The organism is Pseudomonas proteolytica, from assembly GCF_007858275.1.
In the GTDB taxonomy this organism is placed as follows: domain Bacteria; phylum Pseudomonadota; class Gammaproteobacteria; order Pseudomonadales; family Pseudomonadaceae; genus Aquipseudomonas; species Aquipseudomonas proteolytica.
On sequence record NZ_VFEV01000034.1, the window covers coordinates 1 to 56475 of the forward strand.

The 56475-nt window shown below is 60.1% G+C and carries 53 protein-coding genes and 1 pseudogene (1 of these 54 only partly in view); 26 read left to right on the forward strand and 28 right to left on the reverse strand.

All coding sequences use genetic code 11. The features are described 5' to 3' along the window. Positions 1-358: 358 nt before the first annotated feature. Entirely contained in the window at positions 359-1222 is an 864-nt protein-coding gene (locus FIV38_RS21680; RefSeq protein ID WP_029293277.1) for a LysR family transcriptional regulator, read from the forward strand. 50 nt (positions 1223-1272) lie between these two features. Beyond that, positions 1273-2277, forward strand: a complete 1005-nt coding sequence (locus FIV38_RS21685; RefSeq protein ID WP_029293275.1) for a LacI family DNA-binding transcriptional regulator — start codon at positions 1273-1275, stop codon at positions 2275-2277. Here FIV38_RS21685 and FIV38_RS21690 read toward each other — a convergent pair. The 6 genes from FIV38_RS21690 to FIV38_RS21715 all read right to left on the reverse strand — a co-directional run bounded on the left by FIV38_RS21690 (position 2274) and on the right by FIV38_RS21715 (position 9270). Continuing rightward, positions 2274-2999 carry an SDR family oxidoreductase gene (locus FIV38_RS21690; RefSeq protein ID WP_092238626.1) on the reverse strand — a complete coding sequence of 242 codons (726 nt, stop codon included), beginning with the start codon at positions 2997-2999 and terminating at the stop codon, positions 2274-2276. The two genes, FIV38_RS21685 and FIV38_RS21690, sit on opposite strands and share 4 nt — an antisense overlap. Before the next feature lie 138 nt (positions 3000-3137). Beyond that, on the reverse strand, positions 3138-4670 hold the full coding sequence (locus tag FIV38_RS21695) for an FGGY-family carbohydrate kinase (protein WP_092238623.1): 1533 nt from the start codon (positions 4668-4670) through the stop codon (positions 3138-3140). Between the two features lie 2 nt (positions 4671-4672). Next, a complete protein-coding gene (locus tag FIV38_RS21700) occupies positions 4673-5752 on the reverse strand; it encodes an alcohol dehydrogenase catalytic domain-containing protein (protein ID WP_070996393.1) in 1080 nt (359 codons plus the stop codon). 73 nt (positions 5753-5825) lie between these two features. Next, on the reverse strand, positions 5826-6818 hold the full coding sequence (locus FIV38_RS21705; RefSeq protein ID WP_092239368.1) for an ABC transporter permease: 993 nt from the start codon (positions 6816-6818) through the stop codon (positions 5826-5828). Then, positions 6784-8292, reverse strand: coding sequence for a sugar ABC transporter ATP-binding protein (locus FIV38_RS21710; protein WP_070996394.1), 1509 nt, complete (start codon positions 8290-8292; stop codon positions 6784-6786). The genes FIV38_RS21705 and FIV38_RS21710 overlap by 35 nt, the downstream gene beginning before the upstream one ends. A 63-nt stretch (positions 8293-8355) precedes the next feature. After that, positions 8356-9270 carry a substrate-binding domain-containing protein gene (locus tag FIV38_RS21715; protein ID WP_092238620.1) on the reverse strand — a complete coding sequence of 305 codons (915 nt, stop codon included), beginning with the start codon at positions 9268-9270 and terminating at the stop codon, positions 8356-8358. 181 nt (positions 9271-9451) lie between these two features. Here FIV38_RS21715 and FIV38_RS21720 point away from each other — a divergent pair, with 181 nt between their 5' ends. Beyond that, complete coding sequence (locus tag FIV38_RS21720) at positions 9452-10138, forward strand: sterol desaturase family protein (protein WP_092238617.1); 687 nt, start codon at positions 9452-9454, stop codon at positions 10136-10138. Next, positions 10135-11223, forward strand: a complete 1089-nt coding sequence (locus tag FIV38_RS21725; RefSeq protein WP_029293264.1) for an SMP-30/gluconolactonase/LRE family protein — start codon at positions 10135-10137, stop codon at positions 11221-11223. Before FIV38_RS21720 ends, FIV38_RS21725 begins: the two co-directional genes overlap by 4 nt. A gap of 71 nt (positions 11224-11294) precedes the next feature. Here FIV38_RS21725 and FIV38_RS21730 read toward each other — a convergent pair whose 3' ends face one another. From FIV38_RS21730 to FIV38_RS21740, 3 genes are all read right to left on the reverse strand, one after another. Then, a complete protein-coding gene (locus FIV38_RS21730; protein ID WP_092238615.1) occupies positions 11295-12758 on the reverse strand; it encodes a hypothetical protein in 1464 nt (487 codons plus the stop codon). Positions 12759-12945: 187 nt separating this feature from the next. Further along, positions 12946-13308, reverse strand: coding sequence for a hypothetical protein (locus FIV38_RS21735; RefSeq protein WP_092238612.1), 363 nt, complete (start codon positions 13306-13308; stop codon positions 12946-12948). Between the two features lie 2 nt (positions 13309-13310). Continuing rightward, positions 13311-14279, reverse strand: coding sequence for a hypothetical protein (locus tag FIV38_RS21740; protein ID WP_092238609.1), 969 nt, complete (start codon positions 14277-14279; stop codon positions 13311-13313). 259 nt (positions 14280-14538) lie between these two features. Between FIV38_RS21740 and pmrG the strand changes: the two genes are divergently transcribed. Beyond that, positions 14539-15219 carry a lipopolysaccharide core heptose(II)-phosphate phosphatase PmrG gene (gene pmrG / locus FIV38_RS21745; protein WP_235861126.1) on the forward strand — a complete coding sequence of 227 codons (681 nt, stop codon included), beginning with the start codon at positions 14539-14541 and terminating at the stop codon, positions 15217-15219. Positions 15220-15231: 12 nt separating this feature from the next. Here pmrG and FIV38_RS21750 read toward each other — a convergent pair whose 3' ends face one another. Beyond that, positions 15232-15702, reverse strand: coding sequence for an Lrp/AsnC family transcriptional regulator (locus FIV38_RS21750; RefSeq protein ID WP_092238606.1), 471 nt, complete (start codon positions 15700-15702; stop codon positions 15232-15234). A gap of 123 nt (positions 15703-15825) precedes the next feature. On the opposite strand from FIV38_RS21750, the gene FIV38_RS21755 reads away from it, so the two are divergent. Next, the gene (locus tag FIV38_RS21755) at positions 15826-17064 is read left to right on the forward strand and encodes a methionine gamma-lyase (protein ID WP_092238603.1); all 1239 of its coding nucleotides are present in this window, start codon (positions 15826-15828) and stop codon (positions 17062-17064) included. Between the two features lie 7 nt (positions 17065-17071). Here FIV38_RS21755 and FIV38_RS21760 read toward each other — a convergent pair whose 3' ends face one another. Then, on the reverse strand, positions 17072-18082 hold the full coding sequence (locus FIV38_RS21760) for a GlxA family transcriptional regulator (RefSeq protein WP_032866764.1): 1011 nt from the start codon (positions 18080-18082) through the stop codon (positions 17072-17074). Between the two features lie 49 nt (positions 18083-18131). Next, positions 18132-18554, reverse strand: coding sequence for a homoprotocatechuate degradation operon regulator HpaR (hpaR, locus tag FIV38_RS21765; RefSeq protein ID WP_029294359.1), 423 nt, complete (start codon positions 18552-18554; stop codon positions 18132-18134). Positions 18555-18767: 213 nt separating this feature from the next. Here hpaR (FIV38_RS21765) and FIV38_RS21770 point away from each other — a divergent pair, with 213 nt between their 5' ends. Next, the gene (locus FIV38_RS21770; RefSeq protein WP_092238600.1) at positions 18768-20024 is read left to right on the forward strand and encodes an OprD family porin; all 1257 of its coding nucleotides are present in this window, start codon (positions 18768-18770) and stop codon (positions 20022-20024) included. On the opposite strand, the gene hpaA is transcribed toward FIV38_RS21770, so the two are convergent. Beyond that, positions 20025-20924, reverse strand: a complete 900-nt coding sequence (hpaA, locus tag FIV38_RS21775) for a 4-hydroxyphenylacetate catabolism regulatory protein HpaA (protein ID WP_029294355.1) — start codon at positions 20922-20924, stop codon at positions 20025-20027. Between the two features lie 121 nt (positions 20925-21045). Between hpaA and FIV38_RS21780 the strand changes: the two genes are divergently transcribed. From FIV38_RS21780 to hpaI, 8 genes are all read left to right on the forward strand, one after another. Next, positions 21046-21711: a fumarylacetoacetate hydrolase family protein gene (locus FIV38_RS21780; protein WP_092238597.1), complete on the forward strand. Its 666-nt coding sequence runs from the start codon at positions 21046-21048 to the stop codon at positions 21709-21711. Next, positions 21708-22478: a fumarylacetoacetate hydrolase family protein gene (locus FIV38_RS21785; RefSeq protein WP_092238594.1), complete on the forward strand. Its 771-nt coding sequence runs from the start codon at positions 21708-21710 to the stop codon at positions 22476-22478. Before FIV38_RS21780 ends, FIV38_RS21785 begins: the two co-directional genes overlap by 4 nt. Positions 22479-22483: 5 nt before the next feature. Then, on the forward strand, positions 22484-23944 hold the full coding sequence (gene hpaE / locus FIV38_RS21790) for a 5-carboxymethyl-2-hydroxymuconate semialdehyde dehydrogenase (RefSeq protein WP_029294350.1): 1461 nt from the start codon (positions 22484-22486) through the stop codon (positions 23942-23944). A gap of 147 nt (positions 23945-24091) precedes the next feature. Then, the gene (gene hpaD / locus FIV38_RS21795; RefSeq protein WP_092238591.1) at positions 24092-24949 is read left to right on the forward strand and encodes a 3,4-dihydroxyphenylacetate 2,3-dioxygenase; all 858 of its coding nucleotides are present in this window, start codon (positions 24092-24094) and stop codon (positions 24947-24949) included. Between the two features lie 70 nt (positions 24950-25019). Beyond that, on the forward strand, positions 25020-25412 hold the full coding sequence (locus FIV38_RS21800) for a tautomerase family protein (RefSeq protein ID WP_070995053.1): 393 nt from the start codon (positions 25020-25022) through the stop codon (positions 25410-25412). Between the two features lie 194 nt (positions 25413-25606). Then, positions 25607-26911 carry an MFS transporter gene (locus FIV38_RS21805; protein ID WP_029294344.1) on the forward strand — a complete coding sequence of 435 codons (1305 nt, stop codon included), beginning with the start codon at positions 25607-25609 and terminating at the stop codon, positions 26909-26911. A gap of 12 nt (positions 26912-26923) precedes the next feature. Next, positions 26924-27727: a 2-oxo-hept-4-ene-1,7-dioate hydratase gene (gene hpaH, locus FIV38_RS21810; protein WP_029294342.1), complete on the forward strand. Its 804-nt coding sequence runs from the start codon at positions 26924-26926 to the stop codon at positions 27725-27727. A gap of 18 nt (positions 27728-27745) precedes the next feature. Beyond that, complete coding sequence (hpaI, locus tag FIV38_RS21815) at positions 27746-28546, forward strand: 4-hydroxy-2-oxoheptanedioate aldolase (protein ID WP_092238588.1); 801 nt, start codon at positions 27746-27748, stop codon at positions 28544-28546. A gap of 135 nt (positions 28547-28681) precedes the next feature. On the opposite strand, the gene hpaR (FIV38_RS21820) is transcribed toward hpaI, so the two are convergent. After that, positions 28682-29104: a homoprotocatechuate degradation operon regulator HpaR gene (hpaR, locus tag FIV38_RS21820; RefSeq protein ID WP_029294338.1), complete on the reverse strand. Its 423-nt coding sequence runs from the start codon at positions 29102-29104 to the stop codon at positions 28682-28684. A 206-nt stretch (positions 29105-29310) separates the two neighbouring features. On the opposite strand from hpaR (FIV38_RS21820), the gene FIV38_RS21825 reads away from it, so the two are divergent. Together FIV38_RS21825 and FIV38_RS21830 are read left to right on the forward strand one after the other, a co-directional pair. Continuing rightward, positions 29311-30609 (forward strand): NAD(P)/FAD-dependent oxidoreductase, encoded by a 1299-nt coding sequence (locus FIV38_RS21825; RefSeq protein ID WP_092238585.1) that lies wholly within the window; start codon positions 29311-29313, stop codon positions 30607-30609. Between the two features lie 30 nt (positions 30610-30639). Next, a complete protein-coding gene (locus tag FIV38_RS21830) occupies positions 30640-31005 on the forward strand; it encodes a cupin domain-containing protein (protein ID WP_029294333.1) in 366 nt (121 codons plus the stop codon). 159 nt (positions 31006-31164) lie between these two features. On the opposite strand, the gene feaR is transcribed toward FIV38_RS21830, so the two are convergent. The 3 genes from feaR to FIV38_RS21845 all read right to left on the reverse strand — a co-directional run bounded on the left by feaR (position 31165) and on the right by FIV38_RS21845 (position 34273). Continuing rightward, complete coding sequence (feaR, locus tag FIV38_RS21835) at positions 31165-32100, reverse strand: transcriptional regulator FeaR (protein ID WP_070995056.1); 936 nt, start codon at positions 32098-32100, stop codon at positions 31165-31167. 108 nt (positions 32101-32208) lie between these two features. Then, positions 32209-32829, reverse strand: coding sequence for a DUF3156 family protein (locus FIV38_RS21840; protein WP_070995057.1), 621 nt, complete (start codon positions 32827-32829; stop codon positions 32209-32211). Then, positions 32774-34273 carry an APC family permease gene (locus tag FIV38_RS21845; RefSeq protein ID WP_092238582.1) on the reverse strand — a complete coding sequence of 500 codons (1500 nt, stop codon included), beginning with the start codon at positions 34271-34273 and terminating at the stop codon, positions 32774-32776. The genes FIV38_RS21840 and FIV38_RS21845 overlap by 56 nt, the downstream gene beginning before the upstream one ends. Positions 34274-34490: 217 nt before the next feature. On the opposite strand from FIV38_RS21845, the gene FIV38_RS21855 reads away from it, so the two are divergent. Both FIV38_RS21855 and FIV38_RS21860 read left to right on the forward strand, forming a co-directional pair. Next, a complete protein-coding gene (locus FIV38_RS21855; RefSeq protein WP_092238579.1) occupies positions 34491-35819 on the forward strand; it encodes an alginate export family protein in 1329 nt (442 codons plus the stop codon). A 494-nt stretch (positions 35820-36313) separates the two neighbouring features. Beyond that, positions 36314-37801 carry an aldehyde dehydrogenase family protein gene (locus tag FIV38_RS21860; RefSeq protein ID WP_092238576.1) on the forward strand — a complete coding sequence of 496 codons (1488 nt, stop codon included), beginning with the start codon at positions 36314-36316 and terminating at the stop codon, positions 37799-37801. On the opposite strand, the gene FIV38_RS21865 is transcribed toward FIV38_RS21860, so the two are convergent. Next, the gene (locus FIV38_RS21865) at positions 37802-38203 is read right to left on the reverse strand and encodes a RidA family protein (RefSeq protein WP_029294319.1); all 402 of its coding nucleotides are present in this window, start codon (positions 38201-38203) and stop codon (positions 37802-37804) included. 244 nt (positions 38204-38447) lie between these two features. Here FIV38_RS21865 and FIV38_RS21870 point away from each other — a divergent pair, with 244 nt between their 5' ends. After that, positions 38448-39695, forward strand: coding sequence for a DUF1835 domain-containing protein (locus FIV38_RS21870; protein ID WP_092238573.1), 1248 nt, complete (start codon positions 38448-38450; stop codon positions 39693-39695). Here FIV38_RS21870 and FIV38_RS21875 read toward each other — a convergent pair. The 4 genes from FIV38_RS21875 to FIV38_RS21890 form a co-directional block, all read right to left on the reverse strand. Beyond that, positions 39679-40566, reverse strand: coding sequence for an alpha/beta hydrolase (locus tag FIV38_RS21875; protein ID WP_092238570.1), 888 nt, complete (start codon positions 40564-40566; stop codon positions 39679-39681). The genes FIV38_RS21870 and FIV38_RS21875 overlap by 17 nt on opposite strands. Then, on the reverse strand, positions 40566-42797 hold the full coding sequence (locus tag FIV38_RS21880) for a TonB-dependent siderophore receptor (RefSeq protein WP_092238567.1): 2232 nt from the start codon (positions 42795-42797) through the stop codon (positions 40566-40568). Before FIV38_RS21880 ends, FIV38_RS21875 begins: the two co-directional genes overlap by 1 nt. A 98-nt stretch (positions 42798-42895) precedes the next feature. Further along, positions 42896-44239 carry a HAMP domain-containing sensor histidine kinase gene (locus FIV38_RS21885; RefSeq protein ID WP_092238564.1) on the reverse strand — a complete coding sequence of 448 codons (1344 nt, stop codon included), beginning with the start codon at positions 44237-44239 and terminating at the stop codon, positions 42896-42898. Next, positions 44239-44937: a response regulator transcription factor gene (locus FIV38_RS21890; protein WP_070995065.1), complete on the reverse strand. Its 699-nt coding sequence runs from the start codon at positions 44935-44937 to the stop codon at positions 44239-44241. Before FIV38_RS21890 ends, FIV38_RS21885 begins: the two co-directional genes overlap by 1 nt. A gap of 302 nt (positions 44938-45239) precedes the next feature. Between FIV38_RS21890 and FIV38_RS21895 the strand changes: the two genes are divergently transcribed. After that, on the forward strand, positions 45240-46313 hold the full coding sequence (locus tag FIV38_RS21895) for a major royal jelly family protein (RefSeq protein WP_235861123.1): 1074 nt from the start codon (positions 45240-45242) through the stop codon (positions 46311-46313). A 341-nt stretch (positions 46314-46654) separates the two neighbouring features. Then, a complete protein-coding gene (locus FIV38_RS21900) occupies positions 46655-48280 on the forward strand; it encodes a hypothetical protein (protein WP_092238558.1) in 1626 nt (541 codons plus the stop codon). Positions 48281-48525: 245 nt separating this feature from the next. Here the strand turns inward: FIV38_RS21900 and FIV38_RS21905 are convergent, their stop codons facing one another. From FIV38_RS21905 to FIV38_RS21910, 3 genes are all read right to left on the reverse strand, one after another. Further along, positions 48526-48843: a hypothetical protein gene (locus FIV38_RS21905; RefSeq protein ID WP_167362660.1), complete on the reverse strand. Its 318-nt coding sequence runs from the start codon at positions 48841-48843 to the stop codon at positions 48526-48528. Between the two features lie 5 nt (positions 48844-48848). Further along, positions 48849-49010 (reverse strand): hypothetical protein, encoded by a 162-nt coding sequence (locus tag FIV38_RS30015; RefSeq protein ID WP_167362655.1) that lies wholly within the window; start codon positions 49008-49010, stop codon positions 48849-48851. Between the two features lie 366 nt (positions 49011-49376). Then, the gene (locus FIV38_RS21910) at positions 49377-49703 is read right to left on the reverse strand and encodes a DUF2388 domain-containing protein (protein ID WP_092238552.1); all 327 of its coding nucleotides are present in this window, start codon (positions 49701-49703) and stop codon (positions 49377-49379) included. Positions 49704-50217: 514 nt separating this feature from the next. On the opposite strand from FIV38_RS21910, the gene FIV38_RS21920 reads away from it, so the two are divergent. From FIV38_RS21920 to FIV38_RS21935, 4 genes are all read left to right on the forward strand, one after another. After that, a complete protein-coding gene (locus tag FIV38_RS21920) occupies positions 50218-50676 on the forward strand; it encodes a hypothetical protein (RefSeq protein WP_092238543.1) in 459 nt (152 codons plus the stop codon). A gap of 152 nt (positions 50677-50828) precedes the next feature. Continuing rightward, complete coding sequence (locus FIV38_RS21925) at positions 50829-51125, forward strand: type II toxin-antitoxin system Phd/YefM family antitoxin (protein ID WP_092238540.1); 297 nt, start codon at positions 50829-50831, stop codon at positions 51123-51125. 12 nt (positions 51126-51137) lie between these two features. Continuing rightward, entirely contained in the window at positions 51138-51335 is a 198-nt protein-coding gene (locus tag FIV38_RS30990; protein ID WP_371923366.1) for a type II toxin-antitoxin system RelE family toxin, read from the forward strand. Between the two features lie 391 nt (positions 51336-51726). Continuing rightward, positions 51727-53190, forward strand: a complete 1464-nt coding sequence (locus FIV38_RS21935) for a tyrosine-type recombinase/integrase (RefSeq protein ID WP_092238537.1) — start codon at positions 51727-51729, stop codon at positions 53188-53190. 56 nt (positions 53191-53246) lie between these two features. Here FIV38_RS21935 and FIV38_RS21940 read toward each other — a convergent pair whose 3' ends face one another. From FIV38_RS21940 to gapS1, 3 genes and pseudogenes are all read right to left on the reverse strand, one after another. Then, on the reverse strand, positions 53247-54761 hold the full coding sequence (locus FIV38_RS21940; protein ID WP_092238534.1) for a YaaC family protein: 1515 nt from the start codon (positions 54759-54761) through the stop codon (positions 53247-53249). Positions 54762-54936: 175 nt separating this feature from the next. Then, positions 54937-55116: pseudogene (locus tag FIV38_RS21945) on the reverse strand (hypothetical protein); the annotation flags it as partial. A gap of 154 nt (positions 55117-55270) precedes the next feature. Continuing rightward, positions 55271-56475, reverse strand: partial view of a GapS1 family protein gene (gene gapS1, locus FIV38_RS21950; RefSeq protein WP_092238528.1) — the 3' portion only. The gene runs 343 nt beyond the window's last position; only the last 1205 of its 1548 coding nucleotides appear in the window; its start codon lies off the right edge, out of view; its stop codon occupies positions 55271-55273.

Genomic DNA, 56475 nt, shown 5'->3' on the forward strand with positions numbered 1-56475 from the left:
ATCCGATATTGATTTGGGGGGTAAACCGGCAGGACGCCGGTTTAGCCGCGCTGGGCCATGGATGGCCCATCGCGGCGGCCCCCCAAATCAATGTCGGATTACGGGCACACCGAGCCTAGGCGAGGTGCCGAGTGGTGGGGCAAGAGCGCTTTGGTTACTTTGGACTGGGCCGGCACTCCGGCTCTTCGAAAGTGACCCGCCGTAAGGGCGGAACCTTAAGTGGCCGTGACCGCAGCAACGGATATGTACCCAACCCCAAGAACCATCGCAGGCAAGCCAGCTCCCACACTCATCGCATTTCACACACCGATTTTCGATTGTCACACTACAATGCCCCTCCCCCCTCTCCGGAGCCGACATGGACATCGAACTGGCACGCACTTTCCTGGAAATCACCCGCTGCGGCAGCCTGGCCGCAGCCGCCGAGAAGTTGCACGTCACCCAGACCGCCATTACCGCACGTGTGCAAAAGCTCGAAAGCCAGCTCGACAGTACGCTGTTTGTGCGCAACCGCGCCGGGGCGCGCTTGACTGCCGATGGCGAGGCGTTCGTGGTGTATGCCAATCAACTGGTGCAGACCTGGGAAGCCGCACGCCGTGACCTGCCGTTGCCCGAGGGCTATCGCAATGTGTTGCATATCGGCGGCGAAGTCAGCCTGTGCAACCCGTTGATGCTCGGCTGGGCCAAGGCCCTGCGCGAGCACATCCCCAGCCATGCACTGCGCACCGAAGTGCGTGACGGTGAATACCTGTTGCGCCAGCTGGAACTGGGCGTGCTGGATGCCGCGCTGGTGTTCCAGCCGCAGTACTGGCCGGGGTTGCAGGTGGAGCAGGTGCTGGAAGAAAAACTGATCCTGGTGCGCCTGGCCGCCCGTCCCGATCCCTATGTGTATATCGATTGGGGCCCGGGCTTTCGCCAGCAACACGACGCCGCCCTGCCCGACAAGGCCCGCGCCGCGGTGAGTTTCAACTTGGGGCCACTGGCCCTGCAATACATTCTGGAGAACGGCGGCAGCGGCTATTTCCGCACGCGGGTGGTGCAGAGTTACCTCGAAAGCGGAGTAATGGAGCGTGTACCCAAGGCTCCGGAGTTCAGTTTCCCGACTTACCTTGTGTACTCGCGCGAGCGCGATTCGGCGATCCTGCAGCAAGCCCTGGTGCTACTGCGCGGGGTGGTGAAGGCCGAAAGCGATTGGTCGCAACGCTGGGATCCGGTGCTTTGAACCCCTGCCCATGTTAGCCTCCTGATGTTTTCTCCTGGTCTGCCCTGTCGATGAACAAGAAAAAATCCGTCACCATCAGCGACATCGCCAAGCGGGTCAATATGACCACCATCACGGTGTCGCGGGCGTTGAGTAAACCCGACCTGGTCAAGCCCGCCACCCTGGCACGCATCCTTGAGGTGGCACGCGAGCTGGACTACGTGCCCAACGCCTTCGCCCGTGGGCTCAAGCGCAGCGAAAGCCTGATCATCGGGGTGATCACCGCATCGGTCGACAACCCGTTCTACAGCGAGATGATCAAGGCGATTTCCCGCGAGGCGAAAAAGCACGGCTACACCATCATGCTGGTGGACACCGACGAGCTGGAAGAACTCGAAAGCAAGGCCGTGGACACCCTGCTGGGTTATCGCGTGGCGGGGATCATCCTGTCGCCGGTCTCCGACGAGCCCGACTACCAGCCCGATTACCTGGAGCGCCTGGGCAACGGCAAGACGCCGGTGGTGCTGCTCGACCGCACGATCCACGACAGCCCGTTCAGCCGCGTGGTGCTGGACAACTACCACAGCGGGATCGAAGCCGCGCAATACCTGTTGCGCCACAACCCGGCGCTCAAGCGCCTGCTGGTGCTGACCGGGCCTGAGCATTCGCGCATCACCGTAGAGCGCCTCAAGGGCCTGCGCGAAGTACTGGCCGAGCATCCCCAGGTGCAGGTCCAAGTGTGCGCCGGCGACTACACCTTGATGCCCTCCTACCTGCACACCCTCGACTACCTGGCCGCACACGCTGCGCCGGACGCGATCATGGGGTTCAACCAGTTGATCACCCTCGGCGCCTTGCGCGCCCTGCGCATGCACAACATCCCCCACGACAGCCTGACCATCTGTGGCATCGACCGCTTGCCCTTTGCCGATATCTTCGGCGTGCCGATTGCCTGCGTGGCCCACGATGCGTCGCTGGCCGGCAGCAGTGCGGTGCGCCTGTTGCTCGACCGCCTGCAAGACCCGTACAAGCCACGGGACAAGGTGGTGATTGCCGGTACCCTGGAAAACGGCTAGCGGCTGGTGTAGCCGCCATCGATCGGCAGGCTGACCCCGCTGATCATGCTCGCCGCCTCGCTCAACAGGAACAGCACCGGTAACGCCACTTCGTGCGGTTGGGCGAAGCGTCCCAAGGGTATCGCCGCCAACGCCGGGTCGCGCTTGGCCGGATCGGACCAGGCCTGTTGCGCCATCGGCGTCAGGGTCACGGTGGGGTTGACGCTGTTGACCCGGATCCCGAAACGCCCCCATTCAGCACATTGCACGCGGGTGATCGCATCCAGGGCGGCCTTGGACGCGCAATAGCCGAGGTGGTCGTCCAGTGCCACCAGTGAAGCCTGGCTGGAGACGTTGACGATGCTGCCAGCAATACCTGCGGCGATCATCGCCGCCGCCACTCGGCTGGCGACTTGCGCGGCGGCGCGGGCGTTGACGTTCATCACCAGGTCAAAGGCTGCGCTGCTGATCGCCGCTGCCGGCTCCAGGCGCGAGATACCGGCGCAATTGACCAGGCCGTGCATCGGCGGCAGGTCCTTGAGGGCCGCATCCAGGGCCGCGCTGTTGGCAATGTCCAGGCACAGGGTTTCGCAACCCAATTGCGCGAGCGCGTTGGCGTCACGGCCGATGGCAAAAACCTGGGCGCCGCTGGCGAGCAGTTGCAGGGCGATTTCCCGGCCGATGCCGCTGCTGGCACCGGTGACGAGGATGCGTTGGTGGGTGAAGTCGAAGGTGGTGGTCATCAATGAATATCCCAAAGCAATAGAGAGCCCATGTGGGAGCTGGCTTGCCGGCGATGGCGGCAGGTCAGCCAGCAGATTTATCGACTGATACACCGCTATCGCAGGCAAGCCAGCTCCCACATTTTGGTCCGTGTTCACTTAACTCGTTTGCAGGCTGTGCATCACCGGCTTGAGTGCCGGATACAGCTTCAGGTAGTCGGCAAAAGCGCGGTCGTATGCCTGCACATTCTCAGCCCCAGGCTCAGCCCGCAGCTCCAACTGCACCCAGCCTTTTTCCATCTGCGCGGTGTCCACCAGCCCCACCGTATGCGCCGCCAACAACGCCGCACCCAATGCCGCCTCCACTTCCTGGACGATGGTGTACACCGGGTAGCGGGTCACATCGGCAATGATCTGCATCCACAAATCCGAATGGCTCGCCCCGCCCACCACGATCAACCGTGGGTCCAGTGAATGGGCACCACGCATGCCTGCCTCGATGTTGTGCCGCAGGGCAAAACTCACGCCTTCGAGCACCGCGCGGTACAGGTGGATGCGGCTGTGATACAGGTTCAGGCCGACAAAACTGCCGCTGGCCTGGTCATCCCATACCGGGCTGCGCTCACCCATCAGGTACGGCAAAAACAACAGCCCCTCACTGCCCGCCGGGATCTTGCGCGCGCTCTGTTCCAGCAGCCACAGGCTGTCCTGGCCGGTGTCTTTGGCCTGTTGTTCCTCGGCCTGGCAGAACTGCTCGCGAAACCAGCTCACCGAGGCGCCGGCGGTAATCGCGCCGCCGAAGATGTACAGGTCCTGCTGACCGTTGTAGACATGGGGCATGCTCACCAGGCCATGCCGGGCATCCACCTGTTGGTTGAGGTAGCCCCAGCACATGCTGGTGCCGATCATCGCCACGTGGTTGCCCGGCCGGGTGACGCCGGCCGCCAGGGTCGCCATGGCCGCGTCGACACCACCGGCCAGCACCGGCATGCCCGCCGCCAGGCCCAGGCGTTGCGCCCATTCCGGCAGTAGGCCGCCCACCGCTTCGCCCGAATACAGCAAGCGCTCGGGCATCATCGCCAACGGGATATCCAGCGCCGCCAGCATCTCGGCAGACCAGCCGCGCGCGGCCACATCGTAGATGCCGCCGATGTTGCCGGCGCTGCTGTGATCCACCGCCACCTCACCGGTCAGGCAGTAGTTGATATAGCTGTTGGGCGGCAGCAGGTAGCGGGTGTTGGCCCAGACCTGGGGTTGGTGCTGCTTGAGCCAGAGCATCTTGGTGAAACCGTAGTAGCTGTCCACCGAGTTGCCGGTAATCGCGAACAGGCGCTCCAGGTCGACATGTTCGCGCACCCAGGCCACCTGCTCGCCGGCGCGGCGGTCCATCCAGATCAGGCACGGATGCAGCGGCTTGATAGCGGCATCCACGGCAATTCCCGAGCCGCCGTAAAGGCTGCTGATACACAGCGCCTTGACCGCCTCCTTGTGTACACCGGACTTGGCCATGCAGTGGTTGACGCAACTTTCGACCGCATCCAGCCAGACCTGCGGCCACTGCTCGGCCCAGCGTACTTTCGGGGTATCCACGCGATAGCCCTGGCTGTGCTGGGCGATGATCCGACCCTCGCCATCCACCAACAGCGCCTTGGTGCTTTGGGTGCCTATGTCTACGCCAATCACATAATGCATAGTCATTGTCCTGGCTTGAGCAGCACCTTGATCGACTTCACCGAGTTGGCCAGGTCGAACGCTTCAGCCCAGTTATCCAGCGGGAAGTCATGGGTGACGATGCCCTTGGACGTCACCAGGCCACGTTCGAACAGGTCGATGGCCACCGGGTAGCAATACGGCCCCAGGTGCGCGCCGCGTACGTCCAGCTCCTTGCGGTCACCGATGATCGACCAGTCGGCGCTGGTCTCGGCACCGAATACGCTGAACTCGACAAAGCGCCCCAGCTTGCGGATCAGCTCCAGGCCCTGGGTCACGCCGGCCGGCACGCCGGTAGTCTCGATGTACACGTCGCAGCCGTAGTTGTCGGTCAGGCTATTGATGATCTCGCGGGCGTTGTCCCGGGCGGGGTTGATCACGACATCGGCGCCGTATTTTTTCGCCAGCGCCAGGCGCTCGTCGACCATGTCGATGACCACCAGTTTTTTCGGGGTTTTCAAGGCGGCCACCTGCACCATGCACAGGCCCAGGGTGCCCGCGCCGGCAATCACCACCACGTCGTCGAGCTGCAGGTCGCCACGGTTGACCGTATGAATCGCGCAGGCCATCGGCTCGATCAAGGCCGAATCTTCAAGGGACACCGACTCGGGAATCTTGTGCACGATGGCCGTCTTGGGGATACGCATGTACTGGGCCATGCCGCCTTCGGCCACTTCGCGCTGGAAGCCGAAGATGTTGTGCACCTCGCACATCCAGTACTTGCCGGACTTGCAGAAACGGCACTTGCCACAAGGCACGATCTGCTCGGCGATCACCTTGTCGCCCACCTTGACCTCGAAGTGCTCCTCGGCGCCCTCGCCCACTTGCTCCACATAGCCAAAAAACTCATGCCCCGGCACCACCGGCGCCTTGACCCAGGGGTTGTCGCCGCCCCAGAACATCGCCGCGCCCGAGTGGCATTTGCAGTCACTGGCGCAGATGCCGCAGGCGGCAATGCGGATCACCAGTTCATTGGGCCGCGCCTGGGGTTTGCTGATGCGCTCCAGGCGGTAGTCTTTCGGGCCGTGGCAGACGACGGCTTGCATTTGGGTGTGCTTATCCATGGTGTACTGACCTTTATTGAAGATGAGAGAGCCCGTCGCGGCCACGGCGGCCGCGTTGCGGTGATGGTTTTTTTTACTTGTGGCGCTGACGGCTGATAAAGATCGCCAGCAAAATAATTGCGCCCTTGATCACGCTCTGCACATAGGGCGAGACCCCGAGCATGTTCAGGCCGTTGTTCAACACCCCGAGCAGCATGGCGCCAAGCAAGGTGCCGACAATCACCCCGCGCCCACCGGCAATCGAGGCGCCGCCCAGGACCACAGCAGCAATCGCATCCAGTTCAAAACCGATGCCCGCATTGGGCTGGCCACTCATCAGGCGCGAGGTCAGCACCAGCCCCGCAATCGCCGCGGTCAGGCCACTGAGGCCGTATACCAGCAACTTGAAACGCGCCGCCCGCACCCCAGACAAACGCACCGCTTCTTCATTGCCGCCAATGGCGTAGATATAGCGACCGATGCGCGTGTGTTGCAGCAGCACATAGGCCACCAGGTAGGTGACCAGCATGATCAGGATCGGTACCTGGATGCCCAGCAGGCTTTCACGGCCAAAGAACGCGAACCACTCCGGCAGCCCGGAAATCGGATAGCCGTCGGTGTACATCAGGCCAAAGCCACGGGCGATGCCCATGGTCGCCAGGGTGACGATGATCGGTGGCATATGCAGGTAGGCCACGAACAGACCGTTGCCGATACCAAACGCCACGCCGATCAGCAATCCGGCGCCAATCGCCAGGCCCGGCGGCAGGCCCGCGACCATCAGGCCGGCGGTCAGGGTGCCGGACAAGGCCATCACCGGCCCCACTGACAAATCGATGCCACCGGTCAGGATCACGCAGGTCATGCCCACCGCGATGATCGCGTTGATCGACACTTGGCGGGCGATATTGGACAGGTTGCTGGCGGTGAGGAAAGTATCACTGGCGACGATCATCACGGCCGTGACCACCAATAGCCCGATAAACGGATAAAACGCCGGCGAGCGCACCAGCCGCGCCAGGTTCAGGCGCAGCCTGCCGGTCTCGGCGCGGTTAATGGACGTATTCACTTGAGCCCCCTGTTGCATGGCGCATAACCTCTTGTGGGTTGACGGCGGACGCTTCCAGTACCTTGACGATCGCGCCTTTGTGGAACACGGCGACGCGGTCGCACATGCCGATGATTTCCGGCAGCTCCGAAGAAATCATGATGATTGCGTAGCCTTGCTCGGTGAGCTTGCGCATCAGCGCGTAGATCTGTGCCTTGGCGCCGACGTCGATGCCACGGGTGGGTTCGTCGAACACCAGCACGTCGCAGTGATGGTTGATCCAGCGTGCAATCACTACTTTCTGCTGGTTGCCGCCACTGAGGTTGAACACCCGGCTTTCGCCGCTCGGCGCCTTGATCGACAGCTGGCGCATCAGCTCATCGACACTGGCGCACTCCTTGGTCTTGTCGATCAGGCCGCAGGCACCCTGGTATTTGCGCAGGTTGTTGATGGAGATGTTTTCGCGAATGCTGAAATCGGTGATCAGGCCTTCGCTCTTGCGGCTTTCCGGCAGCAGGCCGATACCCTGGGCCAAGGCCTGGGCCGGGTCGTCGAGGCTGACTTTTACCCCGCGCAGCCACACATCCTTGGTCACCGACGCCAGCGCGCCCATCATGCCCAGGGCCAGTTCGGTGCGGCCCGAGCCGACCAGCCCGGCAAACCCGAGTATTTCGCCCTGGTGCAGCTGGAACTGGTTGTGCGGGCCGTTGCGCTTGAGCTGGATGTCCTTGACCTCCAGCAGCAACGGCCCGCGCGCGGCGGTGGGTTTGGGGGGGAAGCTGCATTCCAGTTTCCGGCCCACCATCATCTCGACCAGGCGGTCGATATCGCTGTCCGCCACATCCGTCACGCCGGCGTTGCCGCCGTCGCGCAATACGCTGATGCGGTCGCACACCTGGAAAATTTCTTCGAGGTGATGGGAGATAAAAATCACGGCCACGCCCTGGCGCTTGAGCTCACGCATGATCTCGAACAGCAGCTCGGCCTCGCTTGGCGTAAGGGTCGCGGTGGGTTCGTCGAGCACCAACAGCCGCGCATCCAGGGCCAGGGCCTTGGCGATCTCGACAAACTGTTGCTCGGCCACGCTCAGGTGCTTGACCGGGCATTGCAGGTCGATGCTCACGCCCAGGCGTTGGAACAACGCCTGGGACGCTTGATGCATATCGCGCTTGCGCAGCAGGCCGAAGCGGTTGTTCAGCTCATGGCCGAGGAAAATGTTTTCCACTGCCGTGAGGTAGGGAATCAGGCTGAACTCCTGGAACACAATGCCGATGCCAGCGGCAATCGCGTCACGATAGGTCGCGAACTGCTGCGCCTGGCCGTCGATCAGGATGCGCCCTTCATCCTGGTGCTCGACCCCGCCGAGGATTTTCATCAGGGTCGATTTACCCGCGCCATTTTCCCCGAGCAAAGCATGGATTTCGCCGCGCTCCACTTGCAGGTTGATGGACTTGAGGGCTTGCACCCCCGGGTAGCGTTTACAGATGTTTTCCAGTTGCAAAAGACTGCTCATGCCGCCGACCTCTCGTTCAGAAGGGTGCCCAGGGCCCCACGCTTGACGTGGGGCGCGGACGGTTTACAAGCTGAAGTCCTTGGCCTTGGCCTGATCGATCAGAGTGATATCCACCGGGAGGGTGGCGGGCACTTGCGAGCCCCACTTCTTGGCCAGGGCGATGCCCAGGGCCAGGCGGATCTGGTCGCGCGGGTATTGCGCCGAGGTGGCGATGAACTTGCTGCCAGGCTTGAGGATGGCCTTGATCGCTTCCGGCGCACCGTCGACGCTGACCAGTTTGACGTCCATGCCGCTGGCCTCGATGGCCGACAGTGCGCCAAGGGAGCCGTTGTCATTGACGCTGAAAATGCCCTTGAGGGTGGGTTGGGCCTGGAGCATGTTTTCGGTCACGGTCAGTGCCTGGTCACGCTCTTGCTTGCCGTTCTGGATGCTGACGATCTTGATCTGCGGATGCTTGGCCACGGCCTCCTTGCAACCGCGCACGCGCTCGAGGATCGGCACCACGGCGATGCCGTCGAGGATTGCGATATTGCCGGCGTCACCGATGTTTTTCGCCAGGTATTCACAGGCCTGGAAGCCGGCGTCGAAGTTCTTTGAGCCGACGAAGGAGTCCAGCGGGCCATCGGCCTGGGCGTCTACCGCGACCACCACGACACCGGCGGCATGGGCCGATTTGACGGCGGACTGTACGCCCACCGAATCCGTGGGGTTGATCAGCAGGATATCGATGCCCTTTTGCAGCATGTCTTCGACGTCACTGACCTGCTTGGACACATCGTGGCGGGCATCGGTGATGATCAATTGCGCGCCGATGGTCGCCGCTGCGTCTTGCAGGGCATCTTTCATGGTGACGAAGTACGGGTTGTTGATTTCCTGGAAGGAAGCGCCAATGCGCAGAGGCGCAGGCCGGGTGTCGGCCAGGGCGACGGTGGAGATGCTTAGAGCCAACAAACACAGGGTTTTGCGAAGCATTTTCATGGCGTGGGTCTCTGTTTTGTTTTTATTTTTAGAGCAAATGTTATCGTTAACATTTTGGCAGAAGCTAGCAAGTAAATGAGGCAGGTGCAAGCCCCTTGCACCTGTCGGGGCGAGCTCAGTTCGCAAAATTGGCAGGCCGGACTAAGCTTGGTCCCCAACAAAAAATATAACGAGCGCCGCCATGACCCATCCCACCGAGGCTTTTCGCGAACGCTACCGCGCCGCTGTCCACCCGCGCTATAACCCGTGGCTGCATGCCGGCTTTGTGCTCAGCTACGGTTTGCTCTGCATCATGCTGGCCTGGGGCAGCACCCAACGGATTCAAGCCTGGGAATGGCTGGCCGTGCCCCTGACACTGGTGTTCTTCAACCTGTGCATTTACCTCGTCCATCGCCACCTGGGCCATCACAAACATGGGTTTTCCAAGCTGTTTTATGCACGCCACACCGGTGATCACCACAGCTTCTTCACCCCCGGCCACATGACCTATGACAGCCCCAGGGACTGGCGGGTGATTCTGTTTCCGGCCTGGCTGATCGTGCTCCACAGCCTGGCCATCACCCTCCCCGCCTGGTGGCTGCTCAAGCAACTCAACCCGAACGTCGCCGGGCTGTTCGCCGGGTGCATGATCCTCGGTTACCTGCTCTACGAAACCTTCCATGCCTGCGAACACCTGCCTGCCGGGCACCCCTTGGCCCGCTTGCCATGGATCCGCCATATGCACCAACTCCATGCGTTGCACCACCGCCGCGAATTGATGCAAGGACGCAACTTCAACATCGTGCTGCCATTGATGGACTATCTGTTCGGCACGCTGCACTGGGAGCCCGTCTCAACCCCCTCCAAAGACTCTCGGGAAGCACCATGAGCCAAAAAATCCGTCATCTGCTGTTGCTGGTATTGATCGCCATCGTCGCCTTTTTGCTGCTGATGCCCACCGAGGTCCAGCCGGTCAACTGGGCCCCGCCCAAGGCTCCGTCCCTGCAAACGGGGCCCTATAGCGAGAACCAGCGCCTGAAGGATGTCCAGCGCATTGGCGCCCAGGACATCGCCGGGCCCGAGGCCTTGCTGGTGGATGCCCAGGGCTTGCTGGTCACTGGCCTGCATGACGGGCGGATCATCCGCACCGCGCCAGACAGCAAGACCCTGGAAGTGCTGGCCAACACCGGTGGCCGCCCACTGGGCCTGGCACTGCACCCCGACGGGCGCCTGATCATTGCCGATGGGATCAAGGGCTTGCTGGCCTTGGACGCCCAGCGCACGTTGAGCACCCTGAGCACCAGCGCCAACGGCGTACCCTTCGGGTTTACCGATGATGTGACGGTGGACGCCGCCGGACGCTATGGCTATTTCAGCGATGCCTCCAGCCGCTGGGGCTATGGGCAGGATGGTGAGGCGGTGATCGAGCATGGTGGCGATGGTCGGTTGTTGCGTTATGACTTCAGCAACGGCCAGACCGACGTCTTGCTCGATCATCTGCAATTCGCCAACGGCGTGGCCCTGGGGCCAGATGAAAGCTATGTGTTGGTCAATGAAACCGGGGCCTATCGCATCAGTCGCTATTGGCTCAAGGGCGACAAGGCGGGTACCCATGACCTGTTTATCGACAACCTGCCAGGGCTGCCGGACAACCTCACCTTCAATGGTCGGGATCGGTTCTGGGTGGCGCTGTATTCGCCGCGTAACCCACTGCTCGATGGCTTGGCCGGTTACCCCGCGATACGCAAGATGATGGTGCGGGCGCTGATGGTGGTGCCCAAGCCCATCGAGCGCAAAGCCTTTGTGCTGGGGCTGGATGTGAATGGTCAGGTGGTGGCCAACCTGCAGGATGGCAGCGCGGGCAACTATTCACCCATCACCAGCGCCCGCGAAGAGGGTGAGTGGCTGTACCTGGGTTCGCTGAAGAACACCAGCATGGCGCGCTTGCCGCTGAAACTGGCATTGGCTTTGTAGGAAACGACGAAGCCCTCAAGGTCAATGCACGACTTGAGGGCTTCGTCGCCGGCAAGCCGGCGTCTACAGGATCAACGTACGATGGTCTGGCTGCAGATATGCCCCAGGCTGACGTACTGCGAAATATTGCCGCCTACGCCAACACCCGGGAACTCCTTGAGCTCAATGCGCCAGCCGCCCATGTTGAACCAGGTGCGCCAGTTGTAAGTCTGGCCGGACGAGCTGTCTGGGTAGACCACATTGAGATCGCCGGAGCAGGTGCCCAGGTCGACGTTGCCGGACGCCGCACCGGTGACACCGGTCTTGGCCTCGTAGTCGACCCAATGGTAGTTGATGGTGTTGTCGAAGCGTTTGTCGACCCGCAGCACCGGGGTCACGCCACGCAGCGGCTCACCGGTGCTGTCTGACCACTGGGTGCTCCAGCTCAGGCTGCGAGCAGCCTGGGTGGCCAGTTGCATGATCGAACTGGGGATACGCACCACGTTGTCGCCATTCACATTGCTCTGGTTCAGGCGCGGCGCCGAGCCAAAGGACAAGATGTATCGCGCCTGTGGGTTGAGCGCCACTGCCGGGTTGGCCCGCACCCGCACCTTGACGACATAGCCCGGGGTAAGGCTTGGGTAGGTGGAGGTGTTGTTCGGCTGGATCACGACCCAGTTGTTGCCATCGAAGCGCTCGAAAATCCACTGCTCGCGTGTGCCCGCGCCATCATCGCCGAGGAACATGCCCACGCCCTGGCCACGCAGCGAAGTGAAGTCGAAGTAATCGACATCGTTGACGCTGTCGAGGTTACCGGCCACCTGGTTCAGCGCATCCGGCAACGCGAACGCGGTTTGCGCGGTGTCATTGGGCTCGAAGGCGTCGATATTGCTGTCCACCGCCACGCCAAAACTGAACTGCGAGTTGCTCGCAGTGTTGGCCACCATGTACCAGTAATAATCGCCGGCGGGCATCACGCCGTTGAGGTATTCGTCGGCGCTGCCTGCGTTATCAGAGGTGCCCAGCAGCGTCAGGTTGCCCTGCCCGTCGTCATGGAACAGGCTCAACGACATATCGGTGCCGGCGCTCTGGTTCAGCAACTGGACCTGGATGCGCGCGCTTTGCGCCAGGTTGAAGTGATAGGCCACCTCCGCCCCGGTCTCCACGCCGGTCACGTTGTACAGGGTGTTGATATCCAGGGTCGGGAACAGGGGGGCAAAGGCTGCAATCGCTGCGCCTTGCAGGTGTTTCTCGCCCGGTTTTTGCAGCGCATCCACCACCGTATCCACCGGCGCGCTGCTGGCTGCGGCCTTGCTTGCCACCGCCTTGGCCTTGCCGGCCTTGGCCGCCTGGAGTTTTTGCTTGAGTTCGGCCGCAAGCTTGGACGACTCGACCTTGCCCCCCACTTTCAGCGCCTGGTCGACCGCATGCTTGACCGCTTGGGCGGACAGCTTGGCCGGGGCTTGCGAAGGGTACTGCTCGGCCAGGGCAAAGGCCGAAACGAAGCAGGAGGCCGCCATGGCCGCGCCCAGCATAAAGGCTTTTTTCGGTTTCATTTTTTATCCATCCATAGTTAAAAAATTTGTGGCTTGGGTGCGCGGTGAATCCGTTCACCTGGGATGGACTGTAGGATATGACTGTATGCATGTACAGTATTTTTTCAGATAAATGCGGGAAGGAGCCGATCAGCGCTGTAGGAAGAAACGACAAAGCCCAGGCGCTGCTGGGCTTTGGTTTGCTCGGCTACCACTTGCGCCAAACGACCCAGGTCGTCAACGCCATGAAATAGATGACCGAGAAGTAAAACGGCCACGTTGCCCAGCGCTTGAGTGCCAAGGGGACGGAGTCCAGCTCTTCCCTGGTCGTCTCACCACTTTTCACAAAGTGACCGGGCCACGTGAAGAACTGCACGAACACGCCCATGCGCATGGTTCTATCAATCAGCTTGTTTCTCCCCCAAAACCGCTTGTAGTACTGGACTGTTTCGTTTTCGCTGAAATAGCTTTCCAACTCATCCAGTTTCTTGTACTGACCGTACAAAGTCAGGCCCAGGGAAACATACATTCCAAGTGCCAGCACTATCAGGATCAATGTGTATAACGACATATCTATATTCCTGCTGGCTTGTACAGAAAATCCCCCATCTCTTCTCCAATAACCCCACCCAAAGCCCCCCCGCTATTCCCGCCAACAGCACCAGCAACAATCGCGCACATCAATTGCCCCTGCCCTTTCAACGCGACACCTAAAACTATCCTGCAAGCACTCCCACTGATCCGCCCCGCAATCATCCCCCCCATCACAGCCCCCGAAACCCCGCCCACCAACGTCCCCCCCTGTACATACCTCGCCCTGCTACACAACTCCCCCCGATCCTTCATACACGCCTCCTTGATCTCCAACCCCGCCACCCCCACATCCAGCGCCAGCCCCACATACGTGCCATTACCCAAAAACTTCGACGTCTGGGCAATGCTCTTGATGCGCTGGGTGTAACCCACAATTTCACTTTTATGCAGATAGCTCTTGGTCGAAATCCCCAGCACCTTTTTCAACGATTGATGGCTCTGCAAACTGGTACCAAACCGCGCCGCGCCTTGCAGTTGCACCTCCAGTTTGTTGAACAAAACCTGGCGGTGGCGCACGAAGTTGTTACGGTCCAGCACGCCGTCCTTAAGCTGGCGATGCAACCGTTCGACCTCCTCCAGCGTGTGCCTGACCTCATCCAGGTGCCGGCCCCATGCCGAGGTGGCGCTGCCTACGCCCAATGAGCTGTAGCCAAGCAGGCTTTGCAGCAAATCATATTGGCCGACCACTGCTGTCCCGAGCGCCGCGTCCTGTTCCAGGCCGCGGCGGATTTGCTCGGCGTGGCGCATCAACCAGGCATCGTTGAAGGTGCAGGCCATGCCGTAGTCGTCGGGAATAATCACCATCTGCCCAGGCGTGACCAAGCCATGGCGCAAGTGCAGGTTCAACGCATCGAACTGCACCGACAGCGCGTGGCTGGAGTCTTTGAGTAAACGGGTTTTCAAGCTCAAAAAATCTATGGTCCGATCATTGATATACGCCTGCGCCATCGCCCGCATCCCTGATGCAATGAATAGGGCGTAGGAATATATGTAAGCAGAACGGGCCTGGCACAAGCCCGGGGATGAAAAACGGCTAGGGGATGAACTTTGGGAAGTTGCCTACTTTTCAAGCACCGCAGACCTACAGAAACGACCGCGAACATCGCCCTGCGACAACCGCGTTTTTTTCACATTGATTTCACTGGCCGGCCACGCGCCGAACACTAGATTGCCTGCCGACGTATCAGCAATGTAAGAACTCCCCAGGGTGAACAGTGTGGTTGACATGATCCAGGCCAAACTCCTCGCCGATCGGCGCCTGGCAAAACCCCTCAAACAACTGTGGCTGCGTTTTATCGCACTCATCGCCCTGTGCCTGGCGGTGATGGGCGCGATGCTCTGGCCTGCGTCACCGCAGAACCTTGGCATCGACAATCGCCTGGTCACTTCGGGGGCCCTGGCAGCTTGGCGCAATGGCAACCTGATCGTGCTGGTGCGTCATGCAGAACGCTGCGATCGCTCCAGCAATCCCTGCCTGGGCCCTCCAGATGGCTTGACCCGATCCGGTGGTATGGCGGCGGCCGCAGTGGGTGCCGCATTCCAGACCCTGGGCATGTCCCACAGTGATGTGTTGAGCAGCCCTGCCACGCGCACCCTGCAAACGTCGCAGTTCATGTTTGACCACGCCCGCGTGTTACCTGACCGCTTGACCTTGTGTGGCCCCGCCCTCGCCCACGATCTGCCGGCGCGCAAGGCCGCCGGGCGTAACCTGCTGCTGGTCACCCACAGCGAATGCATCGCCGACCTGGAGCGGGTGTTGGGTTATCCCCACCCCGATGGCGCCGAATACAGCAGTTCGCTGTTTGTCCAAGTCGGCAGCCACGGCAAGCTCAAAGTGCTCGGGGTACTCAACAGCCAGGACTGGGCATCAGCCTTTGGGCATCTTTAGGAGGTAGCGCGCTCACCCCGGCAATGGGATCACCCGCAACGGCCTGACGGACTTGTAGGAAAAGCTCGAATAGATTTCCTTCACGCATGGCAACGTCTGCAACACCTCGCGGGCAAATTCGCCAAACGACTCCAGGTCCTTGGCCACCACTTCCAGCAAAAAGTCATAGCGCCCCGACACGTTATGGCAGGCGACGATTTCCGGGATGTCCAGCAGCCGCTGCTCAAACGCCCGGGCGATTTCCTTGGAGTGGGTGTCCATCATGATGCTGACAAACGCCGTGACCCCGTAGCCCAGGGCCTTGGGCGAGAGGATCGCCTGGTAGCCGCTGATCACGCCGCTGTCTTCCAGGTTCTTGACCCGACGCCAGCACGGCGAGGTGGTCAGGGAGACACGGTCGGCCAGTTCGGCAACGGTCAGGCGGGCGTTGCCTTGCAGGGCGTTGAGCAGGGCTTTGTCGATACGGTCGAGTCCTACAGGCATGTCTTGCCTCGAATAGTTATTTTTATGGGTTTTCATCCTTTGCCGCCGGTTTTTCCCAGCAAAGTAGGCAACGTTCAGCCTCGGTTATGAGCATAGCATTGTAGGAAATAAGGAGAGTCCTACATGAACAACAAACACAGCGGATTCGGCTTTTCTACCCGTGCGATCCACTACGGCTACGATGCGCAAGACCATCATGGTGCCCTGGTGCCGCCGATTTATCTGTCGGCAACGTTTGCCTTTCCTACGGCCGAATACGGCGCGGGCTGTTTTGCCGGCGAAGAAAGCGGGCACTTTTACACGCGTATCTCCAACCCGACCCTGGCCTTGCTCGAATCACGCATGGCCACCCTGGAAGGCGGCGAAGCGGCGGTGGCGTTCAGTTCCGGAATGGGCGCAATTGCAGCGACGTTCTGGACCCTGTTGCGGCCCGGCGATGAGGTGATCGTCAGCCAGACGTTATACGGCTGCACCTTCGCCCTGCTGCACCACGGTATCGGCGAGTTCGGCATCAAGGTGCGTCATGTCGACCTGTCGGACCTCGACGCCCTGCGCGCCGCCCTCTCCCCCGCGACCCGCATGATCTACTGCGAAACCCCGGCCAACCCCAACCTGCAATTGATCGACATTGGCGCGGTGGCCAAGATCGCCCATCAGCAGCCCAACATTACCGTGGTCATTGATAACACCTACTGCACCCCCTACCTGCAACGCCCGCTGGAACTGGGCGCCGATGTGGTGGTGCACTCGGCCACCAAATACCTCAGCGGCCACGGCGATATCACCGCCGGCATCGCCGTCAGTCGCCAGGACCTGGCGCAGCGCATTCGCCTGCAAGGCTTGAAGGACCTGACCGGGGCCGTGCTGTCGCCCCAGGACGCCTTTTTATTGATGCGTGGCCTCAAGACCCTGGCGCTGCGCATGGATCGCCATTGCAGCAATGCCCAGGCCGTGGCCGAGGCGTTGCAGGCCCATCCGGCGGTAGAGTCGGTGACCTACCCCGGCCTGCGCTCCTTCCCACAATACGAGTTGGCGGCACGTCAGATGAAACTGTCAGGGGGCATGATTGCCTTTGAACTCAAGGGCGGCATCGCCACGGGCAGGCGCTTCATGAACGCGCTCAAACTGTTCAGCCGCGCGGTCAGCCTGGGCGACGCGGAGTCCCTGGCCCAGCACCCGGCGAGCATGACCCACTCCACCTACACCCCAGAGGAACGGGCCCAGCACGGGATTGCCGAAGGGCTGGTGCGCTTGTCGGTGGGGCTGGAGGACATCGCGGACCTGCTGGCCGATATCGGGCAGGCACTGGCGCATTGCGTCAAGCGCGCGCCGGCAAGAAAAACGGCGACGCACGCTGTGTAGCAGCGCGCTATTTGACCAGCCGGGTTTCCTTCGACGGGCGGTAGCCGAAATAGGCACTGTAGCATTTGCTGAAGTGGCTGGGGGACACAAACCCGCAGGCCACCAGCACATCGACCTGGGACAGCTCGGTGTGCTGCAGCAGGCGCCGGGCCTCGGTGATACGCAGCTCCATGTAGTAACGCTGCGGCGTGGTCCCCAATTGCTCGCGGAACAGGCGCTCCAACTGGCGCCGCGAGCGCCCGGCATACACCGCCAGTTGTTCCAGGGCCAGGGGCTCTTCGAGGTTGGCATCCATCAGGCGCACCACTTCGCGTAGCGGCGCACTCACGCAGATGTTTTCTGCGGGCTTGATCCGCCGGTAACGCGACTCCTCAAAGGCCAGGATATCTTCGATCCCTTCCACCAACGCCTTGTCGTGCAGGCTCTTGATCCAGTCCAGGGCCATATGGAACGCACCTGATGGGCTCGATGCACTGAGGCGGTCACGATCGATCACGTACGGCTCGCTACTGACTTGGGTGGCCTTGGCGATTTCCGTCAGGGCCGGGCGGTGTTCCGGGTGGATGGCACAGCGATAGCCATCGAGCACACCGGCCTTGCCCAGGAACCACGCCCCGTTCCATAAGCCGGCAAGGATCACGCCCTGTTGCGCCGCGGCCTTGAGCAGTTCGATAAAGCTTTCGCTGGCTTTGAGCTGGGTGCGGTAGCCGCCGCAAATCACCAGCAGGTCGAGGTCGGCCAGCGCGCTGTGGTCCAGGCGTGCGTCCGGGCGAATCACCAAGCCCAGGTCGCTGATCACCTCCTGCTCGTCCAGGCCGAAGGTGCGCGAGGTGAACAACCCCGGGCGCAGCAGGTTGGCGGTGATGAGGGTGTCCAGCGCCTGAGTGAATGCGGGCAGGGAAAAATGCTCCAACAACACAAACCCTGCGAGGACCAGGCGCGGTGCCTGGCCCGGGGTTTCATTCAGGTAGCGCAGGTTCTTGCCTTTCATGCCGCCGCTGAATTGCCGTCTTTCCATTATTGTTCGACCTGTCTGCGGGCGCCGGCAAGCCGGCTGCTACAAGGGCTTAGGGCTTGATGTTTTTCAGCTGGTTGAGCAGCTCGAGCAGTTGCTGCAACTGCTCCTCGCCGAACTGCTCCTGGATCTTCTGGTAGTTGCTTTCCATGCCCGCGCTCATCTCGACGAAGCACTGTTGCCCCTGCTCGGTGAGGTTCACGAACACGCGGCGCTGGTCTTCGCTGGACTTGCGCCGGCGCACGATGCCATCGCGCTCCAGGCGCGCCAACACCCCGGTCATGCTCGGCTTGAGGATGCAGGCCAGGTGCGCCAGTTGATGGCTTTCCAGTTCACCTTGCTGGCGCAGGATACGAATCACCCGCCACTGCTGTTCGGTCAGTTGGTGTTCGTTGAGCAACGGGCGGAAAAACGCCATGGCGGCTTCGCGGGCCTGCAGCAGCGTCAGCGTCAGGGAAGGTCTGGGAGTGGACATGGTTCACGCGCAAAAGAGATCGAAGCGTCGAAGCTTAGGGTCGCCTCCCCAGGCATGCAAGCCGGCCGCCGCACAAACTCGTTAACCTCAACACGAATTATTTTTCAGGCGCATAAATTACCTACCCATAATAAATATAACATGTTAACAATATGCCACTCCCTTGAGTGATCCGAAGGGCGATACCTACAAAAACAACAAAAGGAATCTGTCATGCATTTGCGCCTCCTTCCCCTGGCGGCCAGCGCCGGCCTGTGCGCTACGTTCAGCCCCTTGAGCGCCTACGCCGAGTTTATCCAGGACAGCAAGGCCAGCCTCGACCTGCGCAACTTCTATATGAACCGCGACTTTCGCCAGACCAACGCCCCACAGAACAAGGCCGATGAATGGGCCCAGGGCTTTGTGCTGCGCCTGGAGTCGGGCTACACCGAAGGCTTGGTGGGCTTTGGCGTGGATGCCTTGGGCGAATTGGGCGTCAAGCTCGACTCCAGCCGCGACCGGCGTGGCACCGGCCTGCTGGCGTATGGCGCCAGCCAGCAGCCTGTCGACAGCTACAGCGAACTGGGCTTGACGGCCAAGGTGCGGGTAGCGAAAACCGTGCTCAAGGCCGGCACTCTGCAGCCGCAGTTGCCCGTGGCCGCCTACAACGACACGCGGCTCCTGCCCTCGACCTACACCGGTGAACTGGTCACGTCCCAGGACATTGCCGGCCTGACCCTGAACCTCGGCCGCCTGGAAAAACAGAACCTGCGCGACTCCTCCAGCAACGACCAAATGAGCTACGCCGGCGTCGACAGCAGCCACCTGGACCTGGCCGGTGGCACCTACGCCATCACCCCACAGTTGGCGACCACCTACTACTACGCGCAGATGCAGGATATCTACCGCCAGCACTTTATCGGCCTGGTGCACGACCTGCCGCTGGCCAACGGCATGAGCCTGCGCAGCGACCTGCGTTACTTCGACACCCGCGAGCAAGGCAGCCAAGCACTGCGTAGCGCCTCACGGGTGGACGGTGGGCGGATCGACAACCGTTTCTTCAACGGCATGCTGAGCCTGTCGACGGGGGCCCATAAATTCGGCCTGGGCTACCAGAACCTCTCAGGCGACGGCGATTTCGCCTACCCGGGCCTGGACCCCTACTCCGTCAACCTGGTGACCATCAACGTGTTCACCAAGGCCCAGACCGATGCCTGGCAAGCGCGCTACGACTACAACTTCGCCGCCCTCGGCCTGCCGGGCCTGACCTTCATGACCCGCTATGTGGATGGCAGCCATGTGCGGACCGCCAGCGTGCGCAATGGCCGCGAATGGGAGCGCGATACCGACCTGACCTACACCGTGCAGAGCGGGCCGTTGAAAAACGTCAATGTCAGGCTGCGTAACGCGACCCTGCGTTCGAGCAACGGCCTGACCAGCGATATCGACGAAAGCCGCATCATCATCGGCTACAGCCTGGCGTTGTGGTGATCAGCGCAGGCCCGCTTGGCGCAGGCGGTACTCCCCCGGCGTCATCTGTGCATAGCGCTGGAAAAACCGGCTGAAATAGGCCGGGTCCTTGAAGCCCAGTTGATAGCAGATTTCATTCGCGGAACTGCCGGTAAACAGCAGCAGGCGCTTGGCTTCCTGCATCAGCCGTTCAAGCACCAGGCGCTTGGACGGCAGGTCGGCTATGCGCCGGCACACGTCGTTGAGCCGCGCTTCGGTGACGCCGATGGCTTCGGCATAGGCCGACAGCGGCCAGTGCAGCAGATAGTGGTCTTCGATCAGCTCATTGAAGCGATGGAAGATGCGCAGGTCTTCATGGCGCGCCGGGCGTGCTTCCAGGGAATTGGCGCTGAGCCTGAGCAAGCTGATCATGATCAATCGGGTCAGGCTTTCCAGGGCCACTGCGCGACCGGCGCCAGCGCTGTTGATTTCGTTGCACAGCTCGTCAAACAGCCACTCCAGCCGCTTGATTTCGGGCTGGAACTGCGGCGCCAGGCGGGCCAGCGCGACGCAGGCCGGTGGCACGTGCGGGCCGGGGGCAAGGCTTGGGTCGGCATCGATCAGCGCCCGCACCAGTTGCTGGCGTACGGTCAATACGTGGCCGTCGGCATCGGCTTCGGTGACAAACGCATGGGCCACCGTCGGTGGCGTAAGGAAGAACATCGGCCCGGATTCCAGGTACTGCTGGTCGTCGAGGTAGACCCGCACCGCGCCGCTCTTGACGTAATGCACCTGGAAAAACCGGTCATGGCGATGCACGGGCATATTGCGCCCGAAAAAACCCGCCAGGTTGCCGAGCCGGTCGTAATGCACGTCGGCATCGCTGTAGCGCTGGTCGTAGACCTGGCCGATGTTGATGTTGGGGATCGGTTTCACAGGCATCTCTTTATTGTTTTTTGCACCCGATGATTTTGCCATGCTTGACGGTAGTTAACATATTAATTATAACGTTAACACATTAACGAACTGCCTCCAGAGCAGTCGCCATCGCCAGGAGAAATCCATGAGCCGTACCCTGCATGATGTTGCCAGCGGCACCCTGTTCGGCGTCGCGCTGAACTACCAGGGCTTGCTGAACCAGCGTCTCGCTGAATTCGAACAGCCGCCGTACCAGAAGCCGCCGGTCAAGCCGGTGCTGTTTATCAAGACGCCCAATACGCGCAACGGTCATGACGGCGTAGTGCTTCATCCGGCTGGCCAGCGCCTGCAACCTGGCCCGGCGCTGGGCGTGGTGATCGGCAAAAATGCCAGCCGCGTCAGCGTGGAAAACGCCCTGGATTATGTGGCGGGCTACACCATCGTCAATGAATTCAGCCTGCCGGAAGACAGCTACTACCGCCCCGCCGTCAAAGCCAAGTGCCGCGACGGGTTCTGCGCCCTTGGCCCGGAACTGGTGGCCCGCGAGCAGATCGCCAACCCCCATCAGTTGAGCCTCAAGCTGTTCGTCAACGGCGAGCTGCGCCAGCAGAACACCACCGCCAACTTTGTGCGTGATATTCCCCGGTTGATCGCCGAGATCAGCGAATTCATGACCCTGCATGCAGGCGATGTGCTGATCACCGGTACGCCTGAAGGTCGGGTGGATGTGCAACCCGGCGACATCGTCGAAGTCCAGATCAGTGGCCTGGGCCGCCTGGTCAACCACATCCAGGCCGAGGAACAGCCATGAAACACGCGCGCATCCGTTTTGAAGGCCAGGTCCATCAGGTCCACGTCGAAGATTTCAATGCTGTGCGCCTGGCTGACGGCCGGTTGCTGGCCGAAGACCAGGTCGAGTGGCTGCCACCGGCCACCGGCAATATGTTCGCCCTGGGCCTGAACTACGCCGACCATGCCGCCGAACTGGCCTTCGCCCCACCGACCGAGCCGCTGGCGTTCGTCAAGTCGCCGGGTACCTACACCGGGCATAACCAGGTCACCTGGCGCCCCGACAACATCGTCTACATGCACTACGAGTGCGAGTTGGTGGCGGTGATCGGCAAGCCGGCGCGCAACGTCAAGCGCGAAGACGCCCTGGAGTACCTGGCCGGCTACACCGTGTGCAACGACTACGCGATCCGGGACTACCTGGAAAACTACTACCGCCCCAACCTGCGGGTGAAAAACCGCGACGCCACCACCCCGGTCGGCCCGTGGATCGTCGATGTGGCCGATGTGCCAGATCCGAGCAACCTGACCCTGCGCACCTGGATCAACGGTGAACTGCGCCAGGAAGGCAGCACCCGCGACATGATTTTCGATATCCCCTACCTGATCGAATACCTGTCCAGCTTCATGACCCTGCAACCCGGCGACATGATCGCCACCGGCACCCCAGAAGGCCTGGCCGATGTGGTGCCCGGCGATGAAGTGGTGGTGGAAGTGCAAGGCGTCGGCCGCCTGGTCAACCGAATTGTCAGCGAGGCGGACTTTTTTGCCGCCGCCAAAGAGGCTTGAGCACCATGATCAAACATTGGATCAACGGCCGTGAGGTCGAAAGCAAAGACACCTTCATCAACTACAACCCGGCCACCGGCGAGGCGATTGGTGAAGTGGCCAGCGGCGGCGCCGAAGAAGTCGCCCAGGCCGTGGCCGCCGCCAAGGAAGCCTTCCCCAAGTGGGCCAATACCCCCGCCAAGGAGCGTGCGCGCCTGATGCGCAAGCTTGGTGAATTGATCGAACAGAACGTGCCCCACCTGGCCGAACTGGAAACCCTGGACACCGGCCTGCCGATCCACCAGACCAAGAACGTGCTGATCCCACGGGCTTCGCACAACTTTGATTTCTTCGCCGAAGTCTGCACACGCATGGACGGCCACAGCTACCCGGTGGACGACCAGATGCTCAACTACACCCTCTACCAACCGGTGGGTGTGTGCGCGCTGGTGTCGCCGTGGAACGTGCCGTTCATGACCGCCACCTGGAAGACTGCACCGTGCCTGGCCCTGGGCAACACGGCGGTGCTGAAGATGTCCGAACTGTCGCCGCTGACGGCCAACGAACTGGGACGCCTGGCCCTCGAAGCGGGAATCCCCAAGGGCGTGCTCAACGTGATCCAGGGCTACGGCGCCACTGCCGGCGATGCCCTGGTGCGCCACCCGGATGTGCGGGCGATTTCCTTTACCGGCGGCACCGCCACCGGCAAGAAGATCATGCAGACCGCCGGCCTGAAAAAATACTCCATGGAGTTGGGCGGCAAGTCGCCGGTGCTGATTTTTGAAGACGCCGACCTCGAACGCGCCCTGGATGCGGCACTGTTCACCATCTTCTCGCTCAATGGCGAGCGTTGCACCGCCGGCAGCCGGGTGTTTATCCAGGAAAGCGTGTACCCGCAGTTCGTCGCCGAGTTCGCTGCCCGCGCCAAGCGCCTGATTGTCGGTGACCCGCAAGACCCGAACACCCAGGTGGGCTCGATGATCACGCAAGCCCACTATGACAAAGTCACCGGCTACATCAAGATTGGCATCGAAGAAGGCGCAAACCTGGTGGCAGGCGGCCTGGAACGGCCGGCCAACCTGCCGGCACACCTGGCACGCGGGCAGTTTATCCAGCCCACCGTATTCGCCGATGTAAGCAACAACATGCGCATCGCCCAGGAAGAAATCTTCGGCCCGGTGGTGTGCCTGATTCCCTTCAAGGACGAAGCCCAGGCCCTGCAACTGGCCAACGACACCGAATATGGCCTGGCGTCGTATATCTGGACCCAGGACATCGGCAAGGCCCATCGCCTGGCCCGTGGCATCGAGGCCGGCATGGTGTTTATCAACAGCCAGAACGTGCGCGACCTGCGTCAACCGTTCGGCGGGGTCAAGGGCTCGGGTACCGGCCGTGAAGGCGGCCAGTACAGCTTCGAAGTTTTCGCAGAGATCAAGAACGTGTGCATCTCCATGGGTAGCCATCACATCCCGCGCTGGGGCGTGTAACTGTAGGAGCGGGCTGGCCCGCGAGGGTCGTTAACGATAACGCTGGCTGTCAGGGTTAACGCGGTGACCTTGCGTTTTTCGCGAGCGAGCTCGCTCCTACAGGGTCCGCAGAGCACCAACAAGAATAATGAAATCAGGAGAACGATCATGGGTGAAGTAGTCCTGGCAGCGAAAATCTGCCACGTGCCTTCCATGTACCTGTCGGAACTGCCGGGCAAGCATCACGGCTGCCGCGAGGCGGCGATTGCCGGGCACAAGGAAATCGGGCGCCGCGCCCGTGAACTGGGGGCCGACACCGCCGTGGTTTTCGATGTGCACTGGCTGGTCAACAGCGGCTATCACATCAACGGTGGTGAGCGTTTCCAGGGCACTTACACCAGCAATGAGCTGCCGCACTTCATCAAGAACATGGAGTACGCCTACCCCGGCTGCCCGGAGTTGGGCGAGCTGATCGCCGCCGAAGCCAACCTGGCCGGGGTGCGCAGCATGAACCACAACATCCCGAGCCTGGAACTGGAATACGGCACCCTGGTGCCCATGCGCTACATGCACATGGGTGTGCCCGAAGAACAGAAATTCAATGTGGTCTCCATCGCCGCCTGGTGCGCCTGGCATCGCCTGCAAGACAGCTTCGCCTTTGGGGCTGCCGTGCGTCGGGCCATCGAGAAGAGTGATCGCAAGGTGCTGGTGCTGGCCTCGGGCTCTTTGTCGCACCGTTTCTCCGACGACCGCGAGGCCGAAGCCAACATCCACAACTGGACCCGCGAGTTCGACAAGCAAGTGGACATGCACGTGGTGCAGATGTGGCGCGAAGGCCGCTTCAAGGAATTCTGCGCGATGCTTCCGGACTACGCCGAACACTGCTTTGGCGAAGGCAAGATGCACGACACCGCGATGCTCCTGGGTTTGCTCGGCGGGCCTGAGTACAACCGCCCTGCAGAGATCATCACCGAGCCGTTCGGCAGCTCCGGCACCGGCCAGATCAACGCCATTTTCCCGCTCTGAATACATGTGGGAGCTGTCTCGCCCGGCGAGACCGCTCCCACATTGAATCGCGCACAGAAGGAGGCTTTGCATGCCGCATTTCATCGCCGAATACACCGACAACCTCGAATCCCAGGCCGACCTGCCGGGGCTGTTTGCAAAGGTCCACCAGGTGCTGGGAGACAGTGGCGTGTTCCCCCTGGGCGGCATCCGTAGCCGCGCCGTACGCCTGGACACCTGGCGCATGGCCGACGGCAAGCACGACTACGCCTTCGTCCACATGACCCTCAAGGTCGGCCACGGACGTGACCTGGCCACCCGCCAGACCGTGGCCGAGGCGCTGTTCGCGGTGATCACCGAACACTTCGCCGCCCTGCAGGCTCAGCGGCTGCTGGCCCTGTCGTTCGAGATGATCGAGCTGCACCCGCAATTGAACTTCAAACAAAACAACATCCACGCGTTTTTAAGCAACCAGGCGGGCTGACATCCATCGACTGAACGAGATCACCTGTAGGAGCGAGCTTGCTCGCGAAGATCGTCAACGATAACGCGTGCCTGCTGGATAACCGCAATGGCCTTGAGGCCTTGGCAAGCAAGCTCGCGCCTACAGTGGGTTCCATTCGCTTGACGGGGCAGTCTCGCCTCCACAACGGCCTCTCAGACAAAAAGTACAACATCATGAGCACAGCCAATACCGCCCACAGCGTCACCCTTGCCGAGCATGATCGCACCCACAGCACCGTCACCTGGCGACTGATGCCGTTGTTGCTGATCTGTTACCTGTTTGCCCACCTGGACCGGATCAACATCGGGTTCGCCAAGATGCAGATGAGCAGCGACCTGCACTTCAGCGACACGGTGTATGGCTTCGGTGCCGGCTTGTTCTTTATCGCCTACGCCCTGTTCGGCGTGCCCAGCAACATCGCCCTGGACCGCGTCGGGCCTCGGCGCTGGATCGCCTGCCTGATGGTGGTGTGGGGCATCCTGTCCACCAGCATGCTGTGGATCGAAAGCTCCACCGGCTTCTACGTCCTGCGTTTTTTGCTGGGGGTGGCCGAAGCGGGTTTCTTCCCGGGGATCCTGGTGTTTCTCAACCGCTGGTACCCGGCGCGCCGCCGGGCGCAGATCACCGCCCTGTTCGCCATTGCCGTGCCCATGGCCGGGGTGATTGGCGGACCGCTCTCGGGGGCGATCCTGGAAAACTTCCACGACTTTGGCGGGATGCGCGGCTGGCAGTGGATGTTCCTGATCGAAGGCGCGCCCGTGGTGCTGCTGGGCCTGGTGGTGCTCAAGTACCTGCCGGACAGTTTTGAAACGGTGAAATGGCTGGAGCCCGCGCAAAAGCAACAATTGCGCGAACAACTGAGCACCGAAGAAAAGCGCAAGTCCATCACCTCCTTCGGCGGCATCCTGCGCGACCCGCAAGTTTGGCTGCTGGTGGCGATCTATTTTGCGGTGATGCTGGCGGTCAACACCCTGGCGTTCTGGATGCCCACCCTGATCCACGGCGCCGGCATCGGCCGCGACAGCCAGGTCGGCCTGCTGAGCGCCGTGCCGTACCTGGCCGGCTGCTTCTTCATGATCGGCTGCGGACGCTCCTCGGACCGCAACCGCGAACGCCGCTGGCACTTGTGTGTGCCGCTGCTGATGGCCGCCGTCGGGATTGCCGTGGCCGGCCTGGCACCGGGCAATTCGCTGGTGGTGATGGGTGGCCTGATCGTCGCCGGTATGGGCGCCAGCGCCGCGCTGCCGATGTTCTGGCAACTGCCACCGGCCTTCCTGTCCAACTGCACCCAGGCCGCCGGCATCGCCATGATCAGCTCGTTTGGCAGCATCGCCTCGTTCCTCGCGCCGTACCTGATCGGCTGGATGCGCGACACCACCCAAAGCGCCAGCCTCGCCCTGTACGTGCTGGCACTGTTTATCGCCCTTGGCGGCCTGCTGGTGTTGCGCACCAACGCCGCCATCGTCAACCCTCAGTAAGAGACCCTCGTCATGCTCGATCCACAGCTCATCCTGCAAGCCGCCGCCCAGCTGGACCATGCCGAACGCAGCCGCGAACAGGTACGCCAGTTTTCCCTCGATCATCCGGACATCACGATCGAGGACGCCTACGCCATCCAGCGCGCCTGGGTCGCCCAGAAGATCAAGGGCGGGCGCAAGCTGGTCGGGCACAAGATCGGCCTGACCTCGCGGGCCATGCAGGTGTCGTCCAACATCACCGAACCGGACTACGGTGCGCTGCTCGACGACATGCTGTTTGAGGAAGGTACCGACATCCCGTTCGAGCGCTTTATCGTGCCGCGGGTCGAAGTGGAGCTGGCCTTCATCCTCGGCAAGCCGCTCAAGGGCCCCAACTGCACGATTTTCGATGTGCTCGACGCCACCGAGTGGGTGATCCCGGCCCTGGAGATCATCGACGCGCGCATCCAGCAGATCGACCCGCACACCAAGGCCACGCGCAAGGTGTTCGACACCATCTCCGACAACGCCGCCAATGCCGGCGTGGTCATGGGTGGCCGCGCGGTGCGGCCGACCGAGATCGACCTGCGCAAAGTTCCGGCGGTGCTGTACCGCAACGGCGTGATCGAAGAGTCCGGGGTCTCGGCCGCCGTGCTCAACCACCCGGCCAAGGGCGTGGCCTGGCTGGCCAACAAACTGGCGCCCTACGACGTCACGTTGCTGCCGGGGCAGATCATCCTCGGCGGCTCGTTTACCCGGCCGGTGGCGGCAAGCCCAGGCGATACCTTCCATGTCGACTACGACATGCTCGGCTCGATTTCCTGCCGTTTCGTCTGACCCCAGGAGGACTGTTTCATGGACATGCCTATCAACCGCTTCAAGCAGCGGCTCAATAGCGGTGAAGCGCAAATCGGCCTGTGGCTCGGGCTGGCTGACGCGTACTGCGCGGAACTGGCGGCCAATGCCGGTTTCGATTGGCTGTTGATCGACGGCGAGCACGCCCCCAATGACCTGCGCGGCATGCTCGGCCAATTGCAGGCGGTGGCGCCCTACGCCAGCGAGGCGGTGATTCGCCCGGTGATCGGCGATACCGCGCTGATCAAACAGGTGCTGGATATCGGCGCACAGACCTTATTGGTGCCGATGGTCGAAAGCGCCGCCCAGGCCCGGGAGCTGGTGCGCGCCATGCGCTATCCGCCCCAGGGCATACGCGGGGTGGGCAGCGCCCTGGCGCGGGCTTCGCGCTGGAACAGCATCGACGGCTACCTGGACCAGGCCGACGCGCAGATGTGCCTGCTGGTGCAGATCGAAAGCCTGCAAGGCCTGACCAACCTCGATGCGATTGCCGCCGTCGAGGGCGTCGATGGAGTGTTTATCGGCCCGGCGGACTTGAGTGCGTCCATGGGGCACCGAGGCAATCCGGGACACCCTGACGTGCAAGCGGCCATCGAGGACGCCATTGCGCGGATTCGCCAGGCGGGCAAGGCGGCGGGCATTCTCAGTGCCGATGAAAAACTGGCCCGGCGTTATATCGAGCTGGGCGCAGGGTTTGTCGCGGTGGGCGTGGATACCACGGTGCTGATGCGCGGGTTGCAGGGGTTGGTGGAGAAATTCAAAGGTACAGCGTCACCAGTCGGTACTGGTGGCGTGTACTGATCCCTTCCAAACACCCCAGGTGCAAAATGTGGGAGCGGGCTTGCCCGCGAAAGCGGTGGTTCAGCCGGCGAATATATCGACTGACACTACGCATTCGCGAGCAAGCCCGCTCCCACCTTTTGGATGTGTGGTGTTTCAGCGCTTGATGTTTTTCAGTTCATCGAGCAGCCCCAGCAAGGTCTGCAATTTCTGCGCCCCCAACTGCTCCTGCAAGCGCTGGTAGTTGGCCTCCATGCACTGACTCATGGACGCAAAACTCGCCCGGCCCTTGTCCGCCAGGGTCACCAGTACCCGCCGCTGATCCTGCTCGGCCTTGCGCCGATGGATCATCCCCGCCGCTTCCATGCGCACCAGCACGCCAGTCATGCTCGGCTTGAGGATGCAGGCCAGTTCCGCCAGTTGGTAAATCTCCAGTTCGTCGTGTTGATTGAGGATGCGGATCACCCGCCATTGCTGCTCGGTCAGGCCATGTTCGTTCAGCGAGGGGCGGAAAAAACTCATGGCCGCTTCGCGGGCCTGCAACAGGGTGAGGGTCAGGGACTGCCGGGGTTTGAGCATAGAGTCAGGGTCACGTGATATTTAGTTAATGTTTTAACGAAACTCTAACATCCCCGCCCCGCGCTCGCGCTATAACTTAGTGGTCGCGCACGTCCATGGCGCGCTGAATCAAAAGCCCCGGCACGCAGGATCAAGACATTGATCCCGCCAAGGCCCCTAATGAAGACATCTGCTTTAGAGCCTTCCTTCACTTTTCAGGCTGCGCCATGATCAATATTGAAACCCCCACGTATTACACCGCTACCAAGAAGTACAACCTGAGCTTTCCCACCCTGGAACAGGACATCGAGGCCGACGTCGTGGTGATTGGCGGCGGGTTTTCCGGGATCAATACCGCCCTGGAGCTGGCGGAAAAGGGCATCACCAATATCGTCGTGCTGGAAGCGCGCTACCTGGGCTTTGGCGGCACCGGGCGCAATGGCGGGCAGATCATGGCCGGCATTGGCCACGACCTGGAGAAGATCAAGAACGACGTCGGCGAGGACGGCCTGCGCCAGGTCTTCGAGATCAGCGACCTGGGCGCCGACATCATCAAGGACCGTATTGCCAAGTACAACATCGACGCCGACTTCTGCCACGGCTACGGCTATATGGGCTTCAACGCCCGCCAGGAAAAGACCCTGCGGGCCTGGGAAAAAGACTTCAAGTCGATCAACAGCAAGCATGAGATCCGCTTCCTCGGCGGCTCCGATGTCCAGCAGATCATCGGCTCCGACGCCTACAGCAGCGCCCTGTTGCACATGGGCGGCGGGCATGTGCATTCGTTGAACCTGCTGCTGGGCGAGGCCACTGCCCTGGCCGGGCATGGCGTGCGGATCTTCGAGAACAGCCCGGCGCTGGAAGTCAGCTACGGCGAGCGCATCACCGTGCGTACCGGGCGCGGCTCGGTCAAGGCCAGCAAACTGCTATGGGCGTGTGACAGCTTCCTCAACAAACTGGAGCCGGAACTGCATCGCTCGACCATCAATACCTACGCGTTCCAGATGATGACCGAGCCGTTGAGCGAAGAGCTGATCCAGCGCATAAGCCCGATTCGCGGGGCCTACAGCGATATCCGCCCGGTGATCGACTACTACCGGGTGACCAATGAAAACCGCCTGTTGTTCGGCGCCGCCACGCCGTTGGTGGAGCACATTCCCGGCGATTTGAAGGCCTGGAACCGCAAGCTGATGCTGAAGATTTTCCCCTACCTCAATGACGTGAAAATCGACCTGGCCTGGGGCGGCCCGATGGCCTGCAGTCCCAATCTGTTCCCGCAGATCGGCACCCTGCCGGGGCGCAGCAATGCGTTCTTCGTCCAGGGTTATTCCGGTTTCGGCGTCACCCCCAGCCACATCATCTGCAAGGTCCTGGCCGAAGGCATGAGCGAAGGCTCGGCGCGCTATGACCTGGTCAGTTCGATCCACCGCCCGACGATTATCGGCAAGGACGCAATCCGCCCGCTGCTGCTGACGGCGGGCAAATCCTGGCACCAACTGTCCGGTTACTGGAATGGTCGCCGCTAACCCCTTTTTTATCCCTCTGGAGCACCTGCCATGACCCTCGTTACCCTCAAGAAAGATATCCAGCTGTCTGAACTCGACGCCTGGGGCACCGTTGCCGACCTCGGCTCCGAAATCCTCGCCGGCGAACTCAAGGCCTTCGGCAAAATGACCTTCGGTGCGCCGACCGACCCGGTCAGCAGCGCCTATTTCGGCACCACCCAAGGCAAGTTCCGCATGGTCTACCCGTTCAACGAACAGGCCACGGTAGTCACCGGCGAAGTGCGCCTGACCGACGAGGCCAGCGGCCAAACCACCACCTACAAAGCGGGCGACAGCTGGTTCGTGACCCAGGGCACGCCCGTGCTGTGGGAAGTGCTGAGCGAGAGTTTCGTCAAACACTACTTCGCGGTCGTATAACCCCCAGAGCAATCGCTTTGCTTTATGTAGGAGCGGGCTTGCCCGCGATAGCAGTGGCTCAGTCAGAACATACATTGACTGATCCACCGCCATCGCGGGCAAGTCGAATCGTCGCACCGCCGCTCCCACATTCGGTGTGTGGTGGTTGATGAATGGGGTTCAGGCCATCCGGCTGGAACGGAACGCCTTGGGCGACAGGTCAAACTGCTTCTTGAATGAACGGCTGAAGTGCGCCGAATCGGTAAAGCCCCACTTGTAGGCAATCGAAGTGATCGATTCGCTACGCAGGAACGGGTTGGTCAAGTCATCAGCACTGCGCTTGAGGCGCGCACGTTGGATGTAGCGGCAGACGCTATCGTCCTGCTCCTCGAACAGCCGGTATAAATGACGCACCGAGATGTTCAGCCGGCTGGCCAGGCCAACGGGGCTCAAGCCGGGTTGGCTCAGGGACTCATCAATGATTTTCTGCACGTAGCTGCGCAGGTTGTTGCCTTGCAACGCGCTGGTATCGTCGCGCGCGTCGTCGTCCTGCTCCAGGGCTGAGCCCAGCAGCGACACAAACGCACACTGCAACGCCTCGACCTCATCCTCGGCGCCTTCGCTGCCCTTGCACAGTTGGTCCATCAATACATGCAACATGCGCCCACAGGCTTTGCTGGAGGAAATCTTGCCAAAGGTCTTCGATTGGCTGCCCATCTGCTTGCACACCTGAGCGCGCGGCAACGACAGCGAGGTATGTTCGATCAAGCCGAACGGGGTGATTTCAATGGAGCCCACCGAGTCCATCAGCAGCAGTTCGCCAGGGGCCAGTTGCACCCGCTGGCCGTTCTGCACGATCTGCGAATAGCCGCTGCGCTGGCTGACCAAAAAACAATCCTGGTCATTATCATGGTCGGGATTGGAAACCTGGCGCTTGATCAGGCCGGCATTGGTACGCAGGCTGGCCAAGGGCAACCCGCCGTTTGAAAGCATGGAAAACTCGCCGATAAACAACGAACGGTTGAAAGCCAGTTCGGTGTCGAAGTGGCCGCACATCGCACGCAAGTCGCGGTTCCAGGTGTCGAGCCCCTGTTGTGCACTCTGTTGGATACCCATGGGTGTCTCCACAATGGCTTATTGTTATTGTCGGGCAATAGTTAACATGTTATCTATATGCGCGCAACAAGTACCTGTCCGCCATTGTGTTTGCACTAATGATGCCAATCAGAGCGTGCGCAATACGCGCTGCAAGCCCACCAGCGCAGCCAGCAAGGCATCGCGCTGCACGCGGCTCAAGGCGATGTAGCGCCGAAAGGCCGGCATGCGGTTGACCACCTCGCTGCCGCCCATATGCTCCAGGCGCACATGCCATTGATGGTCGCGCAGCTCGATGTGCAAGCGTTTGAAATCCAGGGGCATCAATGCCTGGTGCAAGGCGCTGTCGTGTTGCAGACGCGCCTGCAGTTGCCCCAACAAAGCACGTTCGCCCATGCGTTGCCGACAGTGGATCCCGGTCCGTCGAACAGCCCCGCCATGGTGCAAGGCAAAACTCGCCGCGCCCTCTGTCGAGGCAGGCAGGCGCACGCTGAACTCCGTCATGACCAGGTGCATCAACAACTGCGATTCGGTGCGCTCGCGGATTTCCAGGTGCAGGCTGTCGTCGTCCAGGGCAACCCGCGCCAAGGTCGGCGAGACTTGCTCGAAACGCGCCAGCCCAAGGTTGCGCCGCAGTTGCCCAAGGGTGCGCCCCGGCTGATAGCCCGCTGGCGCCCGTTGTGCGCTGAACAGTTCAGACAGCTTTTGCCGCAGCACTGATATAGCCGCTGTGAGCGTGACCCGGTTCATTGGCAAACTCCTTGGCCAGCACGTCTTCCACCGACGCCGGCTTGAATGGATTGACCTTCTGCACCACCAGGGTCCAGAACAGCGCATACACCGCCGTACCGCCCAGCATCACGCCGAACGGGACGTAGATATCCGCCGAGTTCATCCCCGGTGGCGTGATAAACCACATGCCCAAAAGAATGCCGGCGCTGGACAACAGTTGCGGCAGTGGGAACCACGGCGAGCGATAGGCCCGTGGCAAGTCGGGACGACGAATGCGCAGGATCACCACCGACACCGTCACCAGCAGGTAGGCAAAACTCCACGCACACACCGCCGCCAGCACCAGGTGCATGATGTTGTCGGTGTTGCCACCCAGGTACAGCGCGTGCAGGCAGGGAATCAGCATCGCCACCAGGATGCACAGCACCGGGGTCTTGAAGCGTGGGTGCAGGTAGGTGAACACCTTCGGCAGCGCGCCATCCACCGCCATGCCGTAGAGAATCCGTGGCACACCGGCCATCAAGGTATTGATGGTGGCGGCACCGGCAAACAGAAAACCGATGCCCAGCCACAGCGGCCCGATCTGCCCCATGACCTGTTCGGCAAAGCGTGGGATCGCCATGGGCGTGTCCAGCAGATGCACGCCGCTGGCCGCGTCCAGCACCACGTTTTCGACCTGGCGCTTCATGGCCGCGCCATAGATGAACATGCACGTCGCCACGCCCATCAGGCCGAGCATCATCGCCCGTGGCATGACCTTGGCCGACTGGCGCAAGTCCGGCGCCAGCGGGGTGACGAATTCGCAGCCGACAAACATGAACATCGCCATGCCCACCAGGGACAACACCGTCACCAGGTCGCTGCCCACCAGAGACTCGCCAAACCAGCCGTCCAGTTGCACTGCCGGCGCGGCGATCAAGCCCAGCACGCCAAACACCATCAAGGTGGTCCACATACCGAAGGTCAGGATGATTTCGGCGCGGCCAAAGGCGCTGACGCCAAACACATTGAGCACGCCGAACACCAGCACAAAACCGACGCCAAGCAGCCAGGAGCCCCCGGCGGATTCGGCCAGGGTATTGAGGTGTTCGAAGTTCACCAGGGCCATGACCCCGGCGAGGATGGTCTCGGCGGTGCCGGCAAACACATGCACGATCAAATAGGCCGACAAGGTACCGGTGATCGCAAAAAAACGGCCCATGCCGCAGTTGATGTAGTCGTACACCGAGCCGGTAGTGGGCAGGATCGAGGCGGCCTCGGCGAAGGTCGTCGCCTGGGCCAGCATCATCACCACGGCGATCAGCATGGCCAACGCAAACGCGCTGCCGCCGATGCCAAAACCCATGGTCGCGGTGAGAATCACCGGGCTGGCCATGATCAGGCCAATGGTGCTGGCCAACGCGGTGGGAAAGCCCACCGTGCCCCGGTTAAGGTGCGCGGTAAGTCTGTCATTGATCGACATGGTGCAGATCCTCGAAAGGGATTTTTTAGAAGTGTTTGCACTGTGCGCCCCGCCCAACCTGATCGTCTTGCCCCTGGCTGCCGCCGGTTTTGTTGCTCCCTGCCAGGGCTTGCGGCGTGGCGGCCAGGATCAATTGCCTGGCACGCAGGTGAAAGACTTGTGCCGCCGACGCTCGTCCTAATGCGCCCTCAACTTCATCTTGCTGGGGACTATAACAATGGAGCACACACTCAAAACCCGCCACCTGCACCCGGCCGTCGGCCTGGGGCTGGCGCTGTTGATCGGCCAACCTGCGGCCCAGGCAATCGAACTGTATGCCGACGACGACACCACCGTCACCGGCAACTTCCTGGCCGTGTACGGCATGTTCAACAGCCGCAAGAACTACGAGGGCAGCCCGGGTGGCTCGACCTGGCGGGAAGGCTTTATCAAGTATGGCTTGAGCGTCGACCAGACCCTGGGCGGCCTGGGCAGTGTGTATGGCACCGCCAACCTGGTGAGTTCTGGCACCTGGGGCGATGGCGATGCCTCCCGTGTGACCGACGGCAGCGAGCGCACCACCAAGTTCGACGAAGCCTTTGCTGGCTGGCGCTCGGGGGACCTGTTGCCGGCGTTGGGCAAGGATGGCCTGGACCTGTCGTACGGGCGCCAGATCATCACCGTGGGCGATGGTTTTATCATCAATGACGACGGCCCGAACCTGGGCAATGGCGTGGCCGATGGCGAGTTCGACCGTGGCGGTGCCTATTACATCGCGGCCCGGCATGCTTTCGACAAGGCGGCGGTGGTGCGCCTGGGCGGCAAGGACGGCTTGCATGGCAGCTTGATGTGGATCGAGTCCGACAACCGCGCCCAGGCCCTGACCGAAATGGCCATCGGCACCCTGGAATACAGCGCCGCACCGGGCACCCTGGGCCTGACGTACCTGCATGGCATCGATGTGGACGAGCGCTATGCCAGTGACGTGCAAAAGCAGCGCAAGGGCATGAACCTCTACAGCCTGCGCGGCAGCGGGAATGCCGGGATCGACAACGCGCACTTCTCGTTTGAATACGCCTGGCAGGACAAGGACCCCGGCCCGGAAAAAGCCTGGTACGCCGAAGCCGGCTATACCTTTGCCGACCTGCCCTGGTCGCCGGACCTGACCTACCGTTATGCGCGCTATTCGAAGAATTGGGATGCACTGTTCGCCGGTTTCAACCGCGGTTATGGCACCTGGGTCCAGGGCGAAGTGGCGGGCAACTACTCCGGGCCCTACAACACCAACACTGCGGTGCAGCATGTAGCACTCAAGGTCAAGCCGCTGGACAACCTGACCCTCGGCGCGCTGTTCTTCGACTACACGACCGTGAGCAAACGCAACATGCTCGACCTCGATGGCCGCGAACTGGACCTGTATGCCGAATGGGCGGTGAATGACCACCTGATCATCACGCCGTTGATTGGCCTGTACCAACCGGACAAAGACCAGGACAACGGCGGCAACCAGGTCGGCGGTAACGGCACCAACGTGTACAGCCAGTTGGTGGTGGCTGTGCCGTTCTGAGGTTTGGTTGTGGTGTGACCGGCCTGTGATGGCGCTTCCTGTGGCGAGCGGGCTTGCCCCGCGCTGGGTTGCCAAGCAGCCCCAAAACCTGCCGCCGCAGTTTGTCTGAAGAGCCGCAGCGGGTTTATGGGGGGCTGCTGCGCAGCCCAGCGCGGGGCAAGCCCTAATGCCGTTCAGTTAAGCGGATTCTGCTTTCTGTAGGAGCGAGCTTGCTCGCGAAGGACGTCAACGATAACGCGTGTTTGCTAGGTAAACGCGGCGCTCTCAAGTTCTTCGCGAGCAAGCTCGCTCCTACAAAAAGGCTTAACTGAACGGCATTAGGGCAAGCCCGCTCGCCACAAGGAAATCTGCTCCCCTAAAAAAGCCTGCTCAACACAACAACCCTCCCCCCGGCAGATGGCAGCCACAGGCATGCGCCCCGGCAGGCACAGTCAAGCTGTAGCCGCCGGCGTTGGTTAGCCTCGGGTTTTCCTTTTTGATCAGGAACACCCCCCATGAGCGATATCGCGCTGCTGCCCCAGGTCGAAGCCTTCTTGCGTCGAGACCACGGCCTGTTTATCGACGGTGGCTACGTCCCCAGCCAATCCAGCCAGACCCTGGAGGTGATCATCCCCGCCACCGGCCAGGTCATTGCCACGGTCGCCGATGCGCAAGCCAGTGATATTGAACGGGCGGTGACGTCTGCCCGGCACGGTTTCAAACAATGGTCCCAGGCCGCGCCCGCGGTCCGTGGCAACGTACTGCTCAAACTCGCCGACCTGCTGGAACGCAACCGCGAGGAACTGGCGCAGATCGAGACCTGTCAGTCGGGCAAGATCATCCAGATTTCCCGCGCTTTTGAAGTGGACCAAGCCGCGCATTTCCTGCGTTATTACGCGGGCTGGGCAACCAAGATCAGCGGCCAGACCCTCACCCCGTCGCTGCCCTCGTTTGCCGGCGAGCGCTACACCGCCTTCACCCTGCGCGAACCAGTGGGTGTGGTGGTCGGCATCGTGCCGTGGAACTTCTCCACCATGATCGCCATCTGGAAACTCGCCTCGGCCCTGGTGACCGGGTGCAGCATCATCATCAAGCCCAGCGAGTTCACCCCGCTGACTCTGCTGCGCATTGCCGAACTGGCCGTGGAAGCTGGCCTGCCCGCGGGCGTGCTGAACGTGCTGACTGGCGGTGGCCAGGTGGGCAAGGGGCTGATCGAACACCCAGGCACTGACAAAGTATCGTTCACCGGCTCCGTGCCCACCGGCATTGCGGTCGGCCGCGCGGCCATGGGCGCCGGCCTGACGCGGGCGACCCTGGAACTGGGTGGCAAAAACGCGGCGGCGTTCCTGCGCGATGTGCCGCTGGAAACCGCCGTCAACGGCATTATCGAGGCCGGGTTCCTGCACTCGGGGCAAATCTGTGCGGCGGCCGAGCGCTTCTTCGTCCATCGTTCACAGGTCAACCCCGTCATGGAGGCCCTGGCCCAGCGTTTGAGCGCATTGAACATCGGCTCGCCGCTGGATGAGCGCACCGAGTTCGGCCCGGTCACCCATCGCCAACACCAAGCGAAGCTGGAAGGTTTTTTTGCCACCGCCCGCGCCGAAAACAACACGATTATCTACGGCGGCCAACCGATGGATCGCCCCGGTTGCTACGTCGAGCCCACGGTGATCCTCGCCAACAGCATCAACGACACGCTACTCACCGAAGAAACCTTCGGCCCCATCGCCACCTTCCTGCCCTACGACGACGAGGAGGAGTTGCTGGCACTGATGAACCACACTGCCGGCGGCCTCAGCGCCAGCCTGTGGACCAACGACCTGGGCAAGGCCCTGCGTATGGTCCCGGCCATCAACGCCGGCACGGTGTGGGTCAACATGCACACCCTGCTCGACCCGGCCGTGCCATTCGGTGGCAACAAATCCTCGGGGATTGGCCGGGAGTTTGGCAGTGCGTTTATCGAGGACTACACGGAACTCAAGTCGGTGATGATGCGTTATTGATCACCCTGGGATCAGCGCCTCCGCCTCGATCTCGATCAACCATTCGGGCAGCGACAGGCCGCTGACGATGATCCACGACGACGGCGGCGGGTTGTTCGGGAAACGCTCGCGCAAGGCGGCGGCGATAGGCTCCTGCTGATCGCGGGCGGACTCGACGATGTACAGGCGCAGCATGATCACATGGGACAGGTCCCCCGCGGCTGCGGCCAGGACCTTTTCGATATTGTCCAGGGCGGTGGCGGTCTGCTCGGCGATGCCCGGGCCGACGGTGCGTTCGTCAGCGTCCACGCCTACCTGGCCGGACAGTAGAATGCGTCGGCCATCGCGCACTTCCATGGCCTGGCTGAAACCGTATTGCAGGGAGTTGAAGACTGTCGGGGGATTGATGGTTCTTCGTTGCATGACGACTCCTTGTTGTCTGTAGGAAACAAGGCTACCTCAACGGTTTTTCCGGCTCTTGGAGAAGTTGCATATTTCAACATCTGGAAACAGAACGCCTTGCAAACAACCTCTCCCCTGCCTATATTCGCGCCAGGCGCCATCTACGCCACCCTCCGCGGAAAGGGCTGCGCCCAGGACATGACTGCCTATCACATCACTACGACTCCCAACCTTAAAGCGGACAAGGTTTGTGCAAGGAGATCGTATGTCGCAACGCCCCGTCTCACCGTCCACTGACGGCCGTATCAACCTTGAGCAGCAGCGCAAGCGCGCCAAGGAGCTTTTACAGCGTATGAAACAAGGCACGGCGCCCGATGAACTGGCGCAGGTTGCCCACCCGCCGCCGACCCTGTCCGATGCTCAATGGCTGATTGCCCGACAGTTGGGTTTCAGCAGTTGGCCAAAACTCAAGGCCCATGTGGATGCGGTGGACTTCGCCGCCAGCCACCCGGGCTTCGAGGCCAGTGATGAAGCGCGCACCACCCATTGGCGTTGCGGCAATGATATTGCCCACAGCCTTGGCGTGGCCGGGTTCAAGGGGCGCTTTCGGATGCTCAGTGATCCGTTGTGCATGGGCCCGGTCCAAGCCTTGCCCACCGAGGCCTACCGTGCGATGCGGGCGCGTTTCATCAGCCAGGCGTTTACCCAGGACGTGGCAGATGCCGCGCGCCGCCTGGACGATGAATACACCCATCTCAAGGAACTGGGCAGCGCCGATCACTGCGTGTTGTGGTGCGAAGCCGATGGCTATGACCAGTTGTTTTTGATCCGTGCCCTGGCAGGTCTTGACCATACGCCCGCCAGGCTGGAGCTGATCGAAGTCGACCACATACCCGGCGTACAACGCTTTATCGGTATCGGCCAATTGGCGCCGCAGGTATTGGCGTGGCTGTGGCCCCAACGTCGGCCGGTCGACGAGCCGATGCGCCAGTTGGCGCGGCAGGCGTGGGCGGCCTATTGCGACAACTCGCCCGTGGCCCTCGCGCAACTGGCCCGCGCGCCCCACCCCGCCTTGCCCTTGCTGGCCCCGGCACTGCGTCGGCAGTTGCAGGAGCTGCCCGGCGCGCGTGACGGTTTGTCGCTGACCGAGCGCCTGGCCCTGGAGTATCTGGCCGAAGTCGGCCCCACGGCGTTTGCCCGGGTGTTCGCCGAGCTGATGGCCAAGCGAGACCCCCTGCCCTTTCTTGGCGACATGATGTTCCACGCCCTGATGCGGCCGCTGATCGACGGCGCCGCTCCTTTGCTGACGGAGTCCGACGCCGACCGGCCATGGCCTGAACGTACATTGGCGCTGACACCGCTGGGCGTCAGGGTGCTGAATGGCCGCGCGTACTGGCCCGATCACGCAAGCCACCCGCGTTGGGTCGGTGGCGTGCAGATCGTACCCGGCCAGCCACACTGGACGATTGACGCCGAGGGCGTGCCAGCCTGGCGGGCTAACGCCCCTGGCTGAGCATCTGCAGGGTATAGCGCAAGGATGCCGGCAACATCGGGCCATGCCCCAGCCCGGTAAAGGTCAGGTGACGCACGTGTAGCCCATCCACCCGATGGAGTGTGCCCAGCAACGCCTTGAACGCCGTGTCACTGGCCTCTTTGGCCGGCGACACGGCTCCCGGGCTGGCCGGTTCCTGGTCGCCACGCATCAGCAGCAAGCGGGGCTGGCTGCCCCGCAGGCGTTGCGCCAGGCCATGGGCCTCTGCCGTGATCAGCCCCTGGTTCCACCACAACGAAGGACTCGCTGCCGCGTAGTCATCGAAGGCTTGTGGGCGTGTCAGCAAGGCATGCAGCACCAGCAGACCACCGTAGGAGTGCCCCCATAGCAATTGCCGCTGTGGGGTGATGCCCAGACGCTGATTGATCAGCGGGCGAACGGTCCCGGTCAGCAGATCAAGAAACACATCCGCACCGCCACTGGGCACGGCAGTCAAAGGGTCCCGCTGTTGCGTGGCGCTGCCGACTTTCGGCGTGTAGTCAAAAGTACGTGCAGTACGCTCGATGCGCAGCGGCGTGGCATAGCCCACGGCGACCAGTACCGGAGGCGCCACACTGTGTGCCAGTCGGTCCAGGCTCTGGCTATCCAGCGCAGCCATCGCGGCGTTGCCATCGAGCAAGTACGCCACTGGGGTGGCGTCACTCACCGTCGACGGCTGCCCCAGCCAGATCCGGTAATGACGGGCGCCATCGGCCGAATCCAGCTCCAGGCTGCTGAAGCTATAGGCACTGGCTTGGCGCAACACCGGCGCATCCATCAACTGATCCGGCGCGGGCCGGGCAACCGCGAGCGGTGTGATCAGCAGCAGCACCAGGCTGATCCAGCGCCCCATCAAAAGGACGCCGTCAGGCTGGTGTACAAGGTGCGGCCGGACTGGTTATAGGTCGCGGCACCCGCCCCTTCAATATTGGCCACGCCCTGGGCATTGCCTTCACGCCACAGGCGTTTGTCGAACAGGTTGTCGACGCCGGCTGTCAGGCTCAGGTTCTTGCTCAAAGCGTACGTGCCGCTGACGCCGGCAATGGCATAGGGCGATAATTGGTTGTTGCCCGAACCCGTCACGCGATCGCCGTGGTAATCGTATTTTTTCGGGGTTTGCTTGCCGTACCAGGCCACGCTCATTTGCAGGGACAGGGCATCGCTGGCCTGCCAGTCGAGCATCGAGTTCAAGGTGTACTTGGGCGCGACAGACAGCACATCGCCGGTCTGCTTGTTTTTCGATTGCAGCATGTAGGTGAAGTTGTTGGTCCAGTTCAACTGCTCGGTCAACGGCAGGGCCAGGGTGCCTTCCAGCCCTTCGACCAAGGCCTTGGGCACGTTTTCCCACTGGAAAATGCTCGCGTTGGCCGTGGTGCCGGTACCACCGCTGGCGTTGCCGACCGGGGTCAGGCCCGACTCGATTTTGTTTTTGTAGTCGTTACGGAAGTACGTCAGGCCGGCGACCACCCCCTCGTTGAGGTACTCGATCCCCAATTCCTTGTTGACGCTGGTTTCGGCGTCCAGTTCGGCATTGCCTTGCAGGTAGCAACTGGTGGTCTGCCCGTAGCAACCCTGGCCATTGCTGTACAGCAAGTAGTTGGGGTTGAGCTGGTAGAGGTTGGGCGCCTTGTAGGAGCGGGCGATCCCGGCTTTCAGGGTCAGGGTGTCGGTGAGCACCTGGGACAGGTTCAGTGACGGGCTCCAGTTGTCGCCCACGATGTCGTGGTGGTCCATGCGCAGGCCGGGGGTCAGGCGCGTACCGGGGCGCAGTTCAATGTTGTCTTCAATGAACACCGAGAAAATCCGCGCCGAGGACGAACTGCTGCGGTTGCTCCCGGCCAGCCCCGGCACGCTGCCGCCGGCGGTGGTGGTTTGCACGTTGGAGCTGGGGTCATCCAGTTGCTGCTCGACCCACTCGGTGCCCACGGTCAGTACCTGGTCCACCCCGGCATGCAAGGGCAGGCTGAGTTCGCCGTGGGCGGTCAGGTCGCGCAAGACGCTGGTATTGAAGTTGCTGCTGGAGAAGATCCCTTCGGTGCCGCCCGCCAAGCCCTCACTGATCCGGCTGTTGCGGGTCTTTTCGTATTGCAGGTAGGCCAGGCTGGTGCCCAGGTCCCAGTCGCCGCGATGGGTCACGGCGTAGGTCTCGCGGTACATCACGTTGGTCTCGTGGCCGAGCAGTTTTTTCACATTGGCGTTGCTGTTGGTGTTCTGGGTGTCACCGGTGTAGATGTTGCCCTGGCGGCTGAAGCCGGCTTCCAGGTCCAGGGTTTGCTCAGGCGTCATCTGCCAGCTCAACAGGCCGTTGACGTCCTTGTTGCGCACCCCTTCGCGCCCCGCCGGCAAGGTGCCGACCTGGTTACCGGTACGTTTGGATTCATGGCCGCTGTTGATGTCGGCGTCGTCGGCATTGGTTTTCGCCACGTTGCCGTATACCCGGTAGCTGAGGGTGTCGGTCAGCGGGCCGTTCAGGCCGAAGTTCATGCGCTGGGTCTCGCCTTCGGCGCTGTGCTGGGCGAAGTTGTGGTAAATGGTTGCCGAGCCGTGGGTCTCGGTACCGGGTTGTTTGGTGATGATGTTTACCACGCCACCGGCGGCACCGTTGCCGTAACGGGCGGCCGCCGGGCCACGGATGACCTCGATGCGCTCGACCTGGTCGGCCGGCACCCAGTTGCTGTCGCCACGGCTGTCCCGCTCGCCGCGCCAGCCATAGCGCACGGAGTTGCGGCTGCCCACCGGCTTGCCATCGACCAGGATCAGGGTGTTTTCCGGGCCCATGCCACGGATATCGATCTGCCGGTTGTTGCCGCGCTGGCCACTGCTGGAATTGCCTGTGAGGTTGACGCCGGGCATGGTGCGGATGATGTCCGACAGGTCATTGGCCGGTGGGCGCTTCTTGATGTCTTGGGCGGTGATGATCGACACACCGGGCGCCTGCTTGATCTCTTCCTGCGCCGTGCCCAGTACGGTCTGGGTTTGCAGTTCAAGACGCGCGGGCGTCTCGGGCTCGGCGGCAAAGCTGCTGGCGGGCAGCAGGCTGCACATACTCAGGGCTAGCAGGGACAGGGGCGGCAGACGGTGCATGGGAAGATCTCCGGAACGTCAAGCCCACCGATAGCGGTAGGCCAGCAAAGATCGCAGATGATAATCAGATGCAATTGCGAGTAAAGAACATTAACTTTCTAAACATTTGCCGCCGCCACCCGCAGGTGCATGCGCAAACCTTGCGTGCCATGGCTGGCCCACAACTGGCCGCCCTGCAGTTCGATGGCCCGCCGGGCAATGCTCAAGCCCAGGCCAAAGCCGGTACCGGGCGCACCGTCCAGGCGCAGGTAGGGTTCAAAAATCCGCTCCAGGTCGGCTTCGGCAACACCGGGGCCGTGGTCTTCGACGGTCAGCAGCCACGTATCGCCTTCACGCACGCCGCTCAAGCGGATCACACCGCCTGGGGGTGAATGGCGGATTGCATTGCGCAGGATGTTTTCCAGGGCCTGGGCGAAGCTGTTGAGGTGGACCCTGACTTCGCACGCACCGTCCACCTCGCACACCAGCGCCTGCAATGGCCAGTCGGTCTCGAAATGCGCGTCCTGCACCAGCGCTTCCCACACCGAGGCCACCCGCACATCCTCGGCCCCCAGGCGCGGCTTTTCGGTATCCAGCCAGGCCAGGTTGAGGGAGTCATCCACCAGGCGCCGCATCTCCTCGACTTCCCGCGTCAGCCGTTGCTCCAACTGTTGGCGCGCCAGGCCGCTTTCGCTGGCGATTTTCAAGCGGGCCAAGGGCGTGCGGATTTCATGGGACAAGGTGCGCAACAGTTGGCGCTGCTGCTGCAGGCTCTGGCGCAGGCGCTCGGCCATATGCTCGTAGGCGCGCGCCAACTCACCCAATTCATCACCGCGCCGGGTCACGGAACTGCTGGCCAGTGGCGCCAGGTCACCGGCACTCAGGGCGTTAGCGCGCTCGCGCAACTCGTTCAACGGCACCACCAAGTGGCGATACAGCAACAGGCCCAGGCCCAAGGCCAACACGACCGGTACCACACCGTGGGTAAACAGGTGCGTCCATGGCGTGAGCCCCGGTGGCAGCAGGCGCTCGGGCAGTTGCATGACCAGGCGACCACGCTCCGGGTGTTGCGCGAAGGCGATGCTGACATAGGGCAGTTCATCCTCCAGGCGCTTGCTCATGGGCCAACTGGGCTTGCGCATAAAGGTCAGGTGGCTGACCTCGGCCGCCGTCAGCGCTTGTGTGCCGAGGCTTTGCAGAAACGGGTCGAGCACGCCCACCCAAGTGTGCTCACGCTGTTGCAGGGCCTGGCGCCACCGCTCCACGGCCTTGGCGTCGCCGGTGGCCACCACCTCTTCGGCCTGGGCGGCATAGGCGGTCAGGGCCGCGCGGTCGGGCTCTTCAAGAAAGTATGTGCTGCGCTCCACCTGCAAGCCCCAGCCCCAGACCAACCAGACCAGCAGCAAGCAGAAACACACTTGCAACAGTGCCATTTTCCATAGCAGTGGATGCCGGCGCCGCATCAGCCCAAGCCTTCGCACAGCAGCACATAGCCCTGGTGACGCACCGCCTCGATGCGCACGCCCTGCAGGTTGATCGCCGCCAGCTTGCGCCGCACATTGCACACATGCACATCCAGGCCACGATCGAGCCGCGTATAGGCGCGGTGCAATACATGCTGGTACAGGAACGCTTTGGACAGGGGTTCGCCGGCATGCTCATGCAGCGTGCACAGCAAGCGGAATTCCGAACCCGTCAGCCCGGCTGGGCAGCCGTTGAACATTACATCCCGGGCGTCTATATCCAGATCCAGCAATGCTGGCCTGAAGGCTCGAGTGCCGCGATCAAGGGCCACCCGCCGCAGCAGGGCGTCGATCCGCACATCCAGCTCGGCGAGGCTGAAAGGCTTGGGCAGATAGTCGTCCGCGCCCTGGCTGAATCCGGTAATGCGATCCTGCTCGGCGCCCAGGGCCGACATCAGAATCACCGGCGTGCCCCGCTCGCTGCGCAAGCGCGCCAGCACCTTCAGACCGTTTTCGTTGGGCAGCATGATATCCAGCAGGATCAGTTCGACCGCGGGGTCCAGGGCCATGCTCAAGCCCTGATCACCGCAATGCGCACTGCTCATGGCAAATCCACGGCGGCTCAGGTGGGTACAAAGATGGGTGCACAGCTCGACGTCATCCTCAATGACCAGGATGCGCGCGGAAGAAGATGTCATAGGCAGTGGATGATAACTGTTCACAATTAGGCCAGTTTCTCACCCGGAGAAACATTGCGCAACGAATGGTGCGTGTTGTGCTGTTCGAGCGCCGATTATCAATATTTTGAAGAAACTGAATGCATCGAACCTGGGCTTTTTCAGTTAAACACCAGCAATCAAGCTATCTCCTCGTCAGGTCACCTCACCGGATACAGGAGAATCATCATGTCCAAAACCACCGTCAGCCAGTTCATGCAAACCCTCCATCAACGTCTCACTGAGTTATGGGATACCTGCGCCCGCGCAGGGGGCACACGGTCATGACGCGCTTGCTGCTGGGCGCTGCCATGCTGGCACTGCTGGTTGGGTGCAGCGCCGCCAAACAGCCCGAACTGGACGTCGCCGTCCAAAGCTCCGGGCAGATCTGGAATGCCGTGGCGCACTACAGCGGCCGCACATTTCTCTCCGGCCCCCGTTGGACCGGCACCCAGGGGCCGCAACTGACGGCGGTTGACAGCAATGGCCAGCACAGCGCCTATCCAAACGACGCCTGGAACAACTGGGCGCCTGGGTTGGATGCTGCCAACGCCTTTGTGAACATCAATGCCTTGCGCCTGGAAGGCAACAAACTGTGGGTGGTGGATACCGGCTCACCCGAGTTCGGCGGCAACCCCGTCCATCAGGGCGCGAAGCTGGTGTGTATCGATCTGCTTACCAATCAGGTGGTTCGGACCTACTTCTTCGCAGCGGATATCGCCACCGCCGGCAGCTACGTGGATGACGTGCGCTTCAGCGCCGGCATGGCCTTCCTCACCGATGCGGGAAATGCGGGAATTATTGTCGTGGATCTGCAAACCGGCGCTGCCCGCCGCGTGCTGAACCAGCACGCCTCCGTCGTCGCCCGGCCTGACCGGGACTTGATCCTCGACAACCAGGTGGTCAAAGCCCCTGATGGCGACCCCTTGCGCGTCAACGCCGACCCGCTGGAAGTCAGCGTTGACGGCGTCTGGCTGTATTACGGCCCGCTGCAAGGCCCGTGGTCCAAGGTGCGGATCCAAGACCTGGCAAACCTGGCCCTGACCCCGCAGCAACTGGCCGCGCGGGTGGAATTTTTTGCCGATATCCCGGCAACCGGCGGGTCGGTCATGGATGCACAGGGCAACCTGTACTTTTCCGACCTGGCCCACGACGCCATTCGTGTGCGCCGCACTGACGGACAAATCGAGACCCTGATCGAAGACAAGCGCCTGCATTGGGTTGACGCCCCCTTCCTGGACCAGGATGGAACACTGTGGCTACCCACACCACAGATGGACCGGGTCGCGCTGTTCAACAAGGGCCAATCCCTGGTGCAGTGGCCGGTGGGGGTTTATCGCTTGTCGACACGTCACTGATCAGCGCCCATGCAAATTGCTTAGCGCTTTCACATCCCTTTCACAGTTGGGCGCATAGGGTGGTCCCAGCTCCTAGTGAAAACCTTTAAGCCCGCACTCCCCATCGCGGGCTTTTCTTTGTCTGGGGTTTGGCGTGACGCCCACACTTCCCAAACCTGAGCAGCCCCGACAGACTTTTTCCAACAAAGTTCGTGTGCTCAGCGTCCTGCTGAACAAATACCTACCCAAATCACCGCATCTACCCTGACACACCCCGGCGTTCGCTAGTAGAATCTCGCGCCATGTCACTTTGTCACTCTGTTCAAATTAACACGGGAATTTTTTACAAAATGGAGCCACGAATGCACGTCCTCAACAGAGGTTTCTTTTCCAGCACCCGGGCGAGATCAGTGCTTAGCGTGATTGCCATGCTCATTTTCGCGGGAACGGTGCTAGCGTTCAGAAACCTTGAGCCCCTGACCAACTACTTTACCTATTCCGAAGATGGGATTTGGCTGGGTTACGCCATGAGCAAAGGCTGGTGGCACACCATAATTAACGCCAAACCAGATTACTTAGTATGGGGAAATCTACTGTTCGTTTATTTGGCGACCCTAGTATCTGATATTTTCTGTGATGACAAGCTTATTTGTTACCCACAAGCAATTTCCTTTTGGTCGTATTTTTTTTACTCGTCAGTTAGCGTTCTCTGCTATTACGCTACTAAGGATTTACTTCCAGAAACCATTCGATGGATTGTTTTTCTATCCACACTAATGATTCCTTTGGGTGACTCTTCGGGCGAAATATTCGGAAAGATAACCAATATCGGCTACTACTTTGTATTAATTACCACCCTCCTAATTTTCGTAAAAAGCAGAAAGACTACTGCAACCCCACTCATCGACACAATATTGCTATTATCCGCCGCAACAAATCCAGTCTGCTTAGTATTAACTCTCGCACTCTCCATTTTCACCTTACCTGATCACAACTTTAAAAAATGGATTAAACGATATGGAGCCATCACAATTGGCTGCCTAGCCATTGGCGCGATAATTTTTTTCAAAATCACTGCTTCTCCAGCCAAAGGTGTGATTGGCAGCTTTAGACTTGAAAGCCTAATCGAAGTAAGCCTCGCAAGAGCTTTCATTTATCCATTTGTCTTTCCTTTTTACAACCAGCTCTCCGACACAATCGTCGTAATCCTCTCTCTTGCACTCCTAACCTTGCTAGGAGTACTACTGGCAAAGGAAAAGTCCAGAGAAGTCAGAACACTCATATCAATGTGTGCAACAGCCTATATTATATACTTATTTTTTACAGTGTATATGCGCAAAAGCTTAACAGAGATTTTAGGTGGATATGCCAGCACGTTCCCCGACCGCTATTTTATGGGGCTGAACATTATCGTTGTTTTTTCGCTCTTGGTACTTGCTGGTTCGGCTCTGCGTGCCAGCAGAGCAGTGCGTATTATAGGCGCGACAACGCTGATCTCTTTCACGGCGCTCTATATCGGCAATGTCGCCTGGTTAATAGAAGGTGAAACAACAAGAGTTCAATTTGGCGGAAATTTAACTTTTCAAGACCAGCTCTGCTCGGCGGCACTACAGCCAGCAGATACCGAGGGCAACATCTCTGTTTCTTTATACCCGGCTGGCCAACTCGCGACAGTACCGAAAGATAAGGTATCCGCAGCAGCCAATAAGATTGAATGCGCACCGGAAGACGTCTCATTTTATGTCACCGACTCTAATTGGATAAAAGGCATCGCAAGAAAGTGGGCAGGATTTTACCTGCACAACACTCCAGAAAACTTAGCCGCATTCACGATCGGAAGTACCGTTCAATTCCCAGACAAAACAACACGAAAAATTGTCGACATCTCCACCAGCAATGAAACAATAAATGTATTTGTGGATGGCGACATACTGATAGCAAAAAAAGTAGGCCTCCCATTTAAATTTATCGTAATAGATCAGCTATAAAACCACGAATAACCCCGGGCATCGCGGCCCCCGTCACCAGGTACGGCTGGGGCACCTAACCGTTGATGAACACTACCCAGCGCAAGGGTCGAGGCGTAAGCGGTAACGAAAATCAACGGTAGGAGCTTTCGAGCCCCAGTGAGGCTGCGATAGCGGTGGGTCAGCCAACCTCAATGCTGGCAGTACCGCCACCATCGCAGCCTCACTGGGGCTCGATAGCTCCTACAGGGGGATCGGCTCACGCCTTACAGCAATACCGTGGCCAGCATCCCCAGTGCGCCCAGGCAAAAGCCGATCAATGCGCCGCGCCCAGGGGCCTCATGGAACAGGGCCCAGACCACCACAGGCTCCAGCAGTAGCAAGGAGGTGACGGAGACCACGGTGACGACCCAGATATCACCGACCGCCACATACCCCAGCCAATAGGCGCCCAGCAGACAAAACCCGGCAAAGCACATCAGCAGCACCGGCATAACGAATGCCTGCCATGAACCATCGCCAACATGGGCCAGCCGAGCGGTGACTACCTCGCTGTAGATTGCACAAAATTCACCGATCACCATCAACCCTAGAGCAAAAACTCCGAGTAGTTCTTTGGACATATCAAAAACTCCTTCGTATTCAGCGCAATGTTTTTCAGCTCCCAGCGCGCGATGCCGCTCACCAGGGAGTTGTTGCAGTGATACGAAGCAGCCTTGAACAGGCCTGAATTACCGAAGTGCTTTTCCATGCTCATGTCCTTAAACGGGTGTGAGTCGGCGCGGCCCAAAAGGGCGCGAGCCTGATCATACGTGCCGTCAACCGCGCTGGACAACCAACAGCTCGTAGGTCGCCAGCAATGCCTCATGCATGGTTTCAGACAGGGTCGGGGGCGGCGGGATGCTGTCAATCAGTTCGGCATCTGTAGTCTCCAGACCCCCGAGCGATGGTGTAGCCCTGGATCATCTCAGTGACTGACTCACCAACCCTATGCGCGCCCAGTAACTCGCCGCTTTGCCCATGGCAATCACCTCGGTGATCGCACTCCTGCGAAGCAACGGCGCGAGCTGCATGACCGGGGAAGTGCTGCATGTGAATGGAGGATTAAATAACACCGTCAGCCTGCGGCTGCGATTGCCAGGGCCAGTTGCGCGTCAGACATCAGCGCAGGCTTGTAGGTCGAGCGGTAATACCTGCACGCCTGCTCGAACTGCGCACCACGGATCTCGCCATCGGAACCAATGAACGCCAACGCATCACTTTTGGATGATTTGAAAAGCTCTGGAATGTAGGACGTTCCTGCGGTGGCTCCCGAGGTGATTACGAAAGGCGCTACCGAGGTGAGCATGAGCGCCCCCTGGAACGGGTTATTGTTCTCGGCGGCCGAAGCCAGATTGCCAATCGACGCCAGTAAGGCGATTGCCAGGAGTTTGCACAAATCCATTAGTGATTGCTTCCTTGTGTTCAGATGGGTGCCACGATAACAGAGCTGGGTGGTCGTGCTACCCCACTCCTTATACGCGCCTGTTATAAAAATGGTTTAGCACTATCAGCTCGAGTACCGCTACGAAAACACAGAGCATGACGAAGCCAGGACCGCAGACCCGCTTGCGCTTGGATGGGCCATCCCCTGACAAGATCGCACCGGTGTAGCAGGTAAATACTAAGAGAAGCCCCAGCAGGATATAGAATCCTTGTGTTCGCCATTGGGTCATGTGTCCATGCCTGCGGTTATGGCGCGGGTTTTGCGCAGGCACAAAAAAGCCGATCTGGCTGATCGGCTTAAGCCTCTGATTTTAATTGGTAAATATGGTCATAAGGCCAAAATCAACGCCGTTTACGGGGTCGGTAGTACGGGACAGTTCACCGATCAACCTCTACAAATGCCCAAGCGTGTTGTGAGCATTGGCTAGCGATGCCATGGCAGAATGCTCGGCATTAATTTAAGGGAGTCAGGGATGAAAGCTATCGCCATCGCAGCGCTGCTGTTACTCACAGGATGCGCGTCCAAGGCCGTCGAGTACCAACCGGCTACGATCACTGCAGAACAAGCCAGATCGGTGATTGAGCAGGTGTTGATGGAACAACCTGAGAAGACCAGGCCCGAGCAAGTTTTCTTCACCAATGAGTACATCGCCTATGGGGGCGGTGTCGTTTCCTCCAGTAGCGGCTTTGCGAGCGCTGTACCTATCGGAAATGGTGCGATTGCCGCCGGCAACTCGGTAACCTCATCCAAAGCCGTTCAGACCAGGATCTACTTCAACTCGATCGGCTCAGCGACTCTATACACCAAGCGCAACCGCTGGGTCGTGATCACCCGAAACCAAGCTGGGGGCACACTGAACCAATCCCGGGTCGACACCCAGCAAAAGGCACAGCGTTTCATCGATGCGATGATGTACTTCAAGGCCAAATGACAGCTCTGCCAACTGGCTGGTGATACGAAAGTATGGTCTCACACAGGACGTGCAATCACTGAAAGTAGCGGACCAAGAAGCTCGCGCAGATTTGCTAGACACCTGTCACACACAAAAAGACCAGATTAAAGACCTATATAGGAATCTTATCTATACAAAATCTTCTGGCTGATGTGGTTGTCAGCGTTTCCGAACTCAAGAGCAACCCCTCCTCCGTCTTGAGTGGCGCCAACGGTATGCCTAGGGCTGTGAGGGCTGTGCTTAACCACAACCGAGTTATGGGCTACATGGTCCCAGCAAACGTCTACGAGGCAATGGTTGAGCGCCTGGACGAACTGGAACTGGTACAGATCGTTAAAGCTCGGCTCGATGCCAGCGAAACACCTGTTCGAGCATCTCTCGAAGACCTGATTAGCGAGGCCGAGGTAAATATCGCCAATGGCCGCTGACTACGAGGTTGAGTGGGATCCGAAGGCGCAAAGCTCGACGGTACAATCCGCCTACAGTTTCTGAGAAAGCTTCAGGAGCGGCAGTCGGGACCGCTGGTGGCAGGTGATGTGCATCATGGTATGAAGGACTACTACAAGATCAAATTGCCCGGCGCCGGCTACAGGCTTGTATACCGCGTCGAGGAGGAGCGAATTGTCATCCGTCGGTAAGCGCGAGCGAAGCTCAATGTATGAGCATACAGGAAAACGGCAGACCCTCAACGAAAAGCCCGCACATCGGCAGGCTGCCTGGATCGCCGCGCATTAATCTCGGCGTAGCGCCCACCACTCCCCGCAAAAGTCCCTACGCATGAAAAAGCCCAACCTTTTCAGATTGGGCTAAGTCATTGAAAAATATGGTCGGGACGGAGTGATTCGAACACTCGACCCCTAGCACCCCATCTCCTTTTTCGTACTTCTTGAAAGCTTTCAAAATTTCACTCTGGATTTTTCTAAGCTAGTATTTACTTGAGCTCCAGCGGTGTTCTGCTCTACGAGAGTCCAGTAACGTCCATCAAGAGCTAACGTTTTTGTGGGGGTAAAAGTAGGGGGAGTCCATTTCATGGCCAAAATCACCATCAAAGAACTCGAGTCGCTGACCGCCAACGATGCCGGCCGAATCCTCAGGGAGGACGGCAATCTGGCCGGTCGAATCTCCGTCCGTAAGGACGGCGTGTCGGTCAGCTTTTTCTATCGCTATCGGTGGGGCGACCAGAACAAAGAATACGCCTGCGGGTCCTGGCCACGCAAATCCCTGACGGACATCCGCAAGGCACGCAACCAGGCCCGCGCGCTCATCGATGAGCAAATCAATCCCAACGAGCAAAAGAAAACCGCCAAGGCACAGGCCTACGCCGCGGCTAACCTAGAGGCCGAACAAGTAAAAACGACGAAGGTGCAAACGCTGACCGTCCAGGATCTGGCCAAGGCCTGGCTGTTGGATGGCGTGGCGCGTAAAGACGGTAATGCCGAGTTGCAACGACGCTTTAACAAAGACCTTTTGCCAGCAATCGGTAAGACCACAGTGAGCAGCGTCTCCGAACACGATGTTCGGGCGTTGATCCGCACCGTGGTCAACCGCGGCGCTCACCGGCAAGCCATCAGCTTCTTCGCCGACCTCACCCAGATGTTTAGCTGGGCCAGAAAGCGCCAACCTTGGCGAGCCTTATTGGTCGAGGGCGACCCGACGGAACTGGTTGACATCTCCCCATTGATCCCTGCCGACTACGAAGCGGAAAGAAGCCGCATCCTTTCCCCGGCGGAGCTGTTAGAACTGCACAACCGCTTCCAGCAAATGACCGCCGATTACGACGCCCTCCCCGCCGGGCAAAAGTACGAAGGCATTCGGCCATTGAAAAAAGAAACTCAACTCGCGCTCTGGATCAGCCTGGGCACGCTGTGCCGAATTGGTGAGTTGCTGCAGGCCGAATGGAAAAATGTCGACTTGGAACAGCAGACCTGGTTTCTCCCCAGCGAAAACGTCAAAGGCACCCGGGGCAAGAAACAGGACCATCATGTCTTCCTCTCCCCCTTCGCCCTGCATTTCTTTCAGGAACTCAAGACCCTGACGGGAGACTCCCAGTGGTGCTTTCCGAACAAGCGGGATGATGGGCATGTGGACGTAAAAGCGGTGAGTAAACAGGTCGGTGATCGCCAGGCTCGGCTCAAAAACCGCAAGGCCCTCTCCAGACGGTGCCATGACGATACCCTGGTCCTTGCCGACGGCCAAAACGGCGACTGGACGCCGCATGACCTGCGCCGTACGGGGGCGACCATGATGCAAGCCTTAGGCGTTAGCCTGGATATCATCGATCGCTGCCAAAATCATGTGCTGGCCGGCTCTCGGGTGAGGCGCCATTACCTGCATCACGACTATGCCGACGAGAAGAAAAACGCCTGGAACCTGCTGGGCGATCGACTCAGTGCGGTGCTGTCCTCGACCTACGAGCACACGCCAAACGAGTCGAAGTTGTCTTTTCCAGCGTACGCCGCCACTGGACCCCTGCTGCCTCAATCGGATAGGTAGGGTTTCCCGAATGTATCAACTGAAAGCGGATGGTGGAACTCAAGACCGTCAGCCCCCTAGGAAAAAAACGAGCCGGGTTGATGTACAGAGATCGACTGACCGGTAATTTTCTCCAGAAACTGTTCTGGAAGAATGCGCTCAACTGCTGAGAGGAACGTCTCGATCAGTGACCTGAAATGATCAAGCTCCCCTTCCTGTATCTGCCGCCACAGGCTTGGACGATAGCGAACCAGAATGGACAACGCATAGAGCAACACCAAACATGTCGCTCGATACTCATTTATCGTTCCAAAGAGAGGCAGCATTAGCGCATGTCTTTTAAATGGGCTGTGATGTAGCTGAAGTGCATCCCACCAAATACTCGACTCCGGATGATCAATTGCCACACGGAAATGGCTTGCTGATGACCTAGACGAAACTTGGATGATCTCGCGAATTGCCCCAGGAAAAGCAGCAATATCATCCACCGTCATTCGCCCAGACTCATCTATCAAAAGAGCGTAGGTCGTCGTCGCACGGTGGTGCCGACCATTACTTTCTTGATCGTAAGCAGGAGTTACCCAAGAAGGTTTACCTTCAAATATGTCCTCAAAAAGATCCGCAACCTCAGGTATCCGAGAAAACAGCTGCTCCATCGTAAGCCAGCTTTCAACGGGCAGTGCTTTCAGTGCATCCAGACCGTCTGGTTTCCGTTTGGCGGCGACAAGTGAGTTTGCAGACATCGATTTAACCCAACTTGGGAAAAAACCCGAGACGAGCGCGCCAATGGCCAAACTCTCAAATCGGTCATCTAAACCATCATGGGTATAAAGGCCATGCCCTTTTTTGGTTGTTGCCTCCAACTCTGAGAGGGTTTGAGGACCACTTGGTGAAGCAAGCATCTCGGCAAATGCGAACGACATTGTGCCGTAATACAGATTGAGTACACGTTGACTGACATTTCTTCGATCAATGGCACTGAAATAATCGGTGGCATTTCGGAGCGCGAAAGCAACGCCCTCTCCCTTTGACACAATAGTCGACGGCTCAAGGCTTAGGCTTTCAAGTTGAGCGCGACGGTCGACCATCTTTCGAGCAAGAGTCGCACTTTTTAACTGAGCAAGCCTCGCCCAGACTGCTTCTATCGGAGTTTCTGAAAGCAGCACTCGCCGCGGTGCCTGCAATTCTTCAATGCTCGTCTCTTCTGCTTTCATTGTCGTAGGCGCAAACTTTCCAGTGCTGCTTTCACGGTTCCATTCGATGAGAAGGGGTTGAAAATCGTCAATCGGCTTCACGGGAATGGATACCCCCATAGCGAATGACTCAACCATGTACGGCTGTCCGTTAAAAAAGATAACGGACACCTCTCCAGCAAGTTGCTTGTATACATTGTTGCTCGTCGCTGACGAATAGAGTACTGCGGCCGAACGCTCCGCCCCGCCTCTAGACGCCTTTACGACCACATACTCTCCTGCGGCAACCTCACGGACTATGGACGCTTCCCAGCCATGTCCGACTAGCTTGTCAAGCATATTTCTTTTCACTGCGTCCCGCAGAATATCTAAGCGCGCCTTCCATCCGCTGTCTTGCATATGCCTTCTCCATGCTCTGTCTTTCTACTAAACACTATCGCAGCTTCAGTCATAGCATTGATTGATCGAATCCACAGCCAATAACGGCCATTCACGCTACGTTACTGAATAATTGGTTTTCGTAAAAAGCAGGTGGCAGAAGCCGACGCAACATTGCGCTCCGGCTACTTCCATTACCGTGCTCGGAAGGGCTTTTCATTTCGTTGCAGCAGTCCACACCCATGTGGTCCATCATCGCCATGCCCATCGTCTTCATTGGACAAGGTTCTGTCGGTGCCTGAACACCCGCCATCCCGCTGAGGGAGAGCGCCAGGCTGATCAAGAAGATGAGGCAAAACCGCAGATAGCGTTTCATGGGCTGGAGTGCAGACGCTGCAAATGGCTCTTACAATTGGATGAATGTTCTCAGCGGTCTATCGAAAGGCCCTAATCCAGGCGATATCACTGGACCTGAATTAAGCCAGCATTATCACCGCGAAATTGAAGTGATTGACGAACTGCGTCCCGATTTATTTCTGCGCCGCTGTCTCGGGCTGAGCAGGAAACGCAACGCGCATTTCATCCACCATCGATTTGAGGATTTCTCGTAATGGTTGCTCTCTGCCCAGTTGCTTCGACCACTCATGGATATGCAGCTCGAAATTGAATTTTTGGGTCATCCGCTCAGAATCAGCTTGCTTAGCCTTCTCCAGGGCTTCTACTAAACCAATTTTTTGGCTTGCTACCAGACTCATCAGCTCTTCAAATTCATGGATCGTGAGGAAGTAAATATTTTCGACGGGTATCAAATTTTGCTCAGCATATTTGGATCGAATTTTTTCGAGCACTGCATCTCCTACAACGGCTGCGAAAGTAACTCCGTTCCCGATGTACAGCTCTTTGTATGTAATAGCCAGCAAGTAGGTTGAGGAGCGCTGACGAATCACGGGATGATCACCGCCCATCGAAGCGATTCGAGCAGCAACTTCATGCCCTTGTTCGAAAGCTTTAATCAAGGACGTTTGGGTCGCTCGACGAACATCCCCCCGTTGAAACGCAACCATACCCCGCTGCGCCATTTCCACACCTTTGGCGTCGATCAGCACATTCGAATCACCATCACCATCAGCAGCAATGAAATCGACGACTTTCCCTTGACCAGGCAGGACCAGAGTCAATTCGCTCTCGTTGGCTGTCGGCAACCCTGACTTGCTCAACCAGTCGCCTACATATTTTTCAAACGACTTTCCAAAAGCGTTATTGAACCCGTCTACGTCAGCTCGCTTGAGGTAGTCGTAGATGAAATGTCCCAAGGATCGCTCAAGAACATGAGGGGACACACACAAATATTCGGAGCGAACCTTGATGAATGGGAATTTTAGGAAGGGCGTTTGCTGCAAATACTCGTTCGGGTGGCGTCCGTCCTTGTCTACCTCTTCTAAGGTGCGATGCAAATCTCCAACTTCGACAGAAATGGTACGTAGATAGGCGTCTACAGCCATCGGTGTAAAGGCTGGACAGAGACCAAAAAGAGTGACTCGCTGAAGTACAGGACCACTTTTCTTCGTGCTAGCAAGGACCGCAAAAGAAAGACGCAGAAAGTCCTGTATGGACACCCCAGTGCCATTCAGAAAACGAGTTTTGAAATAATGATTTTCCGGGACTTTTGCGAACAAAAGCTCCTGACGAGCAATATCAACCAAGCCGCTCTCTGTCTGATGAAAAAACTGCTGGT

What these genes read in the sequence shown, in the direction of transcription:
- FIV38_RS21680 (WP_029293277.1), top strand. Translation starts at nt 359, where the DNA reads ATGGACATCGAACTGGCACGCACTTTCCTGGAAATCACCCGCTGCGGC.
- FIV38_RS21685 (WP_029293275.1), top strand. Translation starts at nt 1,273, where the DNA reads ATGAACAAGAAAAAATCCGTCACCATCAGCGACATCGCCAAGCGGGTC.
- FIV38_RS21690 (WP_092238626.1), bottom strand. Translation starts at nt 2,999, where the DNA reads ATGACCACCACCTTCGACTTCACCCACCAACGCATCCTCGTCACCGGT.
- FIV38_RS21695 (WP_092238623.1), bottom strand. Translation starts at nt 4,670, where the DNA reads ATGCATTATGTGATTGGCGTAGACATAGGCACCCAAAGCACCAAGGCG.
- FIV38_RS21700 (WP_070996393.1), bottom strand. Translation starts at nt 5,752, where the DNA reads ATGGATAAGCACACCCAAATGCAAGCCGTCGTCTGCCACGGCCCGAAA.
- FIV38_RS21705 (WP_092239368.1), bottom strand. Translation starts at nt 6,818, where the DNA reads ATGCAACAGGGGGCTCAAGTGAATACGTCCATTAACCGCGCCGAGACC.
- FIV38_RS21710 (WP_070996394.1), bottom strand. Translation starts at nt 8,292, where the DNA reads ATGAGCAGTCTTTTGCAACTGGAAAACATCTGTAAACGCTACCCGGGG.
- FIV38_RS21715 (WP_092238620.1), bottom strand. Translation starts at nt 9,270, where the DNA reads ATGAAAATGCTTCGCAAAACCCTGTGTTTGTTGGCTCTAAGCATCTCC.
- FIV38_RS21720 (WP_092238617.1), top strand. Translation starts at nt 9,452, where the DNA reads ATGACCCATCCCACCGAGGCTTTTCGCGAACGCTACCGCGCCGCTGTC.
- FIV38_RS21725 (WP_029293264.1), top strand. Translation starts at nt 10,135, where the DNA reads ATGAGCCAAAAAATCCGTCATCTGCTGTTGCTGGTATTGATCGCCATC.
- FIV38_RS21730 (WP_092238615.1), bottom strand. Translation starts at nt 12,758, where the DNA reads ATGAAACCGAAAAAAGCCTTTATGCTGGGCGCGGCCATGGCGGCCTCC.
- FIV38_RS21735 (WP_092238612.1), bottom strand. Translation starts at nt 13,308, where the DNA reads ATGTCGTTATACACATTGATCCTGATAGTGCTGGCACTTGGAATGTAT.
- FIV38_RS21740 (WP_092238609.1), bottom strand. Translation starts at nt 14,279, where the DNA reads ATGGCGCAGGCGTATATCAATGATCGGACCATAGATTTTTTGAGCTTG.
- FIV38_RS21750 (WP_092238606.1), bottom strand. Translation starts at nt 15,702, where the DNA reads ATGCCTGTAGGACTCGACCGTATCGACAAAGCCCTGCTCAACGCCCTG.
- FIV38_RS21755 (WP_092238603.1), top strand. Translation starts at nt 15,826, where the DNA reads ATGAACAACAAACACAGCGGATTCGGCTTTTCTACCCGTGCGATCCAC.
- FIV38_RS21760 (WP_032866764.1), bottom strand. Translation starts at nt 18,082, where the DNA reads ATGGAAAGACGGCAATTCAGCGGCGGCATGAAAGGCAAGAACCTGCGC.
- hpaR (WP_029294359.1), bottom strand. Translation starts at nt 18,554, where the DNA reads ATGTCCACTCCCAGACCTTCCCTGACGCTGACGCTGCTGCAGGCCCGC.
- FIV38_RS21770 (WP_092238600.1), top strand. Translation starts at nt 18,768, where the DNA reads ATGCATTTGCGCCTCCTTCCCCTGGCGGCCAGCGCCGGCCTGTGCGCT.
- hpaA (WP_029294355.1), bottom strand. Translation starts at nt 20,924, where the DNA reads ATGCCTGTGAAACCGATCCCCAACATCAACATCGGCCAGGTCTACGAC.
- FIV38_RS21780 (WP_092238597.1), top strand. Translation starts at nt 21,046, where the DNA reads ATGAGCCGTACCCTGCATGATGTTGCCAGCGGCACCCTGTTCGGCGTC.
- FIV38_RS21785 (WP_092238594.1), top strand. Translation starts at nt 21,708, where the DNA reads ATGAAACACGCGCGCATCCGTTTTGAAGGCCAGGTCCATCAGGTCCAC.
- hpaE (WP_029294350.1), top strand. Translation starts at nt 22,484, where the DNA reads ATGATCAAACATTGGATCAACGGCCGTGAGGTCGAAAGCAAAGACACC.
- hpaD (WP_092238591.1), top strand. Translation starts at nt 24,092, where the DNA reads ATGGGTGAAGTAGTCCTGGCAGCGAAAATCTGCCACGTGCCTTCCATG.
- FIV38_RS21800 (WP_070995053.1), top strand. Translation starts at nt 25,020, where the DNA reads ATGCCGCATTTCATCGCCGAATACACCGACAACCTCGAATCCCAGGCC.
- FIV38_RS21805 (WP_029294344.1), top strand. Translation starts at nt 25,607, where the DNA reads ATGAGCACAGCCAATACCGCCCACAGCGTCACCCTTGCCGAGCATGAT.
- hpaH (WP_029294342.1), top strand. Translation starts at nt 26,924, where the DNA reads ATGCTCGATCCACAGCTCATCCTGCAAGCCGCCGCCCAGCTGGACCAT.
- hpaI (WP_092238588.1), top strand. Translation starts at nt 27,746, where the DNA reads ATGGACATGCCTATCAACCGCTTCAAGCAGCGGCTCAATAGCGGTGAA.
- hpaR (WP_029294338.1), bottom strand. Translation starts at nt 29,104, where the DNA reads ATGCTCAAACCCCGGCAGTCCCTGACCCTCACCCTGTTGCAGGCCCGC.
- FIV38_RS21825 (WP_092238585.1), top strand. Translation starts at nt 29,311, where the DNA reads ATGATCAATATTGAAACCCCCACGTATTACACCGCTACCAAGAAGTAC.
- FIV38_RS21830 (WP_029294333.1), top strand. Translation starts at nt 30,640, where the DNA reads ATGACCCTCGTTACCCTCAAGAAAGATATCCAGCTGTCTGAACTCGAC.
- feaR (WP_070995056.1), bottom strand. Translation starts at nt 32,100, where the DNA reads ATGGGTATCCAACAGAGTGCACAACAGGGGCTCGACACCTGGAACCGC.
- FIV38_RS21840 (WP_070995057.1), bottom strand. Translation starts at nt 32,829, where the DNA reads ATGAACCGGGTCACGCTCACAGCGGCTATATCAGTGCTGCGGCAAAAG.
- FIV38_RS21845 (WP_092238582.1), bottom strand. Translation starts at nt 34,273, where the DNA reads ATGTCGATCAATGACAGACTTACCGCGCACCTTAACCGGGGCACGGTG.
- FIV38_RS21855 (WP_092238579.1), top strand. Translation starts at nt 34,491, where the DNA reads ATGGAGCACACACTCAAAACCCGCCACCTGCACCCGGCCGTCGGCCTG.
- FIV38_RS21860 (WP_092238576.1), top strand. Translation starts at nt 36,314, where the DNA reads ATGAGCGATATCGCGCTGCTGCCCCAGGTCGAAGCCTTCTTGCGTCGA.
- FIV38_RS21865 (WP_029294319.1), bottom strand. Translation starts at nt 38,203, where the DNA reads ATGCAACGAAGAACCATCAATCCCCCGACAGTCTTCAACTCCCTGCAA.
- FIV38_RS21870 (WP_092238573.1), top strand. Translation starts at nt 38,448, where the DNA reads ATGTCGCAACGCCCCGTCTCACCGTCCACTGACGGCCGTATCAACCTT.
- FIV38_RS21875 (WP_092238570.1), bottom strand. Translation starts at nt 40,566, where the DNA reads ATGGGGCGCTGGATCAGCCTGGTGCTGCTGCTGATCACACCGCTCGCG.
- FIV38_RS21880 (WP_092238567.1), bottom strand. Translation starts at nt 42,797, where the DNA reads ATGCACCGTCTGCCGCCCCTGTCCCTGCTAGCCCTGAGTATGTGCAGC.
- FIV38_RS21885 (WP_092238564.1), bottom strand. Translation starts at nt 44,239, where the DNA reads ATGCGGCGCCGGCATCCACTGCTATGGAAAATGGCACTGTTGCAAGTG.
- FIV38_RS21890 (WP_070995065.1), bottom strand. Translation starts at nt 44,937, where the DNA reads ATGACATCTTCTTCCGCGCGCATCCTGGTCATTGAGGATGACGTCGAG.
- FIV38_RS21895 (WP_235861123.1), top strand. Translation starts at nt 45,240, where the DNA reads ATGACGCGCTTGCTGCTGGGCGCTGCCATGCTGGCACTGCTGGTTGGG.
- FIV38_RS21900 (WP_092238558.1), top strand. Translation starts at nt 46,655, where the DNA reads ATGCACGTCCTCAACAGAGGTTTCTTTTCCAGCACCCGGGCGAGATCA.
- FIV38_RS21905 (WP_167362660.1), bottom strand. Translation starts at nt 48,843, where the DNA reads ATGGTGATCGGTGAATTTTGTGCAATCTACAGCGAGGTAGTCACCGCT.
- FIV38_RS30015 (WP_167362655.1), bottom strand. Translation starts at nt 49,010, where the DNA reads ATGGAAAAGCACTTCGGTAATTCAGGCCTGTTCAAGGCTGCTTCGTAT.
- FIV38_RS21910 (WP_092238552.1), bottom strand. Translation starts at nt 49,703, where the DNA reads ATGGATTTGTGCAAACTCCTGGCAATCGCCTTACTGGCGTCGATTGGC.
- FIV38_RS21920 (WP_092238543.1), top strand. Translation starts at nt 50,218, where the DNA reads ATGAAAGCTATCGCCATCGCAGCGCTGCTGTTACTCACAGGATGCGCG.
- FIV38_RS21935 (WP_092238537.1), top strand. Translation starts at nt 51,727, where the DNA reads ATGGCCAAAATCACCATCAAAGAACTCGAGTCGCTGACCGCCAACGAT.
- FIV38_RS21940 (WP_092238534.1), bottom strand. Translation starts at nt 54,761, where the DNA reads ATGCAAGACAGCGGATGGAAGGCGCGCTTAGATATTCTGCGGGACGCA.